Raw genomic sequence first — 57,671 nt, 5'->3', positions numbered from 1 at the left:
TAGGCAGAATGAGCGAACTTGGATATGGGATGCTTTTTGGCGCAGATGTGCAAAAGCAATTTTTCTTGAAACAGATTAAAGGACGTGGCTATGTGGATAAAGGTGATAGTGTTATCTCGGAGTTTTATACACCCCTTGTCCCAAAAGAACATGACTTTTTACAGACCATCGCTTCACTTGTACACTCAAGACAGGAAACAAAACAAACTGTACCAGAGGAATAAAAGCTATATACAGGAGGTATCATACATGGACTATCTAAACATGAACGTGGGTCATCTAAGCACAGGCAAATGGATAAACTGCATTTGCCTACATTATCATCAATTTGTTACAGATGCGAACAAATTAACAGATGCCCGACACAAGGGATTCGGTATTAACCCTATTGAACGATTTAATGAAAAAGTGGGGAAAATTCTTTATGAAATCGCTAATGGTGAGCGTTCATTACCTAGCCGCTTTCAGATTCGCTTAGAAAGCAAGCACTCTATCTGCCGTTGTCGAATTGATTATGTGTTTGAGGTCATGGAAAAGGACTTTCTTCAAGGGAATATTCGAGGAACGGAAATACCAGAAGAAACATTGAAAGTATGCCTTGATTCCGATAGTAACCTTATCATGCTGTATGTTGGCATGAATAGGTAAATCAGCAGAAGCGGTGCTTTGTGGTCAGCGAAGCGAACAGACCGCAAAGTGCCGTTTCTGCTGGGCAGGGCTTGCCCTGCCCTGTGCAAGCCCCCCGTATCTAACAGGGGGGTACAAATACACCAAAAAACAGTTCCTTACAACCGTTCACGCCAGATGGCGCAAGGGTTTTGGAAGCATAAAGCAGATGTCAACTTTTGCCCTTTTAGTTGACATCTTTTTTGTTTGGAGGAATGCCTATGAATAAAGATACATGGTATACAGACTTGAAAGAAAAGCGCATTGCCTATGGTATTTCACAAAATAAGTTAGCGGTAGAGGCTGGTGTTACAAGGCAATATGTCAGTGAAATTGAAACAGGGAAAGTGATACCATCGGAAGCACTTATGGCAACGATGATGGACATATTGGAACGCTACAACCCAGATGCGCCACTTGAAATGCTATTCGACTATGTGCGAATTCGATTTCCAACGACTGACCCCAAGCCAGTAATTGAAGAAATCATGAAACTTAAAATGGACTATATGCTTCATGAGGACTATGCGTTTTATTCATACGCCGAGCAATATGTATTTGGCGATATAGTCGTGATGGTATCGCCCGACCAAGATAAAGGTTGCCTTGTTGAGCTAAAAGGTAAAGGTTGTCGGCAATTTGAAAATTTTCTGTTAGCACAACAGCGAAGTTGGTTTGATTTTTTTACCGATGTCTTTCGAGCAGGTGGCATTTTCAAGCGACTTGACCTTGCGATTAACGATAAGGTCGGGCTGCTAGATATACCTGAACTCACAAGGAAATGCCAGAACGAGGAATGTATTTCTGTCTTTCGTAGTTTTAAGAATTATCGCTCTGGGGAACTGGTGCATCGGAGAGAAAAGCCTGATATGGGGAACACCTTGTACATTGGCTCATTAAAAAGTGAAGTGTATTTCTGTATCTATGAAAAAGATTACGAGCAGTATGTGAAAAATGGTATTGCGCTTGAAGATGCAGAAACGAAAAATCGCTTTGAAATCCGCTTAAAGAATGAGCGCGCCTATCATGCAGTTGCGGATTTAATGACCTATGAAGATGCAGGACATACCGCTTTTTCGATTGTGAATCGCTATATCCGTTTTGTGGACAAAGACCCTTCTAAACGCCGTAGTAAATGGAAAATCAACCCTCGCTGGGCGTTATTTATAGATACAGAAGGAAGAAAATTAAAGCTCACCACAAAGCCTGAACCGTACACCTTCGAAAAAACATTAAACTGGTTGGCTCGTCAAGTAGCCCCCACTTTGAAGCTGGCGATGAAACTAGACGACATCAACGACACAAGCATTATAAAAGAGATGATTCGCCATGCAAAGCTGTCCGAACGACACGAAAAATTATTAGCCCAACAAGCCCTTCCGAAAGAGGAAGTTATTCAACCATAACCAAGGAGGAAAAAAACATGCTAAAAGTAGTGAAATATACACTGTTTGTCGTGATTGGTGGTCTATGCCTTTGGTTTATCGAATGTATGCGTCAAGTAACGAAATATTAAACGGTTCAATAGAAAGGAGCGATACACATGAACTTTGGACAAAATATTTATGATTGGTTTTTAACCAATGCACAGTCTTTGGTGTTACTGGCTATTGTGATTATCGGGATTTATTTAGGCTTTAAACGTGAATTTTCCAAACTCATTGGCTTTTCCATTATTGCCTTAATCGCTGTTGGCTTAGTATTTAATGCGGCTGGAGTCAAGGATGTATTATTAGATTTATTCAATCGAATTATTGGGGCTTAACCAGAACTATGACATGAAAGTGATTGATGATAGAATAAAGCTACAGTAGATTAGGATTTTGAAGAGGTGTGTGATGAAAAAAGATAAAAATAGATATTTAACACTAGGTATCTCACTCGGATTATCCTTTGGTACTTGTCTAGGGATTATTGCAGACCTTATTATAAACAGAGATAATTTTATATTTGGTATACCTATAGGAGCAGGATTAGGAATGCTTGTTGGAATGATGATTGGCTCTATTTTAGATAGTCAATCAAAAAAATAAAGTAATTTAAAAATTCCAATTTGCTTATCTTACTAAAATATGAATAAAGACTATTAAATACAGTGAGCTTATAAAAGCTGACTGTATTTTTTATACTCAAAATCAAAAAAAGGAAGTGATGACATGGACATGCAAGTTTTTATAACGAATCTCGGCAAATATAATGAAGGTAGAATCAATGGTGCTTGGTTTACACCACCTATTGACTTTGAAGAAGTCAAAGAACGTATTGGCTTGAATGAAGAATATGAGGAATACGCTATTCATGATTATGAACTCCCTTTTGATATACATGAATATACTTCCATCGAAGAAATCAATCGTTTATGTGCATTAGTAGAAGAAATTGCAGGTACACCCCTTTATGATGCCCTTTCCGAAGTACAAAGCTGTTGGTTTAACAGTGTAGACGAGTTATTGGAACAGCAAGACGACATTATGTACTATCATGACTGTAATGATATGGAAGATGTGGCAAGGTATCTCGTAGAGGAAACAGGCGCATTAGGTGAAATACCTGCTAGTTTACAAAACTATATTGATTATGAAGCCTATGGACGTGACCTTGAAATCAGTGGTAGTTTCTTGGTCACTACACATGGCGTATTTGAGTACACTCGTTAAACAAATAAATAAAAAAATCCTTAGCAGCTTGTCTTGTACAGGCTGCTATTTTTAATGAGAGGATGAGAACATCATGAAAAAATTAAAAAGCTACACCAGTATATGGTCAATCGAAAAAGTCATTTATGCCATTAATGATTTTCGTTTACCGTTCCCTGTCACGTTTACACAAATGACATGGTTTGTACTTTCCCTTTTTGCCGTTATGCTCCTAAGTAATGTACCACCTTTGTCTTTGATTGAAGGAGCGCTATTGAAGTATGTTGGGATTCCTGTTGGCTTGACATGGTTTATGAGTAAAAAAACATTTGACGGCAAGAAGCCCTATGGATTTTTAAAGTCGGCTGTGACCTACTTTTTACGTCCGAAAGTCACCTATGCAGGCAAGACCGTGCGATTGAAACGTGTAAAAGTAAATGAAGCAATTACGACTGTAAGGAGTGAAATCCATGCGCTATCCGATTAAATATATCGAAAACAATCTGGTCTTTAACCATGATGGAGAATGCTTTGCCTATTATGAACTGCTCCCCTACAATTATTCTTTTTTATCAGAAGATGAAAAAATGCAAGTGCATGACCATTTTCGCCAGTTGATTGCACAGAATCAAGACGGCAAAATTCATGCCCTACAAATTAGTATGGATAGCAGTATTCGTGCGGTGCAAGAACGCAGTAAGGAATTGGTGGCTGGTCGATTACAAGAGGTTGCCTATGAACGAATTGACCATCAAACAGAAGCGTTAGTTTCCATGCTCGGTGAAAACCAAGTGGACTATCGCTTTTTTATTGGCTTTAAGTTGCTCTTGAACGAGCAAGAAATCAATATGAAGTCTATTGGAAAAGCAATTGGCACATCCCTTTCGAGTTTTATTCGTGACGTGAATCATCAATTGATGGGTGACTTTGTTTCTATGCCTCATGCAGAAGTAGAACGTTTTCAAAAGATGGAATCCTTTCTACAAAACAAAATAGCTAGACGCTTTAAGATTCGTCCACTAGATAAAAATGATTTTGGTTATCTGATTGAACATATTTACGGACAAGCAGGCATTGCCTATGAAGATTATGATTACCCACTACCACTTGAAAAATTAAAGGCAGAAACATTGGTCAAGCGTTATGACATTATCAAGCCCACTCGCTGTTTAATAGAGGAAAACCAACGCTATTTAAAAATTGAACGAGAGGAACAAACGACCTATGTTGCTTATTTTACTATCAACTCAATTGTAGGTGAATTGGACTTTCCTTCTGACGAAATCTTTTATTATCAACAACAACAATTCACCTTCCCTATCTCGACTTCGATGAATGTCGAATTTGTCACGAACAAGAAAGCATTATCTACCGTTCGCAATAAGAAAAAAGAATTGAAAGACTTGGATAATCATGCGTGGGAATCCAACAATGAAACAGGGTCAAATGTAGTGGATGCACTCGAACAAGTCACAGAATTAGAGGATATTTTAGATAAAAGTAAAGAAGCGATGTATAAATTAAGCTATGTGGTACGAGTAGCGGCATCAAGTCTCGATGAGCTGAAACGGCGTTGTGATGAGGTAAAAGACTTTTACGATGATTTAAACGTTAAATTGGTGCGTCCATTTGGGGATATGTTCGGCTTACACACAGAATTTCTTCCTGCGAGTAAACGCTATATGAATGACTATATTCAGTATGTGACCTCTGACTTTTTAGCAGGGTTAGGCTTCGGGGCAACACAGATGTTGGGTGAAACAGAAGGGATTTATATTGGTTACAACTTAGAAACAGGACGCAATGTGTACCTAAACCCTAGCCTTGCCAGTCAAGGAGTCAAAGGTTCTGTAACCAATGCGCTTGCGGCAGCATTTTTAGGCTCGCTTGGGGGTGGTAAATCCTTCGCCAATAACTTACTGGTCTACTATGCCGTTTTATTCGGTGGTCAAGCGCTGGTGGTTGACCCCAAGGCGGAACGTGGCAATTGGAAAGAAACCTTACCTGAAATTGCCCACGAAATTAATATTGTCAATTTAACCAGTGATGAACGCAATAAGGGCTTACTTGACCCCTACGCTATTATGCATAACAAGAAAGATTCCGAGAGCTTGGCAATTGATATTCTCACTTTTTTAACAGGTATCTCTAGTCGGGATGGCGAAAAGTTCCCAATTTTGCGTAAGGCAATCCGCACCGTCACGCAACAGGAAGAAAGTGGCTTACTACTCGTCATTCATGAATTACGAAGTGACCCGAATCCAATAGCTGCAAGCATCGCAGAACATATTGAAAGTTTTATTGATTATGATTTTGCCCACTTGCTCTTTTCAGATGGCACAGTGAAAAACTCCATCAGTTTAGAGAAACAGCTCAATATCATTCAAGTGGCAGATTTAGTGTTACCCGATGCTGAAACTCGCTTTGAAGAATATACCACAATGGAGCTATTAAGTGTTGCCATGTTAATTGTTATCTCTACCTTTGCGCTCGACTTTATTCACTCGGATAGAAGCATTTTTAAAATGGTGGATTTAGATGAGGCGTGGAGCTTTTTGCAAGTGGCGCAAGGTAAAACATTGTCCAATAAATTAGTTCGTGCTGGGCGTTCCATGAATGCAGGAGTTTACTTCGTTACTCAAAATGCCGATGATTTAACGGATGAAAAAATGAAAAATAATATCGGCTTAAAATTTGCTTTCCGTTCAACAGATACCAATGAAATCAAAAAGACCCTTCAATTTTTCGGTGTAAATCCCGACAATGAAGCGAACCAAAAGCGACTTCGAGGACTGGAAAATGGGCAATGTTTAATTCAAGATTTGTATGGACGTGTCGGAACGATTCAAATACATCCTGTTTTTGAGGATATATTCCATGCCTTTGATACCCGACCACCGACAAAGAGAGGTGAACCATCGTGACACAAAACAAATGGAAAAAAGTTGCTCTAACGGTAGTGCTACTCGGTGCTACCGTTTTTCTATTGCTCTTTTTACTAGGGTCAATCGCTCGTGCGGCTGGCTTAGTGGATAACACCGTAGCACCCGATAATCTCTATTCGCAATATCCACTCGACCATTACCAACTTGATTTTTATGTGGATACAACGTGGGAATGGCTGCCTTGGAATTGGACAGATGGCATTGGCAAACAAGTGATGTATGCGCTGTATACGATGACGAATTTTATTTGGATGATTAGCCTCTATTTATCCAACGCAACAGGCTATTTAATTCAACAGTCTTACTCGCTTGATTTTATCTCTGAAACTGCGGATGCTATCGGAAATAATATTCAAATACTTGCAGGTATTACGGCAAGTGGCTTTAGTAGTACAGGCTTTTATGTTGGGTTTTTACTCCTCTTTATTTTAATTATCGGTATTTATGTGACCTATACAGGCTTGATGAAGCGAGAAACGACAAGAGCGATTCGAGCTATCATGAATTTTCTCGTAGTGTTCATTTTATCCGCTTCTTTTATTGCTTACGCTCCCTTGTATATCACGAAAATCAATGAATTTTCCGCAGATATTAGTGAGGCGGCACTTGATTTAGGCACAAAAATTTTAATGCCGAGTTCAGAAAGCCGAGGAAAAGATAGTGTCGATATGATACGCAATAACTTGTTTGCCATTCAAGTCGAACAACCTTGGTTATTATTACAGTTTGGTGATTCATCGAAGGAAACGATTGGAGAAAGTCGAGTGGATAGCTTGGTAGCGATTAGCCCCGATACCAATAACGGCAAAGACCGAGAAGAAGCCGTGAAAGCAGATATTGAAACCTATGATAATAAAAATTTGACCATCACGAAAACGACCAATCGTTTAGGGATGGTTTTCTTTTTGTTCCTATTTAACATTGGTATTTCTATATTTGTGTTCTTATTATCAGGCATTATGATTTTCTCGCAAATTCTCTTTATCATTTTTGCGATGTTTCTGCCGATTAGCTTTTTACTTTCCATGATGCCAACCTTTGAAGGCATGGCAAAGCAAGCTATACTAAAGCTCTTTAACGTTATCATGCTTCGAGCAGGCATTACATTAATCATTACCGTTGCCTTTAGCATTTCAGCGATGCTTTATACTTTAACAACAAGCTATCCGTTTTTCTTAGTCGCCTTTTTGCAAGTTGTCACTTTCGCAGGCATTTACATGAAGCTTGGTGACATCATGAGTATGTTTAGTTTGCAAAGTAATGATTCACAGCATATCAGTCGCAAAGTGCTAAACCGTCCATATCAACTCTTACGCCGTAATAGTCGAAAATTGCCTCGCTCTATGAGGCGCATGTTGACAGGGGCTACGGCTAGCACAACTTATTCGAATAAAGGTAATAAGACTAAAGGTACACACGCACAGCGTCAGCCAGTGAAACAGAACAAGCAAAAAAATAGTGAACAAGCTTCTGCTCCATTTAGCTATAAAGCAGGACAAATGACAAGCAAAGTATTCGATATGAAAAATCGCATCCGTGCAAACATTCAATACCGCAAAGAACAGCTATATGACCTGCCAACAACGGCTCAATATGCCATCGTACAAGGAAAAGAGCAATTGGTACAACCTGCTCACCATTTTAAACGAGGCATCATGCAAGCACAGGAACAACGCCAACAAGCGAATGAAGAACGCACAGCGAACCATCGTCAAAGTATAGCTGAAAAGCGCCGTGCATTAGAAGGAAAGCGCAAAACGTCTGCTACACCTAATCATGAAAGACCTGCGATGTCTGATAAAAAGATAGCTACTCAACAGGCTACATCATCACAAATGGCAGTTCCTACAGCCAAAACAGCGCAGCCATCACAGCCAAAACTACGCCGACAGTTTGCTCATCAACTCAAACAAGAAGCTAGACCTGTGCTGACGGATAAACAAGTAGCTGACCATTCACAACACACACAGAGCCGACCACCAATAAAATTGCGTTCACAGGTTGTCCAACGATTAAAACAATCACCACAACCTCATCTGTCAAATGAAACAAGAATGATTCAACAAACGCAAACAAGCCAACCACAGCCTCGTATTTCAAAGAGAGAACATAAGTCACAGCCGAAAGCCTATAAAGCAAAGTCTGCCCAACCCATTACTAAAGCACAGTCGATGCCATCCAAGAAGCAAGCAGAAAATTCACCTACACCTCGACCACCGATAAAACGGAAAAAACGACTTATCAAACAGCCGAAGCACACTGTAAGAAGGTATCGCTTATGAAAATTTTAAAATGGAAAATAACACTCATTCTTGGAGGCGTAGGATGTTCAGCTTTTATGGGGCTACTGGCTTTTGTGGCAATTTTTATTTCAGATGATGCACCTTCTTATAAATCGTTTAGTGATGGAAGTACGCTGTCGGTATCAGCAGATACCTTACAGCATCAAGCAATGGTTGAAAAATATGCACAGGAGTATGGCATTAGTGAATATGTTTCGATTCTCCTTGCCATTATCGAGGTTGAAAGTGGAGGTCGCTTACCCGATGTCATGCAATCAAGCGAATCATTGGGGCTTCCACCAAACACGTTAGATACAGAAGCCTCGATTCAGCAAGGTGTTCGATACTTTGCCGACTTATTACAATCGGCAAAGCGCTATGGTGTGGATGATGATACGGTCATTCAAGCCTATAACTATGGCGGTGGTTTTATTGGTTATGTAGCTAACCGAGGCAAGCAATACAGCTTTAAACTAGCGGAAGATTTTGCAAAAGAACGAGCAAACGGTATCAAAGTAACCTATTCAAACCCCATCGCTGTACAGCAAAATGGGGGCTGGCGTTACCGTTATGGCAATATGTTTTACGTCCAGTTAGTCCGTCAATACTTCACTACCCCCATTCAATTTGATAATGAACTCGTTCAGCTTGTCATGAATGAGGCACTAAAATATGAGGGATGGCGCTATGTATTTGGCGGTGATAACCCAACTACCTCTTTTGATTGCAGTGGATTAACACAATGGAGCTATCGCAAGGCAGACATCCACTTACCAAGAACAGCACAACAACAATATGATGCCACTGAACATATTCCACTAGCACAAGCAAAAGCAGGCGATTTGGTCTTTTTCCACTCAACATACGATGCAGGAACATATGTAACTCATGTAGGTATTTACCTTGGAAATAATCAAATGTATAACGCAGGCGACCCAATTGGTTACGATGATTTAACCTCACCTTATTGGCAAAAGCATTTAATCGGTGCTGGACGAATTAAACGATAGAAAGGATTTGATACTATGAAGCTATTTAACAAAAAAGGACAAGCAAAAAAGTCGAAGAAAAGAAAAGTGATGGCGATTGGTACACGTAAAAAAACAGTGCTGGTGCTATGGCTACTATTAATTAGTAGCCTCGCTTTTGGTATTTACAAAAACTTTACTGCCATTGATAAACACACCATACACGAAACAAAAGTGATTGAAACAAGCATTATTGACACCCACACAATAGAGAGCTTTACAAAAAACTTTGTGAAAGACTATTACACATGGCAAAATAATAAAGAAGCCATTGCGTACCGAGCAGACAAAATTAACAACTATTTGACAGAAGAATTGCAAATGTTAAATGCCGATACCATTCGAGCTGATATTCCAACTAGCTCTAGTGTAGAGGACATCAACATTTGGTCTATAACGGCAGAACAAGACAATCATTTTGCGGTTGTGTATTCACTAAAACAAAAAATTACAGAAGATAAAGAGATAAGATGGGTACAATCAACCTATCGCATTTACCTTTATCAAGATGCAGATGGCAATGTTGTCCTAATAAAAAACCCTACGTTATGGGATTCACCCAAAAAATCAGCCTATATACCGAAAAAGCCTGAAAATAACGGTTCGGTGGATTCTAATATAATAAAGGAAGTCACTGAATTTTTAGAAACGTTCTTTGCCTTTTATCCAGTTGCAACTGAAAAAGAACTCGCTTATTATGTACAAAATAATGCCTTACCACCCATTGGTAAAAAGTATCTATTTTCAACACTTCTCAATCCGATTTATCAACAGTCTGGACAGCAAGTGCATGTGTGGGTAACAGTCAAGTATTTAGATGAAATCACAAAAGCCACACAACTATCACAATATGAATTAATTTTAGAGAAAGATGTAAATTGGATGATTGTGAAATAAATACATTTGGTTACAACCATTTATATTGTGATGTGATACACGAAAAAACACCTAACAAGCGCTACACATTGTATTTGTTAAATGTTTTTAATTTTTGCAAATTATACAGTAAATATCTCTAATAATTGACGATAATATTCATAGAAGAAGATATGAATATCTCAAGAAAGGAAGTATGATAACATTGAATGTAAATTCTCTTTCTACAGAAAATATACTTTTCACACAAAAACTCCTTCAAGAATTGTCTGAAAACAAAAAATTAAATTTATCAGAAGAACAAAAAACTGCCTTCAAAAATGTATTAACAGATACTCTTTTTAATAGTTCAAATATAAAAAACTTATCTGATATACAAAGACAGTCGTTATTAAAAGAACCTAAAGTAAGTATATTAGACCTGTACAGTGAGAATGGTTTTCTAAATCTTCTTGAAACTAAATTAGATAAGGACAATAATTTATCCACTGTACAGAAGCAACTAATAAATAGCATTGGTTTAACAAGTGACGGTTCTATCTCGTCCTCAACTAACATTCTTATTGATGCCATAGCAAATTCTACATTGAAACAAGATAAAGTAATAGATAAGACACAAGTTGGAAACAACAACGCTGTTAAAGCTAAAGCAAAATCTTCATATCAGCAACAAATTCCAATAAACATACTTACAAATATGGGAGGTATGGCTTCCAGAATCGAACAAATTAGAACTAATTTCTTTGCATAGAACTCACCCTCTTTTTCTTTGAAGAATCAGAAATTTAACTATCTTCTTCTGCTTAAAGCGGCGGTATAACAACCATTTATGTTGTAATGTGATTCACTAAAAAACACCTAACAAGCGCTACACATTGTACTTGTGAGGTGTTTTCAATTTTTTATTAATGAAATATAAATATTCATTATTTGCTTAGTTTTAGATATTGAGCATCGCCGTTCAATTTATTAGATGGCTGTCCACACAAAAAAGGGCGACCTCAACTGGTTGCCCTTTTTATATTTTTTCTCCTGCCCAGCCCATCTTAATCCTTATGACAGCTCTATATCCTCACTATCATAAAAAAATTTTAACACCATCATCATTTCCTCTTTTGTTAAAGTCACCTTCCCTAGTTCTATTAATCTACCTATAGATAAGACAACTAGGCTTTCAATGGTGATTGTTTTTGCTTGCTTATTATAAGTACCTCTTATCTCATGAAACCCATTTATCTCTGTACTAATGATTATTGGCATATTGTTCCCTCCCTTTAGTAGCTTTTTAAAACGACTGCATTTCACTGTCATAATCATAACACTGACTTCATTTTATAGTCAACTATATTTTACCGTTAATTCATGACTATTTTTGATACAATAAAAGTGAGGTGAGAACATGGGAATGAGAGCTAAATCAAACTTAAAAAGTATTTTAGAGGACAAAGGAATTTCAATCAGAAAATGTGCTGAACTATCAGGAGTAAACTTTGAAACCGTTCGTAAAATGTACAATGATGAATCCAAACAATATCAACGTGACACATTAGGCGCATTATGCAAAGCACTCAATTGCGAAATTAGCGACTTATTGGAAATCATTGAAGAAAACGAAAATGAACAACCATAAAAAAGGAGCAGCTTTATGCTGCTCTTTCAACAATTTTTGTGGCGATAGCCTGCTTACAAAAAATTTTGATGGTTCTTGTCATTGTCATGTAGTGAAAGAAACTAAGAAAAGGACGTGTTATGTAGAATCTGACATGTTCCTTTTCTTAGTTGGACTGCCGAATTTACAGTGGCGAAAGAAATCAAAATACTTCTTAAAATAAAAAGCAAAATTCCATTTTCCCTCTCAGATTTATAGCTGAGAATTTGTCTATATTCCGCTATTTTGTTATAATAGAGTAATTATTAAGAAGTTTTTTAATTACAAGGGAGGGATATTTTATTAAAAAACTAATGATTATTTTAAGTTTTACATTTATCCTAGTTGCCTGTACCAATGAAAATATTGATAAAGAACATCTTGTTTATATAGAAGATTTAGGATGGACAATTGAATCATTTCATTCGAGCGAACAAATCATAATAGGTGATATTCCACCAGAAATTCTCAAACTTGATAGAGCTGCTAATATAACTTTCATGGAGCAGTATATCGGAAAAGAATTGACTGTAACAAATTATCAATTAAATGAAAAAGACCTTGAAGGTAAAAATTATACAGCGTATATATATGAATATGAAGGAGAAATAGTCGGTTCTAAGGGCGTATCAAGTGCCTACTCAGGTATATTCAACCTTGCAGATAAAAAGGGAGTGGAAGAGAGTAACGAAGAATTACAAAAGAAAGCAAAGGAACTCTATGGAAAACAACACGATTAACGAATTGATACAAACTACATACTAAAAATGCGCTAACAATCAATATGATGAAAATTGACTGTTAGCGCATTTTAGTTTTCAACAATTACCCTTTAATTAGATATTTCCCAAATATCCGTAACTGGTAAGCTAGACCATTTCAACCATACTTGAGTTCCTGTCGAATCCCAATTATCATGAACAATAACTTGTTGAGACCACTTTTGTGTTGATGTGTCATAATAAGTTTCAAAACCTACAAGTGTAACCATATGCTTACCAGTAGCATTAGGGCTAATAACTGTGTAATTAGCTAATCCTAAAAGAGACGGATGACCAGCGTTGACAATAGTTTGAGCTTCACTAAAAGTAGGAGATGTATCACGAGTTACACCAAAGCCTGTATAACCATGCTCATCGAAATAGACTCTCATTCCCGGCGTTACATACTGTGGCAATACTCCATTAACATTAGTATGAAGCATGATTTGTGCTATTCTATTTGCAACATTAATCCAATTATTTGTTGAAACCATATTAGGATAACCGTTTGCATCCCAATACATTATAATATTTGCAGCAGAAACTGGCACACAAGTATTTATCATTGTTGTAATACTGGACTGTTGGTAATCAGGAACGCCACTAATGTATTTATATGCATAATTTATGATAGTAGCAGGCGAAACTTGGTATTCATCTGTAGGTTGTTCCACCTCATTTATTTCGTTAATCAAAGTTGCTTTATCAAACTCTTGATTTAATAGTAAATCTTTCACTTTTCCGTTTCCGATATTTTCAGCATAGGACAATGGACCATAATAAGAGATATTGTGATTAGCATCTTTTAAAGGCTCTTCTTTTCCCAGACCAAATTCAATAACTTCATAGTTATTACTACCATCTAAAACAGCATACCCAAGAGTTTCTTTATTTTTATCCACCACTGAAACATAATATTTATTTTCTTTTTCTGTTCTATCTTTAAGTGCTAATACTTTTCCAATTTCATACCCTTGAAGTTCTGTAAAACCATTTTCAACTTTAATGTCTAAATAATTTTTAATACTATCGAAAACAGGAAGTTTCCAGCTTTCACTCTGTTCTACCTCAATTAAATTTGTATTTGCACTTGCACTTGTTCCAAATGGGATTACGGCACTGGAAATTAACATTGATGATAAGACAACTGCTTTAAGAATTTTCTTATTCATTTTGCTGTATCTCCTTGTCTGATTAATTATTTTTAATATCTAGTATGGATACTAAACTATTACCTTTAGTTAATTTTAATACTTGTCATGTATAACATATTTATTTGTCAATCTTCTATAGATGTCGTTTGCAATGTTCCTTGTGAATAAGTGAATGATTTACCATTAATAGTAAACGGTTGGCTTAAATCAAGCCCTATCCCTTTAGCAAATTTAGGGAAATGTTGCATAAACATAGCATCATTATTCATACTATCCACAGATTTTTTTCCTTCAGCTAACCGAGAAAGGCTCATAAAGACAGCCACAAGTTCATTGGCTTCTTGACGTTCAGGTAGCGAGTAGGATTGTCGCATTTTGAGTGCCGCTTCTTGCTCTGGTGTTACAATGGACGAACCTGGCACTTTCCATATTTTAGGGCTAAAATTCGAGTTGAACCCTCCGCTTGCTAAAGGCGTACCATTCAAAGGTTTTCCATTTACTGTTCCTAAATTATAGTAAACACCTGCTACAATATTAATAGAATTTGTTTGTTTGTTGACAAGTTGAGTTGGAGTTGCCCCTTGATAAATAGAACTGCTAGATTGTATGAATTCTGCATATTCTTTACGTGAGGTTTCAATCTCCGCTTTTTTAGAATCTATTTCACCTTCTCCTATTTTAAAGGATTGAGAGGTTTGATTGGTTTGAGAATTAGCAACCCAACCTAGATTCTGTATTGAATTCACTATAACTGTCATCGGTTATTCCTCCTTTAAATTAACCAACGTTACTTCTTGCTTTTCAACAAGGCTATCTTTATCAACAAGAATTCCATTAGGTGATTCATTTAACATAAACGAACCAGATTTCGCACTCGTAGAATCTTCCCATAATATAGTTAAAACAGGTTGTATATAACATGAGCTGTTGAATTTTGATGATTTGAAACTAGCCAATTTTTGTCTTACAGGTTGACCAGCAAAATTAGAATTGTAAAATCTGAATCCATCTGATAACCAGAACCATTCTGTTTAAATAGAGCAATGTTCGTTGTATCATAAGTCATACCACAACTTAGAGCTATCATTAATAGTAAATCTGATTGACTATTGATGATAGCTCTGATTATTTAATATCCATATAAAGCTGATTTATCGGTTAATCTTCTGTATCTGTCATTTGCAATGTTCCTTGCAAATAAGTAAACGATTTTCCATTGATAGTAAACGGTTGACCTAAATCAAGCCCTATCCCTTTAGCGAATTTAGGGAAATGTTGCATAAACATAGCATCATTATTCATACTATCCACAGATTTTTTTCCTTCAGCTAACCGAGAAAGGCTCATAAAGACAGCCACAAGTTCATTGGCTTCTTGACGTTCAACTTGTGAATATGAACGATGTATTTTAAGGGCTTCTCGTTGCTCTTGTGTTACAACATTAGAGTTTGGATTATCCCATATCATAGGACTGAAATTTGAATTAAAGCCGCCACCAGTTAAAAGTGTCCCATTCAGAGGTTTTCCATTTACTAAGCCTAGATGATAGTACACACCATTCGTAATATCAATAGAATTGGTTTGCTCATTAACGAATTTCGTTGGATTTATTTCTCTACGAATATTGTTATAGGATTGTACTAATTCAGCATAACTTTTACGTGTTGCTTCAATTTTATCTTGTTTATAATATGTTTTCATTTCTTCCATTTGAAAAGGCTTTTGATTCTGGTGTACTTGAAAACTAGCAATAGCTCCTAGATTTTTAAATGAAATTGGTTTTACCTCCATAAATTATTCCTCTCCTAAATCTTCTATTTCAATAAAAATCTCATCAGATGATTCATTTAGCAAGATTGTACCAGATTTTGCACTTGCTGAATCTTCCCATAAAAGTATTTGCTTGATAAGCATAACGTTAAAGCTGGAACATATATTTATGCCCCAGCAATTTATCAACTACACTTCGTTATTTACTGCCTGTAATACTCCTTTTGAATACATAAATGACTTGCCGTTAATAGTGAAAGGCTTACTTAAGTCAAGTCCTACTCCTTCTGCAAACTTAGGGAAGTGTTGTTTAAACATTACATCATCATTCATACTAGCCACAGATTTTTTTCCTTCCGCTAACCGAGAAAGGCTCATAAAGACAGCCACAAGCTCATTTGCTTCTTGACGTTCAACTTGTGAATAGGACTGGTGTATTCTAAAAGCGGCTTCTTGTTCGGGTGTAACCTTTGTACCAACTCCTGTCCATTGTATCATTGGGCTAAAGTTAGAATTAAAGCCACCACCAGTTAAAGCTGTGCCATTAAGGGGTTTCCCATTGACTGAGCCTAAATGATAGTACACACCGCTAGTAATATTGATAGAATTTGTCTGTTTATCCATAAGTTGAGTGGGTGTTGCTCCCTGATAAATGGCATTACAAGATTGTACAAATTCTGCATATTTTTCACGTGATGCTTCGACTTTCGCTTGTTTAGCATCTATTTCATTTGCTTCGATATTAAAAGGTTGTTTACTTTGCTGTGTTTGAAATGTAGAAACTGTTCCCAAATTGTTAATTGCGTTAAAAGTAACTTTCATCAATTACTCCTCCACTAGTTCATATATTAATTCTTCGCTTTCAACAACATTAGCTTGCCCAGTAAGACCATCACTAGGAGAATCACTTAACATAAGTGTACCAGATGTTAAACTTGTAGAATCTTCCCATAATAATGTTAAAACAGGTCGTATATAACCTGAGCCGTTGAATTTTGATGATTTAAAACTAGCAAACCAATTTTGTTTAACAGGTTGACCACCAAAATTATAATTGTAAAAACCTGAATCCATCTGATAGCCAGACCCATCTTGCTTAAATAGACCAACAACCGTTGTATCATAAGACATACCACAAGTTGTACAAATACTCCAATTTAATTTAGCTGCTGTCACAACGGCTGTGTCAGGAATAGAGCTTACATTTCTTAAATCCCAGAAACCTTGTCCAGACCAAGTATTGAGGCTATAAGCATAAATAGTAGATGGTGAACTTGCACCAGCGCTGTAAGTAGTTGCTGCCGATGCGTTTTGTGGCACAAACAATACTAAGAACAATGCAAAAATTGAGAAAAATGAAACTAATTTTTTCATAATAAGATTCTCCTTTTCAATTAAATTATTTTTCAAATTACTAATTATTTAAAAACTAAATAATCCACTAACATTAATATTCATAGTGTTTGTAGATGGCGTACCAATAGCAAGATAATAATTTCCAGTAGAAGGTACAGAGATATAACCGCTACTCATACTTCCTCCAGAAAAATTACCTGACCAATATTGAGCACCTGTAGTTGCATGAATAAGCCCTACTTGAACTTGTTGTCCTGTTGGATTCCATGTTAGATTCGTAATGTTTATTGCATCACCTTTTTTTACAGAGTAAGATGTATTTGACTTAACATATTGATTTACTCCTAAAGAAGAAGAATATACTTGTACACTTAAAAAGGGTGTTATTCCTTTAAAACCTTCTTCTTTTATGAGGTCACCTTTTGCCTCAACAAGCTCTATTGCTGAATTAACATCCTCTAAATCAGTTACTGAAATCTCTGTAGCACTTACAGCACTATGACCTAACAATACTATCAAAGCTAAACTAAACATTGCTACCAAACTTCTCTTTACCATTTCTTATCACCTCCCTTCATTATTTATCAATTTAAAATGAAAAATATATATTATTTTTAAAATAATTACTTTTAGAGAAAAAAATTACTTTAAAAATTAAGGAAATATCTAACTATATACACATAGTTAAGTGAGAAGTTCTGTATAAAAAGTATAAATACAGAACTTCTTATTTTATTTCTCTTCCAAAATTACTTCATTATTTTCAATTTGTTTCAAAATTTTCGACCACTCTTCTTCGGAAAATTTAGACTTATCTGACAATTTAACAGAAATTGTCTTTGAGCTATTCTTATCTATTTCTCTTTTATCAATATCAACATATTCTAATTGTATTTCCATATTTTTATTTTCCGAAATAGATTGTATATTTTTGTATACGAATGTAGCACTGACAATCCCAACACTTCCAAAAACTAAAAATAGTGTAATAGCTGTAATAACAATCGACTTGCTTACCTGTTGTGCTTCTAATATCCTTATTAATCGCTTTTTTAACTTCATTTGTCCTTTGGTAAAAAGAGAAACTGAAAAGGGTGAATTTGGCTGTTGATTTGCACGTTGCATCATATTTAAAATCATTTCGCCATACATTTTTCTCTCTGTATGAGACATTTTTAGCACAACGTCCTCATCACATGAAAGCTCACACCACTTTGTTAATTCTTTTTGTAAAAAATAAATCAGTGGATTGTACCAATGAAGAATTCTTGCTAGAATTCCTGCTCTTTTCATCCATAAGTCTTTTTTCTTATCATGTATTAATTCATGTTTAAGAATCATTGTTAACTCATCATTTTGAATTGCATATATGGGCAGCACAATCGTTGATTTGAACACTCCTACTAAAAAGGGGCTAATATTCGCTTGACAATAAACAAGGTTAATCTCTCGCTTCACATTCATATCATTTTGTAGCTGTGCTAAAATTCCCCATACTTTATGTTCTTTAGGGACTGCCACACAGTTTCTTCGCAACTCTCGATATAATTTTTGATACACAAACAAGAACCATATACTTGTTATAAATACACCTGTCAACCAGATAATAAATACCATTTGCACAAAAGCTTCTGTCAATAAGATTGTATTTTGTTGTATAAAAGGTAGCGAATTTAATTGCATGAGCTGATTATCTTTTTTAAACAAGAGAGCTACTTCTGCAATTAAAAAGAAAGGTAACAGGAAGAAGGAAAGGGCTAATTTCCTGTTCCTGTAATGCCATTTTGCGGTAAATATTTCTCTTGAAATAACGGTAATACTGTATGCAAATATAGAAACACAACTGCCAGCAACTGATAAAGTAATCATAAAATTTAGCCACTCATTCATCTATACACCTACTTATCTGAAAACCATTTTTTCAGTTCATCTAATTCTTCAGTAGTTACCTTCTCATCGTAAAGTGTTGCTAAAAAGGTTTTCACAGACCCTTGATACATTGTGTCCAATAAACTTTGAGCTTCCCATTTTTTATATTCTTTAAAGGATAAACGTGGATTATAAATATTTGCACGCCCTTTTCCTTTTGTTACAGACAATAAACCTTTATCTACTAATCTTGATAAAAAGGTAGCAATAGTTTGTCCTTTCCAACCTTTTTCTGAAAAAATAGTCAACAATTCACTTGATTGTACAGAACGATTCAGTTTCCAAATGATTTGCATTACTTCCATCTCTGTATCAGTCAAACTTTGAAATTTTGGCAAATTATTCACCTACTTCCTATACTACAATGCTATAGTTATAATATTACTATTATGCTGTAGTCATTGTCAATATAGGATAAAATTTGGATTTATATGTATTATTGTGGTGAAAATAAAAAAGAAATCAATGATATATTTGCAATAGTAGGGAGAGTCGAGTGTATGAAACTTATTCGTACTGAATGGCAAATACATTGCGTGTTTAATAGCTTTTGTAAAAAAGTATTGAAACATGAAGCAATCAATACTTATTATCATAGACGCAAACAGTAATCACATGAAACAGACTTTTTTAATTTCATACTGTAAAAAGAAATTATCACTAAATCAGGTGTGTAATTAGTATATATTAGAATACTAAATTTTATATCTAACTACCTATATTTTGTTCGGAATTTTTGTATCCTATTTATTATTTTTTAAAATATTAATCCTATTTTCGGCATTTCAGAGAAATAATTGTTGAAGGTTATGAAAGGGGAAATCACCGACACCTTTGCAATAGCGGAGGGAGGTGAGCGCATGGAATCTATTCGTACAGAGTGGCAAGTGCGATGTGCGTTTAATGGCTTTTGTAAACGAGTATTGAAGAATGCAACTATCAATACTTATTATCAAAGGCGCAAACAGCAATCACAAGAAACTACCTTTTCTAACCTCACCCGCCAAGAAGAAAACCAGCTTTATACAGTAGATAATTATGAGGAAAATGAGGACACACAAACTTTTCAAGTGGCTGGCAAGAAAATTACTGCCAAGTTACTTGAAGATGCCTTGCTTACTCTCCCTGATAATAAGCGTATTGTTGTTGTTCTATACTATTTCCTTCAACTATCTGACGTAGAAATTGGGCAATTACTTCAAATTTCACGCAGTACAGTTCAGTATAGACGAACAAGCTCGTTCAAGCTGTTAAAACAATTTTTGGAGGTGCGTACTCATGAATGCGATGACTAATGATGAACGTGGTTTATTACCTTATCCAGTCATTGTAGCTGCAACAAAAGGAGAATCCGAAGCCATGCAAGCTGTTATAGAGCATTATAATGGCTATATATCGAGTTTATCAATGCGAAAACTTAGGGATGAACGAGGCAATACTTATTGGGGTATTGACGAGGACATGCGTGACTATTTGCACTCAAAACTAATGGAATCTATTTTAGGTTTCAAAATTTAAATGGAAATAGTTAGCACCTCCCCTTTCACTTTAAAGGCTTATTAAGTTTTGCTCTTTGACAAAGAAAGCATGAAAGAAAACATCATGCAGAATAACAAAAAATCAGATACGTTTTATGAATGGTTAGCCACCTGACAAGTACGCCACGACTTCCTAAATGGAACGAGCGAACTTTACTTTGTCTTACACAATCATGGTAGATTGTGAGCCATCACCCATCCATAAGATAATGATACGCCCCTACAGTCACCGTCCGAGCGTTCAAAGCGTCACAGGCAATGAGTAGGGCTGGAAGAAATACTTGCAGAGGTTGAAATACCTGTGGAGCTGTACCAGCAGCCATCTGATTTTTAATTGCTTACAATGGTACATGTAAGGAGGAAGGAACATGGTAGCGTTAAAAGGACTTGAACAAGCAATGCAACAAGAAAAAACAACTCAATCAACACAAGACCTTGTAGACATACGACATATCCAAATTCGGCATGATTTACCTGCATTGGAGCGATTAGAAAAATATCTTCAAGACATCCAAAACCCTTACCAATTCTTATGTGGAAATGTGACCGTTCATGTGCGTTTTTTAGAGGATGGAAACGCCTTGTCTACGCAACTAAAACACTATTTCTCAAGCTATCATCACTGAAATTATGTCCAATAAATGATATAATAAAGATGTGATTATAGAGGATTGGAAGAACATGGCACGCATTAGAAAAAATACAAAAGTTCAGAAGCCACGTCAAAAAATATGGAAGATTGCTATTTACATTCGCTTATCTAAAGATGATGGACATGACGAAAGTTTAAGTGTCACGAATCAACGTAAAATCATTCAAGAGTACCTTGACCATACCTTCATTGGTGAGTATGTACTTGTTGACTACTATATAGATGATGGACAATCAGGTACGACAGATTACGAGCGAATAGATTTTCAACGGATGATACGAGATATTGAAACAGGTAAAGTGGACTGTATTATTTGTAAGACGCTTGCGAGAGCTTTTCGAAATTATTCTGACCAAGGCTATTTTTTAGAAAGAATATTCCCTCTCTACAATGTGCGCTTTATTAGCATAGGCGACCCAGCTATTGACACCTATATAAATCCAGAGGTCGTACAGGGATTAGAAGTGCCAATGGCAGGACTATTAAATGACCGTTACGCTGCTCGTATATCAAACGATATTCGCCGTACTTTTGACACAAAGCGCCGAAATGGTGAATTTATTGGCGCATTTGCGCCTTACGGCTATAAAAAGAATCCTGAAAATAAAAATCACCTCATCATTGATGAAAAAGCCGCACAAGTTGTCCGTAATATTTACCATTGGTTCGTTTATGATGGGATGAGTAAATCTGGGATTGTCAAACATTTAAATGAGTTAGGCGTTCCGACACCCTCTCAATATAAACAGCAAAGAGGGTTTAATCATCGAACACCCAATGATGCTAAAAATGATGGCATGTGGAGTATTGGCACAATTGGTCGTATTTTAATCAATAAAATGTATATCGGGACAATGGTACAGGGTCAACAACGTGTAATTAGTTATAAAATTCATGATAAAATCACGCCACCAAAAGATGAATGGTTTGTAGTAGAAAACACACATGACCCGATTATTGAGATGGCTTTGTTTGAAAAAGCACAAAGTTTACAAAAACGAGATACTCGTACCGCACCATCTGAAAAGAAAGTGCATCTTTTTTCTGGCTTCCTTCGTTGTCCAGACTGTGGGATGGGCATGACAAGGAAGTCCTATCGCAGACAAACAAAGTCGGGATTGAAGGAATATGCCTACTATGTTTGCTCTACCTATGCGATTAAACATAAAGAGAAATGCACACGACACAGTATGAGTACAGAGAGCATCACAGAAACGGTGTTACGAGCGATTCAAGCACAAATAGCACTTATTGATGATATGGCAACCATCATTAAAGCCATTAACAAACAGCCTATCATTCGGACAAAATCGAAACAATTAGAACAGTTATACAAGGTTAAACAACAGGAATTAGAAAAAATAACAGCCGTTACAGATAATCTATATATAGACTGGAAATGTGGAGATATTACAAAAGTTGAATACTTGCGAATGAAAGCAAAATTTGAACAGAAAGCAGATGAAGTGACACAAGTTATGGCTAACTTAGAAACAGAAATGTCCACTATTCAAAAAGGAATCGGCGTGAATCATCCCTATCTCCAAATATTTTTGAAATATCAAAATATCCAAACACTTGACCGAGGTTTGTTGGTTGAGTTGATTGATACGATTTACATTCATGAAAATAATGAAATTACAATTCAATTTAATTTTGCAGACCAACATCAATACATGTTGGAATTTATTCAACAAAACAAGAAGCAGTTCATGACAATGAAAAACCAAGTCATGTGATTTGCTGACTTGGTTTTCCTTCTTCGCAAATTTGTCTACATATACATGCCCCATTTGGCCCTAAAAAACCATACACAGTACCTTTTTCCACGTTAAATGAAACATTGAAAATTCCTCGTCCATGTCCATAATCTTTCGTTACATGCTGTAATGAAATGATTGTCATCGTTTCTTCTCACTCCTTGTATCTTTTAGCAATATTTTTGGTAGACCATCTTATTGGAAATGCCACTTTACAATAAGATAAATAAGAAAAAAATTACTAAGGCTTTATTTTCTCCTTATCTTTCTTTATAATTTTAAACAACGTGTTGTTTTATTACACTTCAAATTATAATACAGCTAAAACAGTTATCAATAATCAACTGTACGCGATGTGTTGTTTAGCCAACACACTCTCTTGAAGTGTTGGTAAAAATGAGGAGGAGAGTAGTATGCAAGCTAGCACTACAGATTTACGTGTTGTTCGTACAAAAGAGTCTATTCGGGAAGCATTTATCGATTTGATTGAGGAAAAAGGATTTGAAGCGATTACGGTTAAAGATATCACAACGAAAGCGAAAATTAACCGCGGAACCTTCTATGCTCATTATCAAGACAAATACGATTTAATGACCAAATGTGAGGAAAAAATTTTACGAGAACTGACGGATATGATAGTAGAAAATTATTCAGATATCTTGGCAGATCTCAATACAAATCAGCCAGTTACCACACCGTTTACCATTCTTACGTCCATTTTTGAATATATAGAGCAAAATAGAAGATTTATGAAGGGTATGTTAGGCTCTAAAGGAGATCTATCATTCCAAACAAAGTTGAAAAAATTTGTTTGGAACTCAATATTTGAAAGCAACCATCATTCACAGCATCCCTTAATTAAACCAGAGCATTTTCTCGTTCCACCTGAATACTTAATTTCCTATGTTGCTTCAGCACATATAGGTGTTATTCAGCAATGGCTTCACAGTGATAGCGCAGAATCACCACAAGAGATGGCTCGTATTTTATCCACGATTACGATAAATGGTCCTTTCTCTGCTGCTGGTTTAAAAAAATAACTAGGAGGAAAATGATGGATCGACGTGTCATGAAAACAAGAAAAGAAATACGTAAAGCATTACTTTCATTGATAGAAGAAAAGAATTTTGAGGTCATAACGGTTTTAGATATTACAGAACGTGCCAATATTAATCGTGGAACCTTTTATTTACATTACATTGATAAATATGATTTGCTTGAAAAGTACGAGCAAGAGCTATTTGAAAAGCTTGAGCATGTTGCATTGCAATATTTAAAGGATGATGATACGGTAACTGAATTTCTTCAAAAACGGTATCCTACCATTGTGCACGTTTTTCGTTGTTTACAAGAAGAACGGGAATTACTGTCTATCCTATTAAAAACAAGAGGAATTTTTAGCTTTCAAGATCGCATAAAGAATGTATTTTTTTCTATTTTCAAAAATCACTCCCCATCAACAGTAACTGAACATTCATTTTCATATCCTCTTGATTTTTTAGGACTCTTTGGCAGTTCAACCTTTATTAGTGTACTGCAATACTGGCTTCAATCAGATATGAAACAAACACCTGAACAATTAGCGCAAATGATAACTGATATTATTTTTAAAGGTCCCGTAAAAGCTTTCGGGATTCTCCCACCAGCCGAATAACAGGTCACTACTTGTTATGTAGTGACCTGTTATTCGATTTATTCTACAACTTTTATACCTATTTCCTCAGGTTGGCTTGACTTTTCAACGAGATGCTTTACCCATAGTAATACAAACGAAATAACTGCCATCCAAGTTAATATAACACCATTTCCATTAAATACACCTTGACCGAAGTATAAAATATCTTTTAAGCCATTAATTAAAAACTTCATCGGTAACCAAGGTAAAATATAATCTTGATAGAAAACTGGTAGCATTTCAGGCGCCATTTGAATTAACGGTAAGCCAAAGAACATCAGTAAAATATAGACAACTAAACTAGGTAAACGTAACCAAGTAATCGTTGCAAGTATTAAAAATAAGAAACCTAAACATGCCAGCGAACTAAATAAGGCGACTGTATTAAAGCTTTCAAAAGAAAAACCTAGCATCCATGTTGTTGACCATGTGACAAAATAGCCAGCAAAGAACGCGTAAATGATTGCAACAATGGATTGTACTACATGAAACTGTAGTTTTTGTTTCTTAGAATGAAATGTTGTCTTCATCTGCGCCAAGTAAAATAACACAGCGCCAACAATACTTGCAAACCAAAGAGGCTGGAAAAATGCTGTTGGGGCAGACCCTAAATCTCCTACAGGGTTTACATAAATCGTTTCAGCATGAACAGGTGTAACAAATGTTGGAACCTGACCTGCTTGAATCGGTACGTTTGCTTGCTCAATTGTTTGAAGCAACTGCGTAGTCATTACGGAATTTAGCTGCTTGACAATATTATCTAAAGCAGAAGTTAACATTGTTGATACGGTTGTATTAGCACCTTGGTTAATATACAGTTGGATCGTTGGATTTTCAGGAGCGGGTGACTGTAATGAAGCAAATTGTGCTGAGAAATTTTCGGGTACTACTAACCCCCCATATACCTCTTGCTCCTTCATCGCTGCTTCCATCAATTCAATCGAATTATACCTATCAAACTTCATCATATCCATTCCCGATGCTGCCAATTGATTCTGCAAGTTTTGTAATAAAGTATCACCCATTTCTCCAGCATCTTCAGACACAAGAGCAATTGGTAAATCTTTTGGGCTCATTTTAACCGTTGGAATCATCGTTGAAAGAAAAATTATTCCTAACACCATGACTGCCATAAATGGCAGTACTAAAAATTTGTTTTTCATCTTTTCTCCTCCAATAACAAACAATGTGTTGTTTATTATTCTTAATATAAGTGAAAAAATGAGTAAACGCTATCGGCAAAAGTTAGCCCGACGTTGAGTAATGAACATCTGTGATGGATATGTTTATTATCTTTATAATTTTTCCTTTTGATTATATTGTGTAGTATGGATTTTGTAATTCCTATCTTTGGATCAGATATTGTACCATCCAAATCAAATAATACAACGCTATAATTTTTTATCTATTCACCTTTATCGTTAAAAATTCCCATATACTATAGTAATATTAATTAAAATGCAAAAAATTTTAAACACAAGGATGGATTGAATTGATTAACTATTTACAAGGCTTTGCACTATTCATCATAACATGTTTGATAGTTAGTGCCTGTACACCATAAGAATCTAAAGCGGATATTGATAGTAGCACAGTATCATTTGAGCATCCTCAAACAAAGCAAAAATTTAAAATAGTCCATGCTTATGAACTATATCAAAACTATACTGAAAAAATTGAAAGCGATCGTAGTCGTTCATAATCGGATATTTATAAAGAAGAGGTTATTACTCCCGTATATAACGCAGGTTTTAACAATGGTGAATATATAAACTTGGCTGAAATGGTACTAAATGGCACACCTAAGCAATTAACAGTAAAGAAATTGATAAGGCAGCAACAGAAAAAAGTATAAAAGAAGCACTTTTCAAATCTGCAGAGCTTCTTCCTACAAAAAATGAAACAACCATATGTGTTTTTCCTACCACAAATGTAATAGCAGGAATGGCAACAATAGGAGCAGGTAAAATAGCGGTACTATATGATACATACTATAATAATGAATTTATCAAAACTGCAATTGCTCATGAATATCATCATAGCGTTTGGACTGAAAAGCACCTTCAAACTGAAGGAACAACATTAGACAATATTGTATTTGAAGGAAAAGTAGTAATGTTTGAAAAATTAGTTTATCCTAAGCTGAATGGTACAGCAGTGGACTTCACCTATAATAAAGTGTTTATTAGTCCAAAATTGTAGAGGACCTCGAAAAGCAGGACTTAAATCGGTCATTTGAAATTACTTTAGGAGAAATGGTCTTCCTAGTGAAGGCTATAAAATGCTACAATCCTATTTGGATTTACACCCAAATACAACGGTGGAGGAATGGACTACCCCAAGTGCAAAAGAGATTTTCGAAAAAGGACAATATCTTACAGATTACCAATAGAACTTTTTAGCGTTTGATACGTTAGTATCTATAAAAGGGAGTTTTCTATGGATAGCCACTTTACTTATCAACACTTTATTAAAAATAATGATTTTGTATTACTTAATCCTGTTTTTATCGTACTGCTACTATTCTCCATTCTGCTACTTGTGATAGCTTTGATAAAGAAAGTATCGATTTGGTTATGCACCCTTTTTGCCAGCTTAACCATTATTGTCGCTGCTCAGTTGCTGTGGTTCTCTGGTATTATTGCTGATGAACTAGGCATTGGTGGTAGTGCCCAGAGCTTCAGTCTTTTTATTGGCATATTTATTATTCAATGCCTTACTTTATGGATTGCTATAAAGAAAAATGCTAAAAAAGTACCGCAACGCTCGGCTGATTTTTAAGGCTGCCAAGCGTTGCGGTATTTACATATAGATTATAGAGCTTTCACTTTTGCTACTACATTTTCTACAGTGAAGCCATATTTTTCGATCACTAATTCACCTGGAGCAGATGCACCGAACTTGTCAATTGCAAGAACATCGCCTTCAAAGCCAGTATATTTATGCCAGCCGTAAGATGCGCCCATTTCAATAGCAAGGCGTTTTCTTACAGCTTTTGGTAGAACAGATTCTTTGTAAGCTGCGTCTTGTTTTTCGAAGCGGTCCATAGATGGCATAGAAACAACTGCTACATCCACACCCTCTGCTTTTAAAGCTTTTTGTGCTTCGACAGCAAGCGAAACCTCAGAGCCCGTTGCAATTAAAATCGCATCTGCTACTTCTTTTGTAGCTGGAGACACTGTGTAAGCACCCTTTGCTACGCCCTCACGTACTGTTTCAATAGAAGCTTCAAGAACAGGTAAGTTTTGACGAGATAATACTAAAACAGTTGGTGTTTTTTCTGCTGCTACTGCAAGCTCCCATGCAACTGCTGATTCATTTGCATCCGCAGGACGAATAACAGATAGGTTTGGCATTGCACGTAATGAGGCAAGGTGTTCGATTGGTTCATGTGTTGGACCATCTTCCCCTACTGCAATCGAATCGTGTGTGAATACATAGGTTACAGGAAGACCCATTAAGGCAGATAGACGAATGGCTGGACGAACGTAATCAGAGAATACGAAGAATGTACCACCAAATACATTTAAACCACCGTGAAGAGCCATACCGTTCATCGCAGCACCCATCGCAAATTCACGAACACCAAACCAGATATTGCGTCCTGCATAGTTGTCCGCTGAGAAATCGCCAGCACCCTTCATCGTTGTTTTATTGGAGCCAGCAAGGTCAGCTGAACCACCAAAGAATGAAGGTGTTTTCTTCGCAATAGCATTAATTGCATCGCCTGAAGAAGAACGAGTTGCTACAGATTTACCTGCTTCATATACTGGTAACTCAGAAGCAAAGTCCTCTGGTAATTCACCATTCATTGCTTTCTCAAATTGAGCTGCTAACTCTGGGAATTCTTCTTTGTATGCAGCAAATTTAGCATTCCAAGCTTCCTCTGGTTGTGCACCTTGCACTTCAGCAGCCGCATTAAATGTATCGTAAACTTCTGCAGGAATTTGGAATGGTTCATGTGCCCATTCATAAGCAGCTTTTGTTAAGACAACTTCATCTGTACCAAGTGGGGCACCGTGAGAATCTGCTTTACCAGATTTATTTGGAGAACCAAAACCAATCACTGTTTTCACTTCAATTAATGTTGGTTTGCCAGTTGATTTTTTCGCTTCCTCAATAGCAGCATTAACAGCATCTACATCTGTACCATCTGCCACTTTTAAGTAATTCCAGCCATAAGATTCAAAGCGTTTTTGCACGTTTTCTGAGAATGACTTTTCTAAGTCCCCATCTAAAGAAATATCATTAGAATCGTAAAGCACGATTAATTTTTCAAGTTTTAAGTGACCGGCTAATGAAATCGCCTCAGCCGCTACACCTTCCATTAAGTCACCATCGCCACATAGTGCAAATGTGTAGTGGTCAACAATGTCATGACCTGGTTTATTGTAAGTAGCAGCTAAATGGCGCTCAGCCATTGCCATACCAACAGTCATCGCGATGCCTTGTCCAAGAGGACCAGTTGTTGCCTCTACCCCTACTGTATGACCGTATTCAGGATGTCCTGGTGTTAATGAATCCCATTGGCGGAAGTTTTGAATTTCTTCCATTGGTAAACCATAGCCTCCAAGGTGAAGTAAGCTGTATAAAAGCATGGAACCATGACCTGCTGATAGTACAAAACGATCACGGTTAAACCATTTTGGATTTGCTGGATTATGGCGTAATTGTTTTGTCCAAAGCGTGTAAGCCATTGGCGCTGCCCCCATTGGTAAACCTGGGTGTCCAGAATTTGCTTTTTCAATAGCATCGATTGATAAAGTTCGGATAGCATTAATTGCTACTTGATCCGCATGTTGCGTCATTATGTTGTGACATCCTTTCTCATCCTATATCTTATTCTTCTACAGTTTAGTCAACATTGCCTTAGAAAACAATGCTTTTGTTAGATGATTTGTATTTTTAAGCATACATTTATCAAATATGTCACATTAATTTAGAAACTTATTTTTCTTCGCTTGTTTTACCTTTTCTGGCGTTACATCATTACCTTCTACGTCCACTACTTTGACGTTTTCAATCGTATGACGCATCGTTGCTCGAAACGTATCTAAATATTCCTTGCGAAGTGCTGTTTGCTCCCTAGCCTCTGCCTCTGTTAATTGACCACTTTTGGCTTTAGCAGAAAGTTCATTAATACGGTTAAGTTTTTCCTTTGATAACATGATTACACACCTTTCAGTACCTAGCTTAATAACCTTAGTATGCAAAGTATAGCATGGTTTCCCTCAAAATGCAGTTATACCAGCCTTTAAACATTCTTTTACCACGCTAAAATCTTAATGGGATTAAACAGGAATAGCTTCATCATTTAGAGGAAAGGGTGTCATCGTAAAAAATGCGCCCATGCAATATTGTACTGAGCCTGAGGAGCAATATCATTAGTAATGTGCTTGATAAATGTCTAATCTATTAGACATTTATCGAGAAATTTTATATACTAAATGTCTAATACTTTGGACAAAACGGAGGGATATAGAGAGTATAAAATATTTTGTGTAAATAGAAAATTCCATAGAAAAAGGAAGACCCTTTCTTGGTAGAATTAAGTCACCACAACCAATCCTAGAAAAGAGGTCTTCCCTATGAATCAGTTTACAACAGAAATTGTCGATGCACTAGTCAAAAAACAAGATATTACCGAGGTTTTTCGTTCGCACTTGGAAATGGCGATCAACTCGCTACTGGCGACAGAGCTGACGGAATTTTTGGATTACGAAAAATACGATCGTATCGGGTTCAACTCAGGCAATTCTCGCAATGGGTCTTATTCGCGTACACTTCACACGGAGTACGGCGATTTAACGCTTCAAATCCCGCGGGATCGCAACGGTGAGTTTAAACAACAGACAGTGGTACCATATAAGCGCTCGAACGATACGCTGGAAGAAACGGTCATTCACTTGTTCAAAAAAGGCATTACGATGGCGGAAATTGCGCAATTAATTGAGAAAATGTATGGGCATCACTATACGCCGCAAACGATTTCGAATATGACAAAGGCTGTTTCAGAAACGGTAGAAGCCTTTAATAACCGTCCTTTGCACAATCGTTACGTATGCGTGTATTTAGACGCGACGTATATTGCCGTGCGTCGTGATACGGTGTCAAAAGAGGCCGTCTATATTGCAGTTGGTATTCGTGAAGACGGCTCTAAAGAAGTGCTTGGCTATACGATTGCCCCAACAGAATCGGCCTACAACTGGCAGGAGCTACTACAAGAGCTCAAAGACCGTGGTGTAGAAGACGTACTTTTATTCGTATCAGACGGCTTAAAAGGCATGGCAGACGCTGTGTTTAATGTGTTTCCAAAGGCAAAATATCAGGTGTGCCTTGTCCATGTGGCACGCAATATCATGCATAAAGTCCGAGTAGAAGATCGCAAGGAAGTGTGCGAGGATTTTAAAACGATTCACCAGGCAAAGAACGCTGAAGCAGCGAAAAAAGCGCTCGAGACGTTCTGCGAAAAATGGGGCAAATCGTATAAAAAAGTCGCACAAGGCTTACTCGAAAACCCGTATTTACTGACGTTTTACGGCTTTCCCAAGGCGATTTGGCGAAGCATCTACTCGACGAATTTAATCGAGTCGTTCAATAAGCAAATCAAAAAATATACAAAGCGCAAGGAACAGTTCCCGAACGAAGAATCGTTGGAGCGCTTTTTAGTGACGCAGTTCGAAGACTATAATCAACGTTTCGCCACACGCTGCCACATCGGCTTCAATCAGGCCCGTGCAAAGCTAGAAGAAATGTTTGAGCAGCTGCACGAACCGGCAAACTAGACCGGGACGCGCCAGCGCGAAATTTGAGTGTGTAGGAAAGGGCTAGCCCTTTCCTACACACTCAAATCAACACTTCGAACAAGTACAATTGAATACACAGGTGATGAGTTCCCTTGAACGGGTGAATCGTCATTTACACAAAAATATTGACAGTACCGGGATATAGGTGAAAAATATTATGAAAATCCTAAGAACAAAATTAGGGTTAACACAGGCGGATCTTGCACAACAATGTGGTGTTGTTAGGCAAACCATTAACTGTATAGAAAATGATAAGTATGACCCGACTCTTGAATTAGCCTTTAAAATTGCTAAAGTATTAAATAGTCGAATTGACGAGGTATTTATGTATGAGTAAATTCCATCCAGCCTATACGATTACAATGAAAGATTTTGTGAAAGAGGACTCACCTTTATTACGCAAAAAAACAACTGAGGTGACAATACCTGTTACGAAAGAGGATCAAGATACTTTATTATCGATGCTACAGTACTTAAAAAATAGCCAAGATGCCATATTAGCGAAAAAGTATAAATTACGACCAGGAAGTGGACTATCTGCGAATCAAATCGGACTGGATAAACGAATGTTTGCTGTACTTTTTAATGACCATAAACAAACGCAGGAAATGATGCTTATCAATCCTAAAATTATGAGTCATTCATTGAATATGATTTACTTACCTGAAGGAGAAGGCTGTCTTTCTGTCAATCGACCTGTTCATGGTTTTGTACCGCGCTACGAGCGAATTAAAATAAAAGCTTATGATATACACGGCCAAGAATTTATTGTGTCGTTAACAGGTTATGGTGCGATTGTTGTCCAACATGAAATGGATCATTTAAACGGTATTATGTTTTATGACAGAATCAATAAAGAAAACCCATTTAAGCTACCAGATAATGTGATCATTGAAAGCTTATATTAAAAAGGATTAGCGGGCATCTTATTTGCCTGCTAATCCTTCTTGATGTTCTCTGAAGCGACGATGAACTGTTGCTTTACTTACCTCAAAGCCTAGTCCTTTAAGCGTTATGGAAATTTCCTCAAAGGTAAAACCTCGCTTACGTAGGTTGACAATTTCCTCTACAGGCAATTCCTTACGCTCCTGCCCATATGGATTGCCACGATTTGATAAATTATTTTCAGGACGATAGCCATTTTCCACGGCTCGTCGCATCCCACGACGGATTTTAGCATTATGGATTCTACGCTGATACTCCTCTACAATGGCCAAAATCTCAAGCAGCATTGTATCCATTTCATTTAATTGAACGGGTCCTGCATCATGCATGGAAAACACATCTGTTGCTGATTTTTGCAATAAATGCAACACCGCCATTCTCGCATTTCCACGACCTAAACGTGTTTCATCTTGCACAAAAAGAGCACATATGTTCTTTTCTTTAATAAAATCAAGCATTTCAAGCAAGCCTTCTCGTTCTACATCATAGCCGCTATGCTTGTCCTTAAAAATGCCCTTCACTTCATAGCCCAACTCTTTTGCATAGCGTTGCAGTTCTTCCTGCTGACGCTCTAAGGAGGAGCTTTGTGTCTCTTTTTCAGTGCTCACACGACAATAGACAACGGCTGATAGTTGATTATTTCTCATTGTTCACTTCTCGCAATTTCCATGATTTTGATGGGATTGGCTTGTTGATCCAGTACAGGTATGACTAATGATTTTCCTGCTACAATTTTAATATTTGTTAACTCATTCTCCATTTTAACAAGCTTAATCCAATCATCTGAACTCATTTTACCACGATATTGCTCTGCTAACGACCACAAGCTATCTCCATGCTCAATTTGAATTTCTGCGTAACTTATATCTCCTGGATCAGTCATGTAAAGGTATGCTGCAAACAGTAAACAAGCTCCTGCTAAAATTGAGATATGCGTATTCTTCTTTAACCAAGTCATCATCATAACCCCTTTTCCAGAATGTTTGTTCGGAATATAAGTTCTATAATAAAACGAACAAACGTTTTTGTCAAACACTTTTCGAACCTATGTTTGCATACATGTTCGCATTCTGTTATACTATCAAATAAGAAGAATGATATTAGAAAAAAGAGGTGAGCAAATATGAAAAAAGTGACAAAAAGACAAGAGGATATTCTAGCTTTTATTAAGGAAGAGGTGCGCACGAAAGGCTATCCGCCATCAGTACGCGAAATTGGGGAAGCGGTTGGACTCGCTTCAAGCTCAACCGTTCATGGTCATTTAGCTCGATTAGAACAAAAGGGCCTTATTCGCCGAGATCCAACGAAGCCACGTGCCATTGAAATTTTAGAGCCAGAGGATGCGATTCAAAAGCAAAATGTTATTCATGTACCGCTTGTCGGGAAGGTAACAGCTGGTTCTCCCATTACGGCGATTGAAAACATCGAAGAGTACTTCCCGCTACCAGATGCCTATGGGACAAGTGAGGATCAATTATTTATGTTAGAGATTATGGGTGAATCCATGATCGAAGCAGGTATCTTTGATGGGGACTTAGTTATTGTCAAGCAAAAGTCCACTGCCGATAATGGAGATATTGTTGTGGCGATGACGGCTGAGGATGAGGCGACTGTAAAGCGTTTCTTCAAGGAAAAAAATCATTTCCGTTTACAGCCTGAAAATGCAACAATGGAGCCAATTATCGTTGATCAGGTTTCCATTTTAGGACAGGTTGTAGGCCTTTATCGCCGCGTTCATTAATGCTTTATAAAAGTAAGCTTTGAGGATTATGCATTTCTTTGCCAAGCATATATCCTCTTTTTTATGCACAAAAAGCTAGATAATAAAAACTCGAACGATTCCAAAACACTCTATGCATGTTTTGTAGTATCGTTCGAGTTTTAAATTTAGCGAAAAATTTTTTATCCTGCCATTTCTTCCCTCTTACATTTCAAGCTAGCCTCAATAAACGCTGAAAATAGCTTTTGTGCATGTTCGTCTCCTACAGTAGCTAATTCCTCTGGATGCCACTGCACAGCTAAACAAAATGGCAACTCCTCATACACCATTGCTTCGACAATACCATCACTTGAGGTTGCTACTATTTTGCATTGATCAGCTAGCCTATTTACGGCCTGATGATGCAATGAATTTACGGCGATTTTTTCCTGCCCGATTATATCCATTAATAAATTATTAGCCGCTATTTGCACATAATGTGTCGCTACCATTCGATCTGATTGTTGTGCATGCTGTAACAGCTTTGGGCTGGCATACTCACTATCAATATCTTGATATAATGTCCCCCCTAAGGCAACATTTAATATTTGTAAACCACGACAAATACCGAAGATAGGCATTTTTCGCGTAATGGCCTCTTCAATGAAAGCCTCTTCTACAGCATCTCTTGCTGGATGAACCTTACCTATTTTTGGTGAAGGCTCTGCCCCAAATCGAAATGGATGGATGTCATGGCCTCCAGATAATAATAAACCATCTATCAGCGCTAAAATTTCCGCTACATCCTGCTCTACACCAATCGGAATAATCAGCGGTATTCCGCCAGCTTCAATAACGCTTTTACTATAGGCAGCATTTAATTGTGACGACAAATTATCGTCGACAAATGCTGTAATACCAATAATTGGTTTCACCCAATCCCCTCCATATTAATAAAAAATACAATCATTACCAAAACCCTAAATACCAATTTACGAACGAGTCACCATAGAAATAAACAAGTATTGCCGCTAAAGCAATTGATGGTCCAAATGGAATAGGTGTTTTTCTTCCCTGTTGTCGTTTCGTTAATATCAATACTCCGACAATCATACCAATAACGGCTGCTAAAAATAGCGTTAACAGTACATTCATTGTACCAAGGGCAAGACCAATTAAAAAGAATAATTTAATATCGCCCCCACCCATACCGCCTTTCGATACAACGGCGATACCATATAATAAACAAAAACCAACGGCAGCCCCTAAAAAGCTGTCCCACCAGGGCGTTAATGGTGATAGTACCCGCCCTATTATAAGAAAAGGTAAAAAGAATAGCAGGACTTTATCAGGAATAAGCATATAAGCAAAATCGGATACAACAATAATCACTAATAAGGATATAAAAAACAATGCAACCATTAATTCGATTCCCCAGCCTAGCTGCCAATAAGCAAAGGCAAATAATACACCTGTTAGCAATTCAACCAATGGATAGATCCACGAAATTCGATAACCACAGCTTCGACATTTCCCGCCTAAAAACAGATAGGACAAAACAGGCACTAAATCACGTGCAGTCAACTGTCTTTGACAATTCGTGCAATGCGAAGGCGGCTGGACAATGGATTCCTCTTTCGGTATCCGTAAGCCAACAACATTATAAAAAGAACCAAAGACAAGCCCAAAAAGAAAAAACATAATAGTATAAACCATTTCCAACTGAATATCCCCCTAAATAAATAGACGCCCATACAGTGAAAGTATGGTGCGCCTATATGTGTTATTATTGTTCACCTTCATAATAGAACGTTGTTACTTGAACTGTAGCCTGTAAGGTAAGATCCTCATTTTGCGTTAGCTGGTCTTGCTCGCCTGGCAGTTTAAATTCAATCTTATCCGTTTTCATCACACGCTCTAACTGCTCAATCTCCTGTAAAAAGCTTTCAAGCGAAGCAAAATCAAGCGCTCCAACCTCTAAATTAAAGGTAATTAACTTTAAATTAGCTGGCAATGAATCTGTTGAAAGAGATGCAAGTGGCGTACTTTCCTGTTCTTCCTCCTGTTCACCATTGACCTCTGCTTCAGCTTTCTCCAGCATATTGAGATCCTCTGATACATCTGCTTGAGAAGGAGCTTCACCATCGTTATTGACTGTTAATGAGGCAATGCGCGTACCTGTCACTTCCTCAATCTCAGCTAAATCAAGGATAATCTTTTCCACTGCCCTTGTTGCAGGCAGCTTCTGCCGTAGCGTTAATATGTTGACTGTGGGCTTGCCTTGCTCCTTATCCAATTGTTCAAGCTGTTTGTTGACATTTGAAATTTCTTGCTGGATCTGTGAGACACTCGTTTCTCTTTCTGCCACTTCATCTAATTTTGGTAATAATAAATAATAATAGAATGCAAATAAAATAGCGGCTACTAAAGCAGCTAAAAGAATAATTGATGAATTTTTCCCACTTGTTAATTTATTCATGAGCGACGACCTCCAGCTAAATACATAAAGTCAATTGTCGCTGTAATAGACACAGAATAACGAGGAACCTCTTTAAACCTTTGCTCAGGCGTTAGTTCCTTCTGTTTACCAAGCTCAATCTCAAAGTTGGATACCTTATTAATTTGGGCATCAGAAAAAAAGTTACTCAACAAAAGTCGCTCCACATAAGCTGATATATCGGTCATCGTTTCAAAATCTACTTCAATATTCACTGTATTTGCACCAAAGGCATAGCTACGCAAATACGATTGAGCAGGTAATAAAATTCTCGTCTCATCAATAAGCGGTGTTACGGGATAGGAAACATTTTGAATAAAGGTCACCGATTCTTCTAATGAACCTTGATCGACACTTTTTCTTGCATCCAGCTCCTCTTGTAATTGTTTAAGCTGCGCGGTTAATGCCTGTTCTTCCGCAGTTAAACGGGCTACATCATTTTTAGACGTAAAAAATAAAAATAGAAAATAAGCAATGATGATTCCAACCATTACTAGCATTAAGCCATAAAGAAGCTTGGGAGAAGCTTTTCTTTTTTCAAGCTGCGGTAAGAGGTTAATATCTGGAACCATTAATGAACCTCCTTTAGGGCTAAGCCAAGCAACGTTGAAAATTCTTTCTTAAAGTTTGGAAAAAACTGCTCAATCTGTGTACCATCAATAACTAGCAATGGGGTATCTAAATTGGAAGCTAATAAATTACCTATAGACTTCAGCAACGGATTGTCTCCAAGCATAATGATTTCATCCACTGTCTTTTCACCTTTATGGAGAGAAAATTTAAAGAAATTCATGATACGGTCAATCTCTAAAACTTGATCCATCACAACCATTTGGTATTCTTCTGTTTCCCCACTATAAATAAATTGATAACTAAATTCATCCTCCATTTTCCCTTGCCATTTTTCCATATCTATATCAATTGTTTGATAACGTAAAAATTCCACCTGACCGTTGGAAAAGATACTTATGGAAAGTTCATTGATAGACCACTCTGCAATTAAATAGGTTTTATCAGGTGCGAGCAGTTTCATATGCGCCAGCAAGCGAATATTACATAAAGCCCGAATATCAGCAGCTTCAGGCTCTAACGAAACATCTAACAGCATCCCTACCATTTTCGTAATCTCTTCAGAGGGGGCAGCAAATAAGACAGCCTTGCCATCCTCCGCATCAGCATCATACACATCAATAAGTGGATCCTGAAAGGGTAAATGAATCGAATGCCCCAGCTCCATCTCAGCATAACCACGTAATTCTTGTGGCTGTACATCCTTCGGGTGCTCAAAGGTTTTTAATAGCACTGTTGTATCAGGGACAAACATACGCACAACTGGTTTTTTACCTGTCCATTTCACCACCTGCCCCTTAATAATCTCAAAAAGAGCCACCTCATCCATAATGGTGCCATTTTCAACAATACCAGCGACTAAAGGATACTCATAGGCTTGCCACTGACTAGGCTCTGGTCCTTTCGCCACAATCGCACGCAGCACATAATCCTTTAATTCAATCGAAACATGCGATTTTCTTTTTCTCTTAAACATGAGAAAAGACCTCCCTTCCTACTTCAGTATAAAGGATTTTTCCAATTAGTCATCCATTTCCCACACAGAAACGCAAGAAAATTTACGTTTCTGGATGGGTTGGGATGACTAATTATGGAGTTGGATCTGGATCTGGCGTAGTTGATGGTTTACCGCCTGCGCTTGTTAATGCTCTGTTAAGATCGGCTTCAGTTGTTGTTGTATTTCCACTCCCAGTTGTAAGTTCGATAGTTTTAAGTTCCCCAAATCTACCATATGAAATACTCCATACATTTCTATCTTCATCATAAGTTACTTGGTCGTTATCACCTAGTGTAATACCATCTACAAAGTCTTGTAACTCGTCTGAATCACACTCATTGTTGTCTTCTCCACAAGAACCATCAATATAAGCAATTTTCGCACCGGATAGAATATTTGATGCTTCTGCTAAAATCGCGCGGTCTTTGGATTTGTTAATAATATTACCAATAGCAGGTACAGCGATTGCTGCTACAATTGCTAGAATCACGATAACAGCTAATAGCTCAATTAACGTTAAACCCTTTTGATTCTTTAATAATTTTTTGTTTAATAGTTTTTTAAACATAGTTATTTCCCCCTTAATTTATTTTTTTATATGAAGTGTGTATCCACAAGCTTCTGAAAATTATGACGAGCCTGCACAATCTCGCCCGATACATCTGCCACCGTAGCCTCTACTGCCCTTGCGAATATCCTCTGCAATATGCTCAATGGTAGCATTGTCAAAATTAATATACTTTTCTTTGCTATAATAAATGGCATGTGCATTTAAATAATAGACACCATTTATAAATTGGACATTGGCAGTTTGCCCTGGCCTATCAGCATCTAATATTTTACCTGCACTGTCTAAATAACCCTCCGCTACTAATTGTTCTACCTGAACGATTTGCCATTGATCAGCAGTGGGATGCTCCATAAAATAAAACTGAGCAGCATGAAGCACATTGATGGCATCCGCCTTTAAAGCCTTGTAACGTGAGTTATCAATGATATTCCCTATGGCTGGAATTGCAATGGCTGCAACTACAGCAAGGATCACAATGACAGCTAACAGCTCGATTAATGTCAAGCCTCTTTCGTTCTTTAGCACATTTCCCATGTCCAGCCTCTCCTTTAATACTTAGCTGTGAATAGATACCTAACCTTCCACTTTCTGTTGTGAGCATCATCAAAGTAAGTATTTTCCATTAAGCGGAACAAAAGGGCATCCATCTAATCTTTGTAGACATTACATATTTTCATATAATTGGAACATTGGTAAGAAAATTGCCGCTACAATTACACCTACCACAAGAGCAAGGACTACAATCATTAAAGGCTCAATCAGTGATTTAATTGTATCGACAGCACGATTGACCTCTTCCTCGTAAAAATCGGCAATTTTTTCAAGCATATAATCTAAGGCGCCTGTGCGCTCTCCAATGGAAGTCATTTGCGTAACAAGCGGTGGAAATAGCCAGCTTTTTTCCAGTGGCTCGGATAATGTGCCACCCTTTTCTAAATTATCACGCGCCTCCAGCACCACCTTCCCAATAACTGGGTTCTCACCGATTTTTTCAACAATCGTTAGCGCTTGTAAGATCGGTACGGAGCCGCTAAATAATGTGGCTAAGGTTCTTGTCATTCTCGCTATTACATCCTTTTGCAAAAGCTGCCCAAAGATAGGCATACGTAGTAGAAAAAGACTCATAGCATAGTGAAACTCTTTATTATTATTATAGAAAAAGCGAAAGCCAATTACTGCTACCACCAAGGCAAGTAAGACAAGTAGCCAAAATTGAATAAGCCAGTCACTAATACCTACAATAATCACGGTAATTAATGGCAATTCTAAATTCATTTCCCTAAATGCATCCATAAAGGTCGGGACAATAAAAACCATTAAAAATATACCAACTACGACTGTTAGCAATGATAATAGGGCTGGATATGTCATCGCAGATTGAATTTTCTTCTTAATGTTATATTGTTTTTCAAGTGTGCTGGCTAAGCGATCTAATGTATCGTCTATACTACCTGTTGCCTCACCTGCACGCATCATATTGACAAAGAGCAAAGGAAAGACCTTTGGATGCTTTGCTGCTGCGTCTGAAAAAGCCAGCCCATTACGAATATCCTCTTCCACCTGCATCAATGCCCGCTTTAATGGTTTACTCCGTGTTTGCTCCCCTAAAATATGCGTAGCCTCCACGACGGAGACACCTGCACGAATTAATGTGGCATATTGTCGGCAATAAATAACAAAGTCTTGATGCTTTACTTTTACACCAATAGCAATCTCCTTATGTAAGATACTATTGGATTCTTGCAGCTCTCGGGCATTGATGCCCTGCGCTCGCAGCTTTTCCATGGCAACATTTTTATTGGGTGCTTCAATAATGCCCTTTTGAGGCGCGCCTGTTTTTGTACGACCACTATAACGAAATACTGTCAACTATAATCACCAGCATTCATATAGGGTCGTGCATCCTCTAATGAAATTTTTCCTGTGGCAATTAAATGCTGCATGGAGGACTCTAAGGTGTGCATACCCAATGCTTTACTTGTTTGCATTACACTTGGAATTTGATGGATTTTTTCATTGCGAATTAAATTAGAAATCGCAGGCGCCTGCACTAAAATTTCTGTTGCCGCAACACGCCCTTTGACATCCTTACGCACAAATAAGCGCTGGGATACAATGCCCTGTAGTACATTGGCAAGCTGTACACGAATTTGCCCTTGCTGGTGTGGCGGAAAGACATCAATAATACGGTCAATTGTCGTTGGCGCACTACTTGTATGAAGCGTCGCCATGACTAAATGTCCTGTTTCAGCAGCTGTAATCGCTGTTGAGATTGTTTCATAGTCTCGCATTTCCCCTACTAAAATAATATCGGGGTCTTGACGCAAGGAGGCACGTAAGCCGTTGGCGAAGCTCTTGGTGTCGACACCAACCTCACGCTGATTGATCACTGACTTTTTATGGGTATGCAAGTACTCAATCGGGTCCTCTAAGGTAATAATATGTTTAGATCTTGTTTCATTAATATAATCAATCATGGCTGCTAGTGTTGTAGATTTACCAGAGCCAGTAGGGCCTGTTACTAAAATAAGTCCCTGTGGCTTTTCCGCAAGTCGGTATAGCACCTGCGGCATATTGAGTGCCTCAATAGAAGGGATTTTTGCTTCGATTAAACGAGCGGCTATTGTGACTTCATTGCGCTGATGATAGGCATTAACACGGAATCGACATTTCCCAGGCAATGAAAAGTTAAAGTCCGTCTCTCCCTTTTCTTCAAAATCCTGTTGTTTATGCACAGGTAGAATAACCTTGATCATTTCCTTTAAATCTTCTGATTCTAGTGGCACTGTGCCATATTGCTGTAGCTGCCCATTGATACGGTATACTGGTGGTATACCCTTTGTAACATGTAAGTCTGATGCTTTTTCCTCAAATGCATATGTTAATAACTCAACAATTGAATACGCGGTCATTTCTATCACCCCTAATCTGCACTGGCAACCCGTAAAATTTCTGCTGTGGTTGTTTGACCCTCCACAACCTTTAATAGTCCATCTATTAATAATGTGGAATAGCCTTTTTCCTTCATATAATCCTGTAAAACCATATCTCCCGTACGGTTTAAAATCATATCCTTTACCTGCCGATCAATCGGGAGAATTTCATGGATTGCCATACGTCCCCGATAACCTGTATGGCTACATGCAGGACAGCCACGCCCTTTTTTCCCATGCGTAACACCTTCAATACCATTTTCCTCTAGTATTTCAAGCTCACGTGATGTAAACGCATATGGCTCTGCACAATCACGGCAAATTCTACGCACAAGACGTTGCGCCATAATACCTACAAGCGAGGAGGATAGCAAAAACGGTTCAATACCCATATCATGTAAACGAGAGATGGATTCTACAGCACTATTTGTATGCAGTGTGCTTAACACTAAATGTCCCGTTAGCGAAGCACGAGTTGCAATTTGCGCTGTTTCAAGGTCACGAATTTCTCCCACCATCACGATATCTGGGTCTTGTCGTAAAATAGAGCGCAAGCCAACTGCAAACGTTAAACCAACCTCTTCCTTTACTTGAATCTGATTGATGCCATCTAACTGATACTCCACAGGGTCCTCTACTGTAATAATATTCACACCCTCTTCATTTAGATGGGAAAGTGCTGCATACAATGTGGAAGATTTTCCTGACCCCGTTGGACCCGTAATAAGCATAATACCGTTGGGGTGGGCAATCATTTTTCTAAAAAGTGCCTCATTTTTTTCACTAAAACCTAATTTATCAATATCATTTGCTGCATTGGTTAAGTCTAAAATTCGCATAACCACCTTTTCTCCATAAACGGTTGGTAATGTGGCTAAACGAATATCGACAGGTCTAAAATTAACAGTTGTTTTAATCCGTCCATCTTGCGGGATACGATTTTCTGTAATATTGAGATTTCCCATAATTTTAATACGAGCCAGTACGACATTTTGCATATGCTTTGGCAATGACCGTTCAGTACGGAGCACACCATCTACCCGATAACGTACACGTAGCTCTGTTTCCTGTGGATCAAAATGAATATCACTCGCGCGCTGTGCAACACCATTGGCAATAATTTGATTGACGAGGCGCACAATGGGTGAATCCTCGTTTTCGATTTCCTCTTGTGTTTCTGTAGTTGTGGCTGCTAAATCTAGCATTGCAGCATCCATAGATTCCTGCAAATCATAGTATTTCGTAATGGTACGATATAAATCATCTTTAGCTGCAATACTTGTTTCGATTTGACAGCCAGTTGCCATACGAACTTCCTCAATGGCAAAATAATCCATTGGGTCCTCCATCGCAATAAACAATTTATTCTTTTCCTTACGAATTGGCATAATATTGGTGCGCTTCGCCAGTTCAGCTGGAATTAATTGCAATAATTCAGGACTAATAGAAAATTGATTTAGGCTAATATGTGGAATTCCAAGTTGGAATTCCAATACTTCAATTAACTGCTGCTCTGTTAAGAAATTTTCCTTAATTAGAAAATCTCCTAGCTTCTCATTTTTCGATTTAGTTGTTAATGCATGTTCTAGCTGCTCGACTGTAATAACGCCTGATTCTACAAGTAAATCCCCTAAACGCTTTCGTCCTGGCTTCATAGCCATTCCTATTACCCCCAATCGTTATGGACTTGTTTGTACAAAATTACCACCTTTATCATAGTAGCCATAGACAATTTCAGGTCCATCCTGTGGCTTAGATTCCTCTGCTGTCGAAGATTCTACATCAGGTAAGCCATTGCCATCTAAGTCTATTTCTAAATCAGGGTCTGATGTACCTACACCTGTGTTTTGTGTTGGCGCTGTAACAGTAGCAGGCTCTTTTGACGAACGTGTAATAATTCGATTTTGCGGCGCATAGTAATCTCTGCTAATAAACTGTTCCTCCGTTGCACCATTTTCCACAATAGAACGATAAACCGCCACGCGCGCTCCCTCTGTACCCTCTTGCTCAATACGCTCTTGCCCAGCCTTTAAATCATCGGAATAGCGATAAATAACACGTGGTTTCACAATTTTATCCTTGCTCACACGAACCGTAATATCCTTGTCTTTGACCGCTGCAAAAATTTCTATTTTCAATTGATTGCCTTCCATTGTTGCTTGTAATTTACCAAGCTGCTCAGATCGATTAATGAATTGCAGGTCTTTTGCTAAAGCAGCATCCATATCCGCTTCTATCCCCTGCTGCAAATAAGGCGGACTTTCTTGCTGAGAATGTCGTTCTAAAATTTCATAGTCTGTTTGAAGAAGCACACTATATAACGTGGATGCCACAAAATCTAAGCCAACATCATTCACAGCACCTACCTGCTCCCCTAGCAGCGTCAATAAGGAAAACGCTTGGTTTGGTACAAGGACGACATCATTTAATAATGGTATAACCTGAGCAACGCCCTTTTCAGCGGCTGGCAAATCGGCCATTTGAAAGGCTATTCTTTCACCAGCCTGCAGCATTGCATCATCTATCGCAGCTTCAACCTTATGCTCTTTTAAATAGCTTGCCTGCATAAGTACTTCTTGAAGTGTTTTATCTGTATCCCAAATACCCACCTGCTCTATTTGCTGAACAGCAGTAGCATTGAGCTTTACAGGAATTGGAATATGCACAACCTTCTCCTTTTGCCAAAATGCATACCAAGGTTTTTTTGTGAGGCTTTTATACTGAGTAATGGCTGCCGAAACATCAAAAATTAATTGATCAGCCTGAATGGTTTGTGAGGCATCAGCACTACTAATAACTATTTCCGTCTGCTGCCAATCTAAAACCGCTTGTTGTAATATTGTTAATAAATCTGAATGGTCATCTGTCTCGACTTTTATTCCACCAATTGTTGAATTTTCAGCATTATCATTGGCAAAAACTGTATCATTTAACACAAATGATGGAATAAATATCCCTACGATTAGAACAATTGCTAAAAACAAGCTAATTATTTTTATGTACGTCTTCATTCGCATCATCCTTTAATTAAACTTTTAGAATTTCTTGTATATAAAAATGATACTACAACTATAGTATTTTGACACTACCAAAAATGCAACTTTATTCCGATTTCGTTTATAATATTTACATAAAAATTCGAAAATAATTCACGGAATGGTCCTTAAGACTCATATCGTTATAAAAATTTCATTATATACTATTCTGAAATTTGGTATAATACTTTTGACAGTTATTTTTATTAGTTATTTTTAGCTAGTCTTTATAAATGTAAAAGTATTTAATTTGAAACTAAAAGGAAAATTTCTACTTATAATTGAGGAAATAATTTTAAATTACATTTAACACAGAAAATTTTAAAATTTAGCATATATTTAGTAAATACACAATTTTATTAAGAAAAGGTGTTGAAAAATGAAGCCTAAAAAATTATTAAATGAACATGGTATATCTTTAGTGGAAGTTGTTGCTGCTATTGTATTATTAACTATTATTTTAGTTTCTGTTATCAATCTGCTTCCACAAATGGGCCTAAAAAGTAAACAAAATGAAGATAAGCAAGTTGCAATTAATTTAGTATCTAAAGAACTAGATCATTGGCAATCAACGCTTGAAGGAAATATTGCTAACTTATTAGCTAATCCCGATGGTACTTTCTCCTTTCTTGACGCTGGTGATACACTTACACACGACGCTAATACTATTACAATTCAAACAGCTACTACTAAATCAATGCCATCAAACTATACAACTGAAATACAAATAGAAATAACGCCTGATTTGAATACATCACCTAAAAAAGCTAATCAAATTAGTGTTTTCATCTATAAAAATAATTCAATTTTGGTAACCGAAAATTATGGTTATGTCTTTTATGAAAGGTGAAGATAATGATAATTAAAAATCAACGAGGGCTTACTTTAGTAGAGGTGTTAGCATCAATCATTATTTTGTCTTTAGTTACTATTCTGGCTTGGAATATGTTTTTTCAAGGTACCAAATATTCACAGAAAACTATTTCTAAAAATCAGATGCAGCAAGAAGCTAATATTATTATAGCTAATTTAAATTCTATCCATAAACGCTCTATAGAATACAGTGTTTCATCTAGTGATTGTAGACTATCTGTTGTATATACTGATCAAAATAGGGCAGAAAAAGAGGAAATTTTTGAAAATAGTCAAATGTGTATACAAGCCAATGATCTTACTGTAATCCCTAAAACTACTAATGCAGAAGTACATTTAATAATTGAAGAAAAGAACAATCCTAACAATAAAATTGAAATCAATACTCTATTAAGCCGCTTAAAGGAGGAGAAGAAAGAATGAAGCGTATTATAAATAATGATAGAGGCTATGCATTAGTATTAGTATTAATTATTTCTATAGTATTCACGCTAGTTTTTTTATTATTTTTAGCAATTTCCTCCAACACAACAAAACAAAATAACGTTGTAGAAAGTACATTTCAATCCCAATCAATTGCAGAAATGGGTGCAAGTTATTTTCAACATGCTATGACTAATGAAATCGTTGCTCGTCAAAATAGAATTATTCAAGAAGTACTCACACAAAGAGAACAAGATATTAAAAATAGGATCATCAATACAGATGAATACTATATAAATTCAGTCATTGGGGACATCGAATTAGAATTAAAAAAAAAGGTAATTCCCTTTTTAAATACTAACATAACTATACACTCAAATTCACAAAACCATTTTGAAATTGATTCTATAAATTTTCCATCAGAAGATAAAATGCTAATTATTAATTTTATAAGTGTAGGATATGATGAAGCTAAACGTACGGAAATTGGCGGAACAGTTACAGCCGATTTCTCCGATATGATTGACCCAACATTTAATAATAAACCTGAAGAAACAATTATTACAGGCAATACAATTGCTGATCCAGGTACGAATTTAGATATCTGTTCTACTGGAACAAGAGCAGATTTATCCAACAAGCATTGTCAAATCAATGGAGATATTAGTTATCATCAAAATGATGAGTTAAGATTCAGCAACTCCACCTATCGAGTAAGTGGTAGTCTTAATGTACCTAATATGAATTTCCCTAGTTCTAACTCAACACTTTATATAGTTGGTAGTTTGAATGGTCAAAACTTAAATACAATGACAGATGTAAAATTGCATATTGGTGGTTCACTTTATGTAAGTCAGTTTAATGGTCGTATAGTTGACACAGTTATTGAAGTAGCAGGAAGCACTACTTTGCATGGGAATTTAGATAATCTAAATAACTCCACTATGTACATCGGTGGGAGTTTTACGATGGCAACAATAAATCAAATTACAAATTCAACTATATATGTTGGTGGAGCTGCACAGATCTATCAAGGGGTGAATCTTGGTAGGAATGCAACAATTTGCGTTAATGGAGATTTAAGTATAGGAAACATCAATGATAATTCAGGCGGTACTAGTAAAATTTATGCGCGAACTTCTAATAGCAGACATCAAGCTGTTATTACTGGCAATGCTGAATTCGAAGCTGCCTGTTTAGGGGGCGGTAGTCCTACTGTAAATCCTGATTTCAGCCCCCCTATTGAATATGAATATGATTATTCTTATTAATCAGTGAATCACTTGTTAACAAATAAAGGTTATTTAGAGTACTTGTATTTATGACTTTACTCTAAATAACTTCTTTATTTATTTCCGCAACAACCTACCTGATAATAGCATCCCAATACCACCAATTGTCATAAAGAGAATAGCTCTAATTAATAAATCCAATGCGGATAGGTCGAAGAAGATTAGCTTTATAAATGCTACGACTAAAATAAGAAAGCCCGTTGTACGTAATGCTTTGAACTGATGGGCAAAGCTAAGCCATAGAGCAATGCTAGCGGTTAGGAATAATGTTAGCGTTGTAAAGGCAATGCTTACTTTCCAATCAAGCATATGATTATACGTAAATTGTTGTACAAATCCTAAAATGGACACCATCGTTAGTACAATGCCTGATGTGACAATAGCATCTACATATTTCGCAATATGCTTTTCATATAAGCGATAAATATAGCCTTTGACAATAATATCTATAACAATTGCTACAATCACAGCAAGGTAAATGATTCTTGTTCCAAGATTTAAGCTTTCCATCATTGCTGGCTTTGTGCCGATCATAATCGCAAATAATAAGAAAAATGCACCAAGCACTGGTGTTAAGGCACGCCCTTTATAGTGCTCCTGTACAAACAGTGACCCTGTAAATAATGCTGCCAATGCAATACACATCATATACGGAACATTATCCGTGCTAACAATATAAGCTGTATCTAGCTTGCTAATATACACTAAGAAGTAGCCTACTGTGATAACAGCTAAAATATCAATTATATATAAATCTTTCATAACCTTTTCAAAAGACGATAATACCTCTTTTGGACGTCTTGCATATATATAAATCACAACAAGATATACAATCGGCATTACTAGGCTTAAATGATCAATGCTAAAGAACGGCATTGGTTCATGGAAGATAAAGTTAAGCACCAACGTTATCATAAAACTACCCGAACTTACAACCTTCATCATACTTGCCCGTAAGCGTAAGCTCATCATGACACCTGCAAAGGTAATAAGTGGGTAAAGTAAGTCTTCTACATTATTTGGTATATTCATAATTAAGAGTGCATTACATAAAATAACAAATGCAAGCGTAAGCGCACTATCAAATACTTCCTGCCACTTTTGTCGGTAACTGTATGCAGCCACAGCAGCTAATAAACCTATAAAGATAAATAGTAACCATTCCCCTCCATTAAGAGAAGGGATTATTAAGTTCATTAATAACAAACTAAATGTACTCAATGTAAAATAACAGCCAATGTGGAGTGGTTTCCATTTAGATTGTGCATTATATAAAAGACACCAGCTTGCATAAAAGATTGCTAAAATAGCAAGCAGACCTAGTGCAAATACAAGTCGTTGCTCATAGTTCATAAATGCTACAATACTTACAGCAACGACAGAGAAAAATGTTGCCACATAAAGTGCTAGCTTTTGCTTATGCTGATAAATCACTATTTGTAACATCGCAAATAACACGATAACAAAAGTTGAAATAATAACAGCATTAAAATCCATATATTCTAGTAAATACGGTAATAATAAAGAGGTAAATGCAACAAATATAGTAAGTGCTTCGTTTTTCTTAAAATAACTAATGGCAATACCATAGCCAATATAAACAAACGTAATACCAAGAGCTGGTGTTAAAGCGATTATGTTATATAAAATAGCGCTAGCGGCGGTTGTTAAAATACCAACAATAAAGGCTCCACCATATAATGAAATGGTAATGGCCGATGAGCCTGCTTTTTTGCGCTCTAGTGCATAGGCTATTACTGCTAGACCTACTGATAATGCATAGGCGAGGATGATTTTTACGCCATTCGATAAATAACCATAGTCACTAACAAGCTTTAGTCCCCAAAGCACCCCCATTACTAAAATAACCATAAAGACCTTTGGAAGTGCCCACATAACACGCTCCTCCATCGTTGGCTGTGGTTGCACCTCTTTTTCTGGCACTTTAACTTGCTTTGGTGTAAGTGCTGGTTTCCTGATTGGCTCTCGTGCTGGTTTTGGTACTACTGGTTTTGCCTGCTCAATCATTGATTGTCTGGCATCAAGTGTGTTTATTTTCTCAGAACCTTGCGTATGTTGTAAATGCTGTAATTCCTGACGTAAATCCGCCATCTCCTCTTCAAGCTTAGCAATTCTCCGCTCCAATTCAAGGGACATGCAATCACCCTCCCTACTCTATCAATTTTTTAACATTATAACATATACAGACTGGTTGTAAAATTACACTTTTCGTTTATTTTATCTTGGCCTCCGATACATTAAAGCCCGTTCACTATCACTCGTGCCCTTTGTTGTTGGATCTACTACTACACCTAGTAACACAAGAATGGATAAAATTGTATTAAAAATAGAAGAAATTTGATCTCCCATTGCGTTTGTTAATTCATAGCCAAAAATAGCTGCTACCTGCTGTGCTAGTAAGAGTAATAGTGAAAATAGCCCCAGTAAAAATGGTATATGTTGAAGACGAACCTTCCAGTTAATTCTCATAAAAGCTCACCTCCCCCCTTTACCGTCAGTATATGCACAGCACTTTTAACGCATATATGCAAACATGGAGCTACTATCCTATCATTTAATATTTTCGATAATATTTTGCGGTGGTAAAAGTTTCTATTCGTGCTATTCTTTAAGATTTTATAACCATTTTTAATCATAAAGAAACATCACCTACATATATCTGCTTCGCTAAATATTTTATTGACAAAAAAAGCTCAACGTTATATGGTTAGTTACATAAGTAATTAACCAATGAACAGTGAGGTGGATTGCGATTCATTCTTTTAATAATGAGAAGCCTATTTTCCAACAAATTCGCGAAAGAGTTGAGAATGCTATTTTAGATGGACAGTTACAGCCTGAAGATCGCATTCCCTCCACAAATGAATTTGCTAAGGAATACCAGATTAACCCTGCTACTGCTGGGAAAGGTGTGAACGAGTTAGTGGATAAAGGTGTTATTTATAAAAAAAGAGGTGTTGGTATGTTTGTACACCCAGATGCCAGGAGTATTTTAATTGCTGAGCGTAAAGGAAATTTCTTGCACCAGCATATTGGACCATTAAAAAAGGAGGCCCGACGTCTAGGTATTACAGTTGAAGAATTACAAAAAATGCTAGAGGGAGGATTATGATGAAAATTGAGGTAAGGGATGTTGTGAAATCCTATAAGCATAAAACTGTTTTAAAAAATATCACGTTTACAATGGAAGGCCCAAAGATTATTGGATTTTTAGGTCATAATGGTGCTGGTAAAACGACCTTTTTAAATCTTTTAGCAGGACTTATAGCTACAACAGATGGCACAATTTTAGTCAATGGGGACAATGTTTTCAACACCCCTTCTACTTTACGTGATATTTGCTTTATCGCTGAGAGTGGCAACTTTCAAGAGGAGATGACCATTGCGCAAGCCTTAAAGGCAAATAGCTTTTTCTATCCAAAATGGGATGAGCAGCTTGCACAGAGATTGCTGCAAGTATTTGCATTAAATCCAAAGGAGAAAGTGCGCAGTTTATCAAAAGGTATGGTATCCGCACTCGGTATTATTACAGGCTTTGCGAGTAATGCGGCTATTACTATTTTTGATGAGCCTTATATTGGCTTAGATGTGGCAGCACGCAGCATGTTTTATGATTTGTTAATCGACCAGCAAATTGATAACCCTCGTTTATATATTTTATCGACACATCTAATTGATGAAGCCAGTGAGCTATTTGAGGAAATCTTTATCTTACAAGAAGGCCAGCTCTTGCTTCAAAAGACGACTGACGAATGGCATAAGCATATTGTTGCGGTTAAGGGAAATGCCACTGATGTTGCAGCGGCTATTGTTGACTTAGAAATTATTGATCAGCACATGTTTATGCAAGAAATGACTGCCATTGTCCACACGGGGGGTCATCCAATCGAAGGTTACAACGTAACGCTTGAATCGGTTTCTCTACAAGATATGCTGGTGTATTTAAGTAAACAGAAGGCGAGGTCAGGTAAATGACTACACTAAAAGGCAGTTTTTATATTCTATTTCAAAGCTATAAGAAACAGAATATTATTTTTTGGAGCATTTTATTTTCAATTATTCTCTTATCATTTTTCTTAGATACGTTCTTTGGTCAATTTGTATCTTTTGCTATCACAATCTCAATCCCCGTCTATATTTTTTATAGCTCGATGGCAGCCAAGTTTTTAAATAAAACCTTGCCTTATTTTTTAAAGCTTGGTATCAGTCGCCAACAATATATGGTAAATATAGGACTCTTTTTTATTAGCTGGAGCGTTCTAGGTGCTTTGATTATTGCTTGTACACATAAAACTGTTTCTTCTATTTCCAACTTATTAAGTGTAAAAGATATTATTATCATTCATCCGGCTTTATTGTTTGATACTTCTCCTTCATTTTTACAAATGATGGCATTAGATACAGTTCTACTTTTGTTCTGCCTTAGCTCTGGCTTGCTCCTCAACGTTGTTTTTTATCGTTTAGGTATACTAGGGGGCTATAGTTTTCTTGGATTGCTTACGCTTATTCCGATTGTAACAATTATTTTTGAATGGTATTCTCCACTATTTGACTTCCTAACAGCATCATCTATTGCAGCACTCATGGGTGCCTTACTTCTTTTTAGCATATTACTTTATCTTGTGATTACAGCCAGTATGCGCAAGGTTTCTATCAATCCAGCATAAGTAGAAAATACCCTCAAAGTTAGATTTCCCCACTAACTTTTGAGGGTATTTTAGGATCGACTATTTTTTACTCATTCCTCGCCTGATCCACAAACGACCAATATATTTTATAAAATTCATCCCTTTTTTGCTGTTCAGCAGGTGTCATAACATAATCCCAATTGCCATTTGTGCTTGTTAATAATGTCTGCCCTCCAACAACAACCTCATAGTCATAGCCACCTAGAGAATTCATAACTGGCTTAATGATTCCATTAGCAGACATCGCTATGTTTTTCTCCGTTCCAAAATCCATGTTATTTAGATGGGTCACAAGCGACAATTCTCCGAGAGGTGTTGCATTCTCTTTCTTTTCTGCTTCAAATTGCTTGATAGCTTTCATAGCCTTTTGATATAGGGCTTTGCGGTCAGGTGATACAGGTGAAATATATTGAGCAAGTAAGACCTCGATCTGTCGAATAGGTGTCGTTTTGTCAGCTAATACATTTTTTAGCACTATGTCTTTCATTTGAGCGATCAATTCATCCGGTGGTGGTGCTTGCTTCCCCTTAGTCGGTATTATATCCCAATCAGGTGTTGCTAAATTATTTAGATACAAGGGAGCTGACTGGACAGTAGCTTGTTTACCAACTTCATTGGGTGTGTAATTCGATAACGGATTCGCTGCTTGGCTATGGCTATAGGTCTCTGTTCCATAGGCTGAACGCTCTTTTTGTTGGTGTTTAGCTGTTGTGTAAACAGGCTTCGTTTCTAGCTGTGATAAAGAAGTAATTTTCAATCGTACAACGCCCTCCTCAAATTTTCTACTTAAATTCTTATTACTCCACTGCTTGTAATGAGCCTTTTGAATAGCTAAATAATTTGCCGTTAATGGTGAAGGGCTTACTAATATCGAGTCCTACTCCTTTAGCGAATCTCGAAAAATTCTGCATAAACATGGCATCTTTATTGATAGTAGCTAGGGAACCACCATCTCCTAAACGTTTAAGTGTCATCAAGACATGAACAAGCTCATTTGCGCCTTGACGTTCAGCTTGTGAATAAGACTTATGCCTTCTCAGTGCTGCTTCTTGTTCTGGTGTTACTCTTGTGCCAGGCTCTGACTTCCAAATCATCGGGCTAAAATTTGAGTTAAAGCCACCACCTGTTAATGCTGTGCCATTTAGGGGCTTGCCATTGATTGTTCCTAGATGATAATAAACCCCATACTCAATACAGATAGCATTTGTTTGAGTATTTACAAGCTGCTTTGGTGTGGCTCCCTGATCAATAGCATTGCAGGATTGTATCATTTCCGCATATTTCTTACGTGATGTTTCAATTTCAGCCTGCTTAGGATCCGTCTCCTCTGCTTCAACTGTAAATGTTTTTTGACTTTGCTGTACTTGAAATGTAGACACTGCTCCTAAATTACCAATCGGATTAAATCTAATATGCACATGTTATCCCTCCACTTTTTAGTAAAATATATCTATTTTCCTTTATTGAAAGATTATTACATGTATAATGATTATATCGTTGATGAATCGAAATTATTTAGTGTGTAGGCTTTAAAACATAGGATTGGAGAAAGCTAAGCTATAGCACTGAAAGAAACCATTAAAACGATTAAGCAATCTATTGGTCATCACAGCTAGACACTTAAGCTATATCAAATGTCCTTCTTCTATTCACTTCTATAGAAGAAAGAGAGACTCTCTCAATCAAATTAGAGCCTCTATAAACTAGTGGATTATTGCAAAATCTCTTATACTATTTTCGTTAAATTTGCCATCTCAATAGCAGCAATAGCAGCATCATAGCCTTTATTGCCTGCCTTTGTACCAGCTCGCTCGATGGCTTGCTCAATCGTTTCTGTTGTGACAATGCCAAAAATCGTTGGTACACCTGTTTGTAAGCCCACACTCGCAATCCCTTTTGCTGCTTCATTACAGACATAATCATAGTGCGTTGTTGCTCCACGGATAACCGTACCAAGCCCAATAACAGCATCGTATTTTTGGGATTCTGCCATTTTTTTCGCTATAAAGGGCACTTCAAATGCGCCCGGCACCCAAGCAACTTCAATTGTATTGTCCTCTACACCATGACGCTTTAAGCCATCAATAGCACCTGCTAATAATTTATCATTAATAAACTCATTAAAACGTCCAACGACAATCCCTATCTTTAATCCTGTACCTACAAGTTGTGCTTCCAATGTTTTGACCATACTTCATTCCCCCTATAATAAATGCGCCATTTTTTCTTTTTTTGTATCCATATAATGAGCATTTTCTGCTACTAAACCAGCGATAAGTGGTACACGCTCCACCACTGTAATACCGTATCGTTCAAGCTGTGCTACTTTATCAGGATTATTCGTCATTAAACGAATAGTTGTGACACCCAAATCCTTTAGCATTTGTGCACATAAACTGTAATCACGCAGTTCACTCGCAAAGCCAAGCATTTCATTTGCCTCTACCGTATCATAGCCCTGCTCCTGTAATTCATAGGCTTTTAATTTATTTAATAAGCCTATACCACGTCCCTCCTGTCGCATATAAAGAACTGCCCCTACTCCTTCCTGCTCAATCGTCGCAAGCGCTGTTTGGAGCTGTGCACCACAGTCACAGCGTTTGGAGCCAAAAATATCACCTGTTAAACATTCCGAGTGAATACGAATAAGGGGTGCTGTGACATGCTGTAAATCTCCTTTTATAATCGCAACATGCTCCTTAGTGTCAATAGCGTTCGTATAGCCAATCATTGTAAAGTCACCATAATGGGATGGGAGCTGAATGTTTGCCTCACGTGAAATAACCTGCTCCTTTTCAAGGCGATATTGGATTAAGCTTTCAATCGTAATCAGCTTCATATCAAAATTTTGTACCAGTTCTTTTAATTGCGGGAGGCGAGCCATTGTACCGTCCTCATTCATAATTTCGCAAATAACACCCGCTTGCTTACTGCCACAAAGCATGGCTAAATCAACGGCTGCTTCTGTATGTCCAGGTCTTGCAAGAACGCCATTGTCCTGCGCAATTAATGGAAAAATATGACCTGGGCGACGAAAGTGCTGTGGCTGTGCATGCTCATCCAGCATTTTTTCAATCGTTAATGCCCGCTGAAATGCACTAATCCCCGTCGTCGTGTCCATATGATCAATACTTACTGTAAAGGCTGTTTGATGATTGTCTGTATTATATTGAACCATCGGAGCTAGCTTTAGCGATTGCGCTATTTGTGCACTAACAGGGGTACATATTAGCCCTTTCCCATATGTAGCCATAAAATTAATAACCTCTGGTGTTGCATATTCCGCTAATACAACAAAATCTCCTTCATTTTCACGATTCTCATCATCGACAACAATAATTACCTTTCCCTGTTTTAAATCAGCTACTGCCTCTTCAATAGTGTTAAACATAGTATCCCCCCTTAAAATCCATATTGTTGTAAAAAATCTGCTGTTAATGTTGTTGATTTCGCCTGTAACTGTTTCGCAATATACTTTCCTAGCATATCTGTTTCGATATTCACAACGTCCCCTTCCCGCTTAAAACCAAGTGTTGTTTCACTAAATGTATGCGGAATAATAGATACTGTAACAAGCTCTTTTTGTACATCAAAAATGGTTAAGCTAATGCCATCAATCGCAATTGAGCCACGGGGTATGCATAATGCACTCGCCTCTCGAGAAATTCTTATATCAAAATAAACCGCATTGGCAAACGGACGTTTACGCAAAATCGTTCCTACTTCATCAATATGCCCTGATACAAAATGTCCGCCAAATCGTCCATTGGCAAGCATGGCACGCTCTATATTAACCGCAGCACCTATTTGTAATTGCGAAAGGGCTGTTGCACGTACTGTTTCTGGCATTACGTCAGCCGTAAATTTCGTAGTGGTAAAGCTTGTGACCGTTAAACATACGCCGTTAACAGCAATGCTATCGCCAATGTTCAAATCATGCGTAATCTTTTGTACACCAATCGTCAAAACAACGGATTCTCGCCCTTTTGCTATTTGCTTAATCGTCCCAAGCTCCTCAATAATTCCTGTAAACAAATACTCGCCTCATTTCATCGTTAGCGTTAATTTAATATCCTCACCTATTTTTTCAACTCCCGTAAATGTAAATGCACCTTGTATAGCCTTCGTTGCCATTGACAGTGCCTCAGCGCCCAATAATTTCGGAGCAATATATAGGATCATTTTTTGGACAAGTCGTTGCTGTAAAAAGGCATCCGCCATTTGACAGCCAGCTTCAACATATACTGTCATAATGCCCTCATCTGCTAGTATTCTTAAAATATTATGCAAAGAACAATCCTCCAGCACAAATGTACGAGCACTTGCAAAATCGCGTGGCTTTGCTGTAAAAAGCCATGTCGGAGCTACGTTATCGTTCAATAGTTTCGCCGAACTGGGAACATTGCCAGCTCGATCAATCACAACTCGAATCGGCTGCTTCTTTGATGAACCTAACCGATTTGTTAAACTTGGATCATCAATACAAACAGTGTTTGAGCCAACTAAAATAGCATCATGCATTGCACGTGCATTATGAACATCCTCCTGAACTTGTCGACCTGTAATAGCTGTTTGCTTCTCCTTTTCAGCAGTAATTTTGCCATCTAGTGAAATGGCTTGCTTTAATGTCACATAGGGTAAGCGCTGCGAAATATAGTAGAAAAATGCTTCATTTAATGCTCTTGCTTCATGCTCACATAATCCTACACTTACGGTAATACCCGCCTCCTTTAACCTTCGAACACCTTGCCCAGCAACAAGTGGATTCGGGTCAAGCGTTGCAATAAAGACATGTCCTACCTGTGCCTGAATAAGTGCCTCCACACAGGGACCAGTTTGTCCAATATGACTACAAGGCTCAAGTGTGACATAAACCGTCGCACCCCTTGCTTTTTCCCCCGCAATTTTTAGCGCATTAATTTCGGCATGTGCCTCACCTGCTTTAAGATGTGCGCCAAAGCCGATAATCTCCTGATTTTTTGTGATAACACAACCAACTAGTGGATTGGGAGAAGTTTGATTACTTCCTGCTTTCGCCAAATTTAAGGCAAATTGCATCATTTGTTCGTCATTCATTTCATCACCTCCTTTAAAAAAATAAAAAAGCCGCCTTAAAATAAGGGGCTTTTACGGAAAAGGCATCACTAAATAAACCAGCATAATCGCTAGTTTTTTGCCTACCTTCTCTCATCCAGACTATTACTGTCGGCTTCGGAATCTCACCGAATCCTGCTTATCAAAAGCTCGCGGGCTTTACCGCCGATTGGGACTTACACCCGACCCCGAAGGACTTTTATTCAATTAAAAATGACCTCACATTCTACTGTGGGGTCAAAATTAGCATCGTCAAATAAAGCCACATTTCTGTCGCTTTTTTGCCTACCTTCTCTCATCCAGACTGTTACTGTCGGCTTCGGAATTTCACCGAATCCTGCTTATCAAAAGCTCGCGGGCTTTACCGCCGATTGGGACTTGCACCCGACCCCGAAGGACTTTATTTAATTAAAAAATGACCCCACATTTTACTGTGGGGTCAAAATAAGCATCGTCAAATAAAGCCACATTTCTGTCGCTTTTTTGCTTACCTTCTCTCATCCAGACTATTACTGTCGGCTTCGGAATTTCACCGAATCCTGCTTATCAAA

65 protein-coding genes, 1 pseudogene and 2 riboswitches (1 of these 68 running past the window's edge) are annotated in these 57,671 nt (G+C 37.2%); of the genes and pseudogenes, 32 read left to right on the top strand and 34 right to left on the bottom strand.

Going from position 1 to position 57,671, the window contains the following annotated elements:
- The 12 genes and pseudogenes from ADM90_RS05870 to ADM90_RS05815 all read left to right on the top strand — a co-directional run.
- A protein-coding gene (locus ADM90_RS05870) for an FtsK/SpoIIIE domain-containing protein (RefSeq protein WP_053994092.1) crosses the window boundary here: on the top strand, positions 1-224 show its 3' portion. The gene continues 1,153 nt to the left of window position 1, outside the view; the window shows 224 of its 1,377 coding nt (coding positions 1,154-1,377); the start codon falls outside the window, past its left edge; its stop codon occupies positions 222-224.
- Positions 225-249: 25 nt separating this feature from the next.
- Positions 250-648 carry a hypothetical protein gene (locus ADM90_RS05865; RefSeq protein ID WP_053994091.1) on the top strand — a complete coding sequence of 133 codons (399 nt, stop codon included), beginning with the start codon at positions 250-252 and terminating at the stop codon, positions 646-648.
- Between the two features lie 239 nt (positions 649-887).
- A complete protein-coding gene (gene mobT, locus ADM90_RS05860; RefSeq protein ID WP_053994090.1) occupies positions 888-2,072 on the top strand; it encodes a MobT family relaxase in 1,185 nt (394 codons plus the stop codon).
- Between the two features lie 137 nt (positions 2,073-2,209).
- On the top strand, positions 2,210-2,431 hold the full coding sequence (locus ADM90_RS05855; protein WP_053994089.1) for a hypothetical protein: 222 nt from the start codon (positions 2,210-2,212) through the stop codon (positions 2,429-2,431).
- Between the two features lie 73 nt (positions 2,432-2,504).
- On the top strand, positions 2,505-2,699 hold the full coding sequence (locus ADM90_RS05850) for a hypothetical protein (protein WP_053994088.1): 195 nt from the start codon (positions 2,505-2,507) through the stop codon (positions 2,697-2,699).
- Between the two features lie 123 nt (positions 2,700-2,822).
- On the top strand, positions 2,823-3,323 hold the full coding sequence (locus tag ADM90_RS05845; protein ID WP_053994087.1) for an antirestriction protein ArdA: 501 nt from the start codon (positions 2,823-2,825) through the stop codon (positions 3,321-3,323).
- A 73-nt stretch (positions 3,324-3,396) separates the two neighbouring features.
- The gene (locus ADM90_RS05840; protein ID WP_053994086.1) at positions 3,397-3,789 is read left to right on the top strand and encodes a conjugal transfer protein; all 393 of its coding nucleotides are present in this window, start codon (positions 3,397-3,399) and stop codon (positions 3,787-3,789) included.
- The gene (gene tcpF / locus ADM90_RS05835; RefSeq protein ID WP_053994085.1) at positions 3,773-6,226 is read left to right on the top strand and encodes a conjugal transfer ATPase TcpF; all 2,454 of its coding nucleotides are present in this window, start codon (positions 3,773-3,775) and stop codon (positions 6,224-6,226) included. Before ADM90_RS05840 ends, tcpF begins: the two co-directional genes overlap by 17 nt.
- Positions 6,223-8,172, top strand: a pseudogene (locus ADM90_RS05830) (CD3337/EF1877 family mobilome membrane protein); the annotation flags it as partial. The gene tcpF and the pseudogene ADM90_RS05830, both read left to right, overlap by 4 nt.
- A 353-nt stretch (positions 8,173-8,525) precedes the next feature.
- Entirely contained in the window at positions 8,526-9,539 is a 1,014-nt protein-coding gene (locus ADM90_RS05825) for a bifunctional lytic transglycosylase/C40 family peptidase (RefSeq protein ID WP_083448468.1), read from the top strand.
- Positions 9,540-9,554: 15 nt separating this feature from the next.
- On the top strand, positions 9,555-10,454 hold the full coding sequence (locus ADM90_RS05820) for a conjugal transfer protein (RefSeq protein ID WP_053994083.1): 900 nt from the start codon (positions 9,555-9,557) through the stop codon (positions 10,452-10,454).
- 184 nt (positions 10,455-10,638) lie between these two features.
- Complete coding sequence (locus ADM90_RS05815; protein WP_053994082.1) at positions 10,639-11,184, top strand: hypothetical protein; 546 nt, start codon at positions 10,639-10,641, stop codon at positions 11,182-11,184.
- A 302-nt stretch (positions 11,185-11,486) separates the two neighbouring features.
- On the opposite strand, the gene ADM90_RS05810 is transcribed toward ADM90_RS05815, so the two are convergent.
- Positions 11,487-11,693, bottom strand: coding sequence for a hypothetical protein (locus tag ADM90_RS05810; RefSeq protein ID WP_053994081.1), 207 nt, complete (start codon positions 11,691-11,693; stop codon positions 11,487-11,489).
- Positions 11,694-11,832: 139 nt separating this feature from the next.
- Here ADM90_RS05810 and ADM90_RS05805 point away from each other — a divergent pair, with 139 nt between their 5' ends.
- A complete protein-coding gene (locus ADM90_RS05805; RefSeq protein ID WP_235473335.1) occupies positions 11,833-12,063 on the top strand; it encodes a helix-turn-helix domain-containing protein in 231 nt (76 codons plus the stop codon).
- A gap of 332 nt (positions 12,064-12,395) precedes the next feature.
- On the top strand, positions 12,396-12,821 hold the full coding sequence (locus ADM90_RS05800; RefSeq protein WP_053994080.1) for a hypothetical protein: 426 nt from the start codon (positions 12,396-12,398) through the stop codon (positions 12,819-12,821).
- Between the two features lie 92 nt (positions 12,822-12,913).
- Here ADM90_RS05800 and ADM90_RS05795 read toward each other — a convergent pair whose 3' ends face one another.
- From ADM90_RS05795 to ADM90_RS05760, 8 genes are all read right to left on the bottom strand, one after another.
- Complete coding sequence (locus tag ADM90_RS05795; protein WP_053994079.1) at positions 12,914-14,014, bottom strand: C39 family peptidase; 1,101 nt, start codon at positions 14,012-14,014, stop codon at positions 12,914-12,916.
- Positions 14,015-14,121: 107 nt separating this feature from the next.
- Entirely contained in the window at positions 14,122-14,754 is a 633-nt protein-coding gene (locus ADM90_RS05790; RefSeq protein WP_053994078.1) for a hypothetical protein, read from the bottom strand.
- A 400-nt stretch (positions 14,755-15,154) separates the two neighbouring features.
- Positions 15,155-15,787: a hypothetical protein gene (locus tag ADM90_RS05785; RefSeq protein ID WP_053994077.1), complete on the bottom strand. Its 633-nt coding sequence runs from the start codon at positions 15,785-15,787 to the stop codon at positions 15,155-15,157.
- A gap of 168 nt (positions 15,788-15,955) precedes the next feature.
- Positions 15,956-16,588 carry a hypothetical protein gene (locus tag ADM90_RS05780; protein ID WP_016994538.1) on the bottom strand — a complete coding sequence of 211 codons (633 nt, stop codon included), beginning with the start codon at positions 16,586-16,588 and terminating at the stop codon, positions 15,956-15,958.
- Between the two features lie 3 nt (positions 16,589-16,591).
- Complete coding sequence (locus ADM90_RS05775; RefSeq protein ID WP_053994076.1) at positions 16,592-17,140, bottom strand: hypothetical protein; 549 nt, start codon at positions 17,138-17,140, stop codon at positions 16,592-16,594.
- 48 nt (positions 17,141-17,188) lie between these two features.
- On the bottom strand, positions 17,189-17,680 hold the full coding sequence (locus ADM90_RS05770) for a hypothetical protein (RefSeq protein ID WP_053994075.1): 492 nt from the start codon (positions 17,678-17,680) through the stop codon (positions 17,189-17,191).
- A 174-nt stretch (positions 17,681-17,854) separates the two neighbouring features.
- Positions 17,855-19,012 (bottom strand): M56 family metallopeptidase, encoded by a 1,158-nt coding sequence (locus tag ADM90_RS05765; protein WP_053994074.1) that lies wholly within the window; start codon positions 19,010-19,012, stop codon positions 17,855-17,857.
- 8 nt (positions 19,013-19,020) lie between these two features.
- Positions 19,021-19,398 (bottom strand): BlaI/MecI/CopY family transcriptional regulator, encoded by a 378-nt coding sequence (locus ADM90_RS05760; RefSeq protein ID WP_412176975.1) that lies wholly within the window; start codon positions 19,396-19,398, stop codon positions 19,021-19,023.
- Between the two features lie 513 nt (positions 19,399-19,911).
- On the opposite strand from ADM90_RS05760, the gene ADM90_RS05755 reads away from it, so the two are divergent.
- From ADM90_RS05755 to ADM90_RS05740, 4 genes are all read left to right on the top strand, one after another.
- Positions 19,912-20,346, top strand: coding sequence for an RNA polymerase sigma factor (locus tag ADM90_RS05755; RefSeq protein WP_053994072.1), 435 nt, complete (start codon positions 19,912-19,914; stop codon positions 20,344-20,346).
- A complete protein-coding gene (locus ADM90_RS05750) occupies positions 20,330-20,569 on the top strand; it encodes a helix-turn-helix domain-containing protein (RefSeq protein ID WP_053994071.1) in 240 nt (79 codons plus the stop codon). The genes ADM90_RS05755 and ADM90_RS05750 overlap by 17 nt, the downstream gene beginning before the upstream one ends.
- A gap of 388 nt (positions 20,570-20,957) precedes the next feature.
- The gene (locus ADM90_RS05745) at positions 20,958-21,215 is read left to right on the top strand and encodes a DUF6870 family protein (RefSeq protein ID WP_053994070.1); all 258 of its coding nucleotides are present in this window, start codon (positions 20,958-20,960) and stop codon (positions 21,213-21,215) included.
- Between the two features lie 55 nt (positions 21,216-21,270).
- Entirely contained in the window at positions 21,271-22,980 is a 1,710-nt protein-coding gene (locus ADM90_RS05740) for a recombinase family protein (protein WP_053994069.1), read from the top strand.
- On the opposite strand, the gene ADM90_RS24210 is transcribed toward ADM90_RS05740, so the two are convergent.
- Positions 22,973-23,146: a P-loop NTPase family protein gene (locus ADM90_RS24210; RefSeq protein ID WP_235473333.1), complete on the bottom strand. Its 174-nt coding sequence runs from the start codon at positions 23,144-23,146 to the stop codon at positions 22,973-22,975. The genes ADM90_RS05740 and ADM90_RS24210 overlap by 8 nt on opposite strands.
- 268 nt (positions 23,147-23,414) lie before the next feature.
- On the opposite strand from ADM90_RS24210, the gene ADM90_RS05735 reads away from it, so the two are divergent.
- Both ADM90_RS05735 and ADM90_RS05730 read left to right on the top strand, forming a co-directional pair.
- Positions 23,415-24,041 carry a TetR/AcrR family transcriptional regulator gene (locus tag ADM90_RS05735; RefSeq protein ID WP_053994068.1) on the top strand — a complete coding sequence of 209 codons (627 nt, stop codon included), beginning with the start codon at positions 23,415-23,417 and terminating at the stop codon, positions 24,039-24,041.
- A 14-nt stretch (positions 24,042-24,055) separates the two neighbouring features.
- Positions 24,056-24,655 carry a TetR/AcrR family transcriptional regulator gene (locus tag ADM90_RS05730; protein WP_053994067.1) on the top strand — a complete coding sequence of 200 codons (600 nt, stop codon included), beginning with the start codon at positions 24,056-24,058 and terminating at the stop codon, positions 24,653-24,655.
- Positions 24,656-24,693: 38 nt separating this feature from the next.
- Here ADM90_RS05730 and ADM90_RS05725 read toward each other — a convergent pair whose 3' ends face one another.
- Positions 24,694-25,839: a YhgE/Pip domain-containing protein gene (locus tag ADM90_RS05725; RefSeq protein ID WP_053994066.1), complete on the bottom strand. Its 1,146-nt coding sequence runs from the start codon at positions 25,837-25,839 to the stop codon at positions 24,694-24,696.
- A 781-nt stretch (positions 25,840-26,620) separates the two neighbouring features.
- Here ADM90_RS05725 and ADM90_RS24970 point away from each other — a divergent pair.
- Together ADM90_RS24970 and ADM90_RS05715 are read left to right on the top strand one after the other, a co-directional pair.
- Positions 26,621-26,878, top strand: a complete 258-nt coding sequence (locus tag ADM90_RS24970; protein WP_235473330.1) for a DUF2268 domain-containing putative Zn-dependent protease — start codon at positions 26,621-26,623, stop codon at positions 26,876-26,878.
- 237 nt (positions 26,879-27,115) lie between these two features.
- Entirely contained in the window at positions 27,116-27,457 is a 342-nt protein-coding gene (locus ADM90_RS05715) for a hypothetical protein (RefSeq protein WP_053994065.1), read from the top strand.
- Between the two features lie 32 nt (positions 27,458-27,489).
- Here ADM90_RS05715 and tkt read toward each other — a convergent pair whose 3' ends face one another.
- Together tkt and ADM90_RS05705 are read right to left on the bottom strand one after the other, a co-directional pair.
- On the bottom strand, positions 27,490-29,484 hold the full coding sequence (gene tkt / locus ADM90_RS05710; RefSeq protein WP_053994064.1) for a transketolase: 1,995 nt from the start codon (positions 29,482-29,484) through the stop codon (positions 27,490-27,492).
- Positions 29,485-29,610: 126 nt separating this feature from the next.
- Positions 29,611-29,844, bottom strand: coding sequence for a DUF896 domain-containing protein (locus ADM90_RS05705; protein ID WP_053994063.1), 234 nt, complete (start codon positions 29,842-29,844; stop codon positions 29,611-29,613).
- Positions 29,845-30,264: 420 nt separating this feature from the next.
- Here ADM90_RS05705 and ADM90_RS05700 point away from each other — a divergent pair, with 420 nt between their 5' ends.
- The 3 genes from ADM90_RS05700 (at position 30,265) to def (ending at position 32,390) form a co-directional block, all read left to right on the top strand.
- Positions 30,265-31,461, top strand: a complete 1,197-nt coding sequence (locus ADM90_RS05700; RefSeq protein ID WP_053993757.1) for an IS256 family transposase — start codon at positions 30,265-30,267, stop codon at positions 31,459-31,461.
- 166 nt (positions 31,462-31,627) lie between these two features.
- Positions 31,628-31,819: a helix-turn-helix transcriptional regulator gene (locus tag ADM90_RS05695; RefSeq protein WP_053994062.1), complete on the top strand. Its 192-nt coding sequence runs from the start codon at positions 31,628-31,630 to the stop codon at positions 31,817-31,819.
- Positions 31,812-32,390 carry a peptide deformylase gene (def, locus tag ADM90_RS05690; protein WP_053994061.1) on the top strand — a complete coding sequence of 193 codons (579 nt, stop codon included), beginning with the start codon at positions 31,812-31,814 and terminating at the stop codon, positions 32,388-32,390. Before ADM90_RS05695 ends, def begins: the two co-directional genes overlap by 8 nt.
- Before the next feature lie 18 nt (positions 32,391-32,408).
- On the opposite strand, the gene ADM90_RS05685 is transcribed toward def, so the two are convergent.
- Both ADM90_RS05685 and yneA read right to left on the bottom strand, forming a co-directional pair.
- Positions 32,409-33,074: a YneB family resolvase-like protein gene (locus tag ADM90_RS05685; protein WP_053994060.1), complete on the bottom strand. Its 666-nt coding sequence runs from the start codon at positions 33,072-33,074 to the stop codon at positions 32,409-32,411.
- Entirely contained in the window at positions 33,071-33,385 is a 315-nt protein-coding gene (yneA, locus tag ADM90_RS05680; protein ID WP_053994059.1) for a cell division suppressor protein YneA, read from the bottom strand. The genes ADM90_RS05685 and yneA overlap by 4 nt, the downstream gene beginning before the upstream one ends.
- A 165-nt stretch (positions 33,386-33,550) precedes the next feature.
- Between yneA and lexA the strand changes: the two genes are divergently transcribed.
- Positions 33,551-34,168: a transcriptional repressor LexA gene (gene lexA / locus ADM90_RS05675; protein WP_053994058.1), complete on the top strand. Its 618-nt coding sequence runs from the start codon at positions 33,551-33,553 to the stop codon at positions 34,166-34,168.
- A gap of 161 nt (positions 34,169-34,329) precedes the next feature.
- On the opposite strand, the gene ADM90_RS05670 is transcribed toward lexA, so the two are convergent.
- From ADM90_RS05670 to ADM90_RS05620, 11 genes are all read right to left on the bottom strand, one after another.
- Positions 34,330-35,061: a gamma-glutamyl-gamma-aminobutyrate hydrolase family protein gene (locus ADM90_RS05670; RefSeq protein WP_053994057.1), complete on the bottom strand. Its 732-nt coding sequence runs from the start codon at positions 35,059-35,061 to the stop codon at positions 34,330-34,332.
- Positions 35,062-35,095: 34 nt separating this feature from the next.
- Positions 35,096-35,848, bottom strand: a complete 753-nt coding sequence (locus ADM90_RS05665; protein WP_053994056.1) for a prepilin peptidase — start codon at positions 35,846-35,848, stop codon at positions 35,096-35,098.
- A gap of 64 nt (positions 35,849-35,912) precedes the next feature.
- Positions 35,913-36,605 carry a hypothetical protein gene (locus tag ADM90_RS05660; protein WP_053994055.1) on the bottom strand — a complete coding sequence of 231 codons (693 nt, stop codon included), beginning with the start codon at positions 36,603-36,605 and terminating at the stop codon, positions 35,913-35,915.
- Positions 36,602-37,195, bottom strand: coding sequence for a PilN domain-containing protein (locus ADM90_RS05655; RefSeq protein ID WP_053994054.1), 594 nt, complete (start codon positions 37,193-37,195; stop codon positions 36,602-36,604). Before ADM90_RS05655 ends, ADM90_RS05660 begins: the two co-directional genes overlap by 4 nt.
- On the bottom strand, positions 37,195-38,169 hold the full coding sequence (gene pilM, locus ADM90_RS05650; RefSeq protein ID WP_053994053.1) for a type IV pilus biogenesis protein PilM: 975 nt from the start codon (positions 38,167-38,169) through the stop codon (positions 37,195-37,197). The genes ADM90_RS05655 and pilM overlap by 1 nt, the downstream gene beginning before the upstream one ends.
- A gap of 112 nt (positions 38,170-38,281) precedes the next feature.
- Positions 38,282-38,758: a type II secretion system protein gene (locus ADM90_RS05645; RefSeq protein ID WP_053994052.1), complete on the bottom strand. Its 477-nt coding sequence runs from the start codon at positions 38,756-38,758 to the stop codon at positions 38,282-38,284.
- Between the two features lie 60 nt (positions 38,759-38,818).
- Positions 38,819-39,295 carry a prepilin-type N-terminal cleavage/methylation domain-containing protein gene (locus ADM90_RS05640; RefSeq protein ID WP_053994051.1) on the bottom strand — a complete coding sequence of 159 codons (477 nt, stop codon included), beginning with the start codon at positions 39,293-39,295 and terminating at the stop codon, positions 38,819-38,821.
- Positions 39,296-39,424: 129 nt separating this feature from the next.
- A complete protein-coding gene (locus ADM90_RS05635; RefSeq protein WP_053994050.1) occupies positions 39,425-40,630 on the bottom strand; it encodes a type II secretion system F family protein in 1,206 nt (401 codons plus the stop codon).
- Entirely contained in the window at positions 40,627-41,673 is a 1,047-nt protein-coding gene (locus ADM90_RS05630; protein ID WP_053994049.1) for a type IV pilus twitching motility protein PilT, read from the bottom strand. The genes ADM90_RS05635 and ADM90_RS05630 overlap by 4 nt, the downstream gene beginning before the upstream one ends.
- Positions 41,674-41,684: 11 nt before the next feature.
- The gene (locus tag ADM90_RS05625) at positions 41,685-43,355 is read right to left on the bottom strand and encodes a GspE/PulE family protein (protein WP_200908517.1); all 1,671 of its coding nucleotides are present in this window, start codon (positions 43,353-43,355) and stop codon (positions 41,685-41,687) included.
- Positions 43,356-43,373: 18 nt separating this feature from the next.
- On the bottom strand, positions 43,374-44,705 hold the full coding sequence (locus tag ADM90_RS05620) for a G5 domain-containing protein (protein ID WP_053994048.1): 1,332 nt from the start codon (positions 44,703-44,705) through the stop codon (positions 43,374-43,376).
- Between the two features lie 403 nt (positions 44,706-45,108).
- Between ADM90_RS05620 and ADM90_RS05615 the strand changes: the two genes are divergently transcribed.
- Genes ADM90_RS05615 through ADM90_RS05605 form a run of 3 tightly spaced genes read left to right on the top strand, consistent with a single transcriptional unit; the run spans position 45,109 to position 47,296 of the window.
- Positions 45,109-45,579, top strand: coding sequence for a type IV pilus modification PilV family protein (locus ADM90_RS05615; protein WP_053994047.1), 471 nt, complete (start codon positions 45,109-45,111; stop codon positions 45,577-45,579).
- A gap of 5 nt (positions 45,580-45,584) precedes the next feature.
- On the top strand, positions 45,585-46,025 hold the full coding sequence (locus ADM90_RS05610; protein WP_053994046.1) for a PilW family protein: 441 nt from the start codon (positions 45,585-45,587) through the stop codon (positions 46,023-46,025).
- Positions 46,022-47,296 (top strand): hypothetical protein, encoded by a 1,275-nt coding sequence (locus ADM90_RS05605; protein ID WP_053994045.1) that lies wholly within the window; start codon positions 46,022-46,024, stop codon positions 47,294-47,296. The genes ADM90_RS05610 and ADM90_RS05605 overlap by 4 nt, the downstream gene beginning before the upstream one ends.
- Positions 47,297-47,374: 78 nt before the next feature.
- Here the strand turns inward: ADM90_RS05605 and ADM90_RS05600 are convergent, their stop codons facing one another.
- Together ADM90_RS05600 and ADM90_RS05595 are read right to left on the bottom strand one after the other, a co-directional pair.
- Positions 47,375-49,474, bottom strand: a complete 2,100-nt coding sequence (locus tag ADM90_RS05600; protein WP_053994044.1) for a DUF2339 domain-containing protein — start codon at positions 49,472-49,474, stop codon at positions 47,375-47,377.
- 81 nt (positions 49,475-49,555) lie between these two features.
- A complete protein-coding gene (locus tag ADM90_RS05595) occupies positions 49,556-49,807 on the bottom strand; it encodes a phage holin (protein ID WP_053994043.1) in 252 nt (83 codons plus the stop codon).
- 268 nt (positions 49,808-50,075) lie between these two features.
- Here ADM90_RS05595 and ADM90_RS05590 point away from each other — a divergent pair, with 268 nt between their 5' ends.
- From ADM90_RS05590 to ADM90_RS05580, 3 genes are read left to right on the top strand one after another with little or no spacing between them, the layout of a single operon-like run.
- The gene (locus ADM90_RS05590; protein WP_235473328.1) at positions 50,076-50,450 is read left to right on the top strand and encodes a GntR family transcriptional regulator; all 375 of its coding nucleotides are present in this window, start codon (positions 50,076-50,078) and stop codon (positions 50,448-50,450) included.
- Positions 50,450-51,313 (top strand): ATP-binding cassette domain-containing protein, encoded by an 864-nt coding sequence (locus ADM90_RS05585; protein ID WP_053994042.1) that lies wholly within the window; start codon positions 50,450-50,452, stop codon positions 51,311-51,313. Before ADM90_RS05590 ends, ADM90_RS05585 begins: the two co-directional genes overlap by 1 nt.
- A complete protein-coding gene (locus ADM90_RS05580; RefSeq protein WP_053994041.1) occupies positions 51,310-52,005 on the top strand; it encodes a hypothetical protein in 696 nt (231 codons plus the stop codon). The genes ADM90_RS05585 and ADM90_RS05580 overlap by 4 nt, the downstream gene beginning before the upstream one ends.
- A 67-nt stretch (positions 52,006-52,072) precedes the next feature.
- Here ADM90_RS05580 and ADM90_RS05575 read toward each other — a convergent pair whose 3' ends face one another.
- The 6 genes from ADM90_RS05575 to ribD form a co-directional block, all read right to left on the bottom strand.
- Entirely contained in the window at positions 52,073-52,783 is a 711-nt protein-coding gene (locus ADM90_RS05575) for a hypothetical protein (RefSeq protein ID WP_053994040.1), read from the bottom strand.
- Positions 52,784-52,823: 40 nt separating this feature from the next.
- Entirely contained in the window at positions 52,824-53,444 is a 621-nt protein-coding gene (locus ADM90_RS05570) for a hypothetical protein (RefSeq protein ID WP_053994039.1), read from the bottom strand.
- Positions 53,445-53,752: 308 nt separating this feature from the next.
- A complete protein-coding gene (ribH, locus tag ADM90_RS05565) occupies positions 53,753-54,217 on the bottom strand; it encodes a 6,7-dimethyl-8-ribityllumazine synthase (RefSeq protein WP_053994038.1) in 465 nt (154 codons plus the stop codon).
- Between the two features lie 12 nt (positions 54,218-54,229).
- Positions 54,230-55,417: a bifunctional 3,4-dihydroxy-2-butanone-4-phosphate synthase/GTP cyclohydrolase II gene (locus ADM90_RS05560; protein ID WP_053994037.1), complete on the bottom strand. Its 1,188-nt coding sequence runs from the start codon at positions 55,415-55,417 to the stop codon at positions 54,230-54,232.
- Positions 55,418-55,428: 11 nt separating this feature from the next.
- Positions 55,429-56,061, bottom strand: coding sequence for a riboflavin synthase (gene ribE / locus ADM90_RS05555; RefSeq protein WP_053994036.1), 633 nt, complete (start codon positions 56,059-56,061; stop codon positions 55,429-55,431).
- Between the two features lie 9 nt (positions 56,062-56,070).
- Positions 56,071-57,102, bottom strand: coding sequence for a bifunctional diaminohydroxyphosphoribosylaminopyrimidine deaminase/5-amino-6-(5-phosphoribosylamino)uracil reductase RibD (gene ribD / locus ADM90_RS05550; RefSeq protein ID WP_053994035.1), 1,032 nt, complete (start codon positions 57,100-57,102; stop codon positions 56,071-56,073).
- 99 nt (positions 57,103-57,201) lie between these two features.
- Positions 57,202-57,320: riboswitch (FMN riboswitch) on the bottom strand.
- A gap of 83 nt (positions 57,321-57,403) precedes the next feature.
- A riboswitch (FMN riboswitch) is annotated at positions 57,404-57,522 on the bottom strand.
- Between the last annotated feature and the right edge of the window lie 149 nt (positions 57,523-57,671).

The organism is Lysinibacillus macroides (genome assembly GCF_001281525.1).
In the GTDB taxonomy this organism is placed as follows: Bacteria; Bacillota; Bacilli; order Bacillales_A; family Planococcaceae; genus Lysinibacillus; species Lysinibacillus macroides.
The sequence above is the reverse complement of the archived record's forward strand: the minus strand, read 5'-3'. Positions and strand labels throughout refer to the sequence as shown.

Bases quoted from the DNA above. Each gene is read 5' to 3' on its own strand.
- ADM90_RS05865 (WP_053994091.1), top strand. From the start codon at position 250: ATGGACTATCTAAACATGAACGTGGGTCATCTAAGCACAGGCAAATGG.
- mobT (WP_053994090.1), top strand. From the start codon at position 888: ATGAATAAAGATACATGGTATACAGACTTGAAAGAAAAGCGCATTGCC.
- ADM90_RS05855 (WP_053994089.1), top strand. From the start codon at position 2,210: ATGAACTTTGGACAAAATATTTATGATTGGTTTTTAACCAATGCACAG.
- ADM90_RS05850 (WP_053994088.1), top strand. From the start codon at position 2,505: ATGAAAAAAGATAAAAATAGATATTTAACACTAGGTATCTCACTCGGA.
- ADM90_RS05845 (WP_053994087.1), top strand. From the start codon at position 2,823: ATGGACATGCAAGTTTTTATAACGAATCTCGGCAAATATAATGAAGGT.
- ADM90_RS05840 (WP_053994086.1), top strand. From the start codon at position 3,397: ATGAAAAAATTAAAAAGCTACACCAGTATATGGTCAATCGAAAAAGTC.
- tcpF (WP_053994085.1), top strand. From the start codon at position 3,773: ATGCGCTATCCGATTAAATATATCGAAAACAATCTGGTCTTTAACCAT.
- ADM90_RS05825 (WP_083448468.1), top strand. From the start codon at position 8,526: ATGAAAATTTTAAAATGGAAAATAACACTCATTCTTGGAGGCGTAGGA.
- ADM90_RS05820 (WP_053994083.1), top strand. From the start codon at position 9,555: ATGAAGCTATTTAACAAAAAAGGACAAGCAAAAAAGTCGAAGAAAAGA.
- ADM90_RS05810 (WP_053994081.1), bottom strand. From the start codon at position 11,693: ATGCCAATAATCATTAGTACAGAGATAAATGGGTTTCATGAGATAAGA.
- ADM90_RS05805 (WP_235473335.1), top strand. From the start codon at position 11,833: ATGGGAATGAGAGCTAAATCAAACTTAAAAAGTATTTTAGAGGACAAA.
- ADM90_RS05800 (WP_053994080.1), top strand. From the start codon at position 12,396: ATGATTATTTTAAGTTTTACATTTATCCTAGTTGCCTGTACCAATGAA.
- ADM90_RS05795 (WP_053994079.1), bottom strand. From the start codon at position 14,014: ATGAATAAGAAAATTCTTAAAGCAGTTGTCTTATCATCAATGTTAATT.
- ADM90_RS05790 (WP_053994078.1), bottom strand. From the start codon at position 14,754: ATGACAGTTATAGTGAATTCAATACAGAATCTAGGTTGGGTTGCTAAT.
- ADM90_RS05785 (WP_053994077.1), bottom strand. From the start codon at position 15,787: ATGGAGGTAAAACCAATTTCATTTAAAAATCTAGGAGCTATTGCTAGT.
- ADM90_RS05780 (WP_016994538.1), bottom strand. From the start codon at position 16,588: ATGAAAGTTACTTTTAACGCAATTAACAATTTGGGAACAGTTTCTACA.
- ADM90_RS05775 (WP_053994076.1), bottom strand. From the start codon at position 17,140: ATGAAAAAATTAGTTTCATTTTTCTCAATTTTTGCATTGTTCTTAGTA.
- ADM90_RS05770 (WP_053994075.1), bottom strand. From the start codon at position 17,680: ATGGTAAAGAGAAGTTTGGTAGCAATGTTTAGTTTAGCTTTGATAGTA.
- ADM90_RS05765 (WP_053994074.1), bottom strand. From the start codon at position 19,012: ATGAATGAGTGGCTAAATTTTATGATTACTTTATCAGTTGCTGGCAGT.
- ADM90_RS05755 (WP_053994072.1), top strand. From the start codon at position 19,912: ATGGAATCTATTCGTACAGAGTGGCAAGTGCGATGTGCGTTTAATGGC.
- ADM90_RS05750 (WP_053994071.1), top strand. From the start codon at position 20,330: ATGAATGCGATGACTAATGATGAACGTGGTTTATTACCTTATCCAGTC.
- ADM90_RS05745 (WP_053994070.1), top strand. From the start codon at position 20,958: ATGGTAGCGTTAAAAGGACTTGAACAAGCAATGCAACAAGAAAAAACA.
- ADM90_RS05740 (WP_053994069.1), top strand. From the start codon at position 21,271: ATGGCACGCATTAGAAAAAATACAAAAGTTCAGAAGCCACGTCAAAAA.
- ADM90_RS24210 (WP_235473333.1), bottom strand. From the start codon at position 23,146: ATGACAATCATTTCATTACAGCATGTAACGAAAGATTATGGACATGGA.
- ADM90_RS05735 (WP_053994068.1), top strand. From the start codon at position 23,415: ATGCAAGCTAGCACTACAGATTTACGTGTTGTTCGTACAAAAGAGTCT.
- ADM90_RS05730 (WP_053994067.1), top strand. From the start codon at position 24,056: ATGGATCGACGTGTCATGAAAACAAGAAAAGAAATACGTAAAGCATTA.
- ADM90_RS05725 (WP_053994066.1), bottom strand. From the start codon at position 25,839: ATGAAAAACAAATTTTTAGTACTGCCATTTATGGCAGTCATGGTGTTA.
- ADM90_RS24970 (WP_235473330.1), top strand. From the start codon at position 26,621: ATGGCAACAATAGGAGCAGGTAAAATAGCGGTACTATATGATACATAC.
- ADM90_RS05715 (WP_053994065.1), top strand. From the start codon at position 27,116: ATGGATAGCCACTTTACTTATCAACACTTTATTAAAAATAATGATTTT.
- tkt (WP_053994064.1), bottom strand. From the start codon at position 29,484: ATGACGCAACATGCGGATCAAGTAGCAATTAATGCTATCCGAACTTTA.
- ADM90_RS05705 (WP_053994063.1), bottom strand. From the start codon at position 29,844: ATGTTATCAAAGGAAAAACTTAACCGTATTAATGAACTTTCTGCTAAA.
- ADM90_RS05700 (WP_053993757.1), top strand. From the start codon at position 30,265: ATGAATCAGTTTACAACAGAAATTGTCGATGCACTAGTCAAAAAACAA.
- def (WP_053994061.1), top strand. From the start codon at position 31,812: ATGAGTAAATTCCATCCAGCCTATACGATTACAATGAAAGATTTTGTG.
- ADM90_RS05685 (WP_053994060.1), bottom strand. From the start codon at position 33,074: ATGAGAAATAATCAACTATCAGCCGTTGTCTATTGTCGTGTGAGCACT.
- yneA (WP_053994059.1), bottom strand. From the start codon at position 33,385: ATGACTTGGTTAAAGAAGAATACGCATATCTCAATTTTAGCAGGAGCT.
- lexA (WP_053994058.1), top strand. From the start codon at position 33,551: ATGAAAAAAGTGACAAAAAGACAAGAGGATATTCTAGCTTTTATTAAG.
- ADM90_RS05660 (WP_053994055.1), bottom strand. From the start codon at position 36,605: ATGAATAAATTAACAAGTGGGAAAAATTCATCAATTATTCTTTTAGCT.
- ADM90_RS05655 (WP_053994054.1), bottom strand. From the start codon at position 37,195: ATGGTTCCAGATATTAACCTCTTACCGCAGCTTGAAAAAAGAAAAGCT.
- pilM (WP_053994053.1), bottom strand. From the start codon at position 38,169: ATGTTTAAGAGAAAAAGAAAATCGCATGTTTCGATTGAATTAAAGGAT.
- ADM90_RS05645 (WP_053994052.1), bottom strand. From the start codon at position 38,758: ATGTTTAAAAAACTATTAAACAAAAAATTATTAAAGAATCAAAAGGGT.
- ADM90_RS05640 (WP_053994051.1), bottom strand. From the start codon at position 39,295: ATGGGAAATGTGCTAAAGAACGAAAGAGGCTTGACATTAATCGAGCTG.
- ADM90_RS05630 (WP_053994049.1), bottom strand. From the start codon at position 41,673: ATGACCGCGTATTCAATTGTTGAGTTATTAACATATGCATTTGAGGAA.
- ADM90_RS05625 (WP_200908517.1), bottom strand. From the start codon at position 43,355: ATGGCTATGAAGCCAGGACGAAAGCGTTTAGGGGATTTACTTGTAGAA.
- ADM90_RS05620 (WP_053994048.1), bottom strand. From the start codon at position 44,705: ATGAAGACGTACATAAAAATAATTAGCTTGTTTTTAGCAATTGTTCTA.
- ADM90_RS05615 (WP_053994047.1), top strand. From the start codon at position 45,109: ATGAAGCCTAAAAAATTATTAAATGAACATGGTATATCTTTAGTGGAA.
- ADM90_RS05610 (WP_053994046.1), top strand. From the start codon at position 45,585: ATGATAATTAAAAATCAACGAGGGCTTACTTTAGTAGAGGTGTTAGCA.
- ADM90_RS05605 (WP_053994045.1), top strand. From the start codon at position 46,022: ATGAAGCGTATTATAAATAATGATAGAGGCTATGCATTAGTATTAGTA.
- ADM90_RS05600 (WP_053994044.1), bottom strand. From the start codon at position 49,474: ATGTCCCTTGAATTGGAGCGGAGAATTGCTAAGCTTGAAGAGGAGATG.
- ADM90_RS05595 (WP_053994043.1), bottom strand. From the start codon at position 49,807: ATGAGAATTAACTGGAAGGTTCGTCTTCAACATATACCATTTTTACTG.
- ADM90_RS05585 (WP_053994042.1), top strand. From the start codon at position 50,450: ATGAAAATTGAGGTAAGGGATGTTGTGAAATCCTATAAGCATAAAACT.
- ADM90_RS05580 (WP_053994041.1), top strand. From the start codon at position 51,310: ATGACTACACTAAAAGGCAGTTTTTATATTCTATTTCAAAGCTATAAG.
- ribH (WP_053994038.1), bottom strand. From the start codon at position 54,217: ATGGTCAAAACATTGGAAGCACAACTTGTAGGTACAGGATTAAAGATA.
- ADM90_RS05560 (WP_053994037.1), bottom strand. From the start codon at position 55,417: ATGTTTAACACTATTGAAGAGGCAGTAGCTGATTTAAAACAGGGAAAG.
- ribD (WP_053994035.1), bottom strand. From the start codon at position 57,102: ATGAATGACGAACAAATGATGCAATTTGCCTTAAATTTGGCGAAAGCA.